The 57671-nt window shown below is 36.6% G+C and carries 58 protein-coding genes and 2 pseudogenes (2 of these 60 cut by a window edge); 40 read left to right on the top strand and 20 right to left on the bottom strand.

The genetic code is table 11. The features are described from left to right. Positions 1 to 95, bottom strand: the 5' end (the start) of a protein-coding gene (cydA, locus tag NSQ08_RS24760) for a cytochrome ubiquinol oxidase subunit I (protein ID WP_002016174.1). The gene continues 1261 nt to the left of window position 1, outside the view; only the first 95 of its 1356 coding nucleotides appear in the window; its start codon is at positions 93 to 95; the stop codon falls past the left edge of the window. Between the two features lie 252 nt (positions 96 to 347). On the opposite strand from cydA, the gene NSQ08_RS24755 reads away from it, so the two are divergent. Further along, a complete protein-coding gene (locus NSQ08_RS24755; protein WP_002016173.1) occupies positions 348 to 497 on the top strand; it encodes a hypothetical protein in 150 nt (49 codons plus the stop codon). A gap of 89 nt (positions 498 to 586) precedes the next feature. Continuing rightward, positions 587 to 1672, top strand: a complete 1086-nt coding sequence (locus tag NSQ08_RS24750; protein ID WP_002089636.1) for a hypothetical protein — start codon at positions 587 to 589, stop codon at positions 1670 to 1672. A gap of 67 nt (positions 1673 to 1739) precedes the next feature. On the opposite strand, the gene NSQ08_RS24745 is transcribed toward NSQ08_RS24750, so the two are convergent. After that, positions 1740 to 2624, bottom strand: a complete 885-nt coding sequence (locus NSQ08_RS24745) for a LysR family transcriptional regulator (protein ID WP_002129960.1) — start codon at positions 2622 to 2624, stop codon at positions 1740 to 1742. Between the two features lie 135 nt (positions 2625 to 2759). Between NSQ08_RS24745 and NSQ08_RS24740 the strand changes: the two genes are divergently transcribed. Beyond that, on the top strand, positions 2760 to 4760 hold the full coding sequence (locus tag NSQ08_RS24740; RefSeq protein ID WP_340779452.1) for a YhgE/Pip domain-containing protein: 2001 nt from the start codon (positions 2760 to 2762) through the stop codon (positions 4758 to 4760). A gap of 53 nt (positions 4761 to 4813) precedes the next feature. On the opposite strand, the gene NSQ08_RS24735 is transcribed toward NSQ08_RS24740, so the two are convergent. The 3 genes from NSQ08_RS24735 to NSQ08_RS24725 form a co-directional block, all read right to left on the bottom strand. Continuing rightward, positions 4814 to 5194: a VOC family protein gene (locus NSQ08_RS24735; protein ID WP_000609851.1), complete on the bottom strand. Its 381-nt coding sequence runs from the start codon at positions 5192 to 5194 to the stop codon at positions 4814 to 4816. Between the two features lie 42 nt (positions 5195 to 5236). Continuing rightward, positions 5237 to 6394: an acyltransferase gene (locus NSQ08_RS24730; RefSeq protein WP_340779449.1), complete on the bottom strand. Its 1158-nt coding sequence runs from the start codon at positions 6392 to 6394 to the stop codon at positions 5237 to 5239. 208 nt (positions 6395 to 6602) lie between these two features. Beyond that, positions 6603 to 7820, bottom strand: coding sequence for a dicarboxylate/amino acid:cation symporter (locus NSQ08_RS24725; RefSeq protein WP_002016167.1), 1218 nt, complete (start codon positions 7818 to 7820; stop codon positions 6603 to 6605). 224 nt (positions 7821 to 8044) lie between these two features. Here NSQ08_RS24725 and NSQ08_RS24720 point away from each other — a divergent pair, with 224 nt between their 5' ends. From NSQ08_RS24720 to NSQ08_RS24710, 3 genes are read left to right on the top strand one after another with little or no spacing between them, the layout of a single operon-like run. Then, positions 8045 to 8347 carry a PTS sugar transporter subunit IIB gene (locus NSQ08_RS24720; RefSeq protein WP_215590422.1) on the top strand — a complete coding sequence of 101 codons (303 nt, stop codon included), beginning with the start codon at positions 8045 to 8047 and terminating at the stop codon, positions 8345 to 8347. A gap of 14 nt (positions 8348 to 8361) precedes the next feature. Further along, positions 8362 to 9663: a PTS cellobiose transporter subunit IIC gene (gene celB, locus NSQ08_RS24715; protein ID WP_340779441.1), complete on the top strand. Its 1302-nt coding sequence runs from the start codon at positions 8362 to 8364 to the stop codon at positions 9661 to 9663. Positions 9664 to 9672: 9 nt separating this feature from the next. Continuing rightward, the gene (locus NSQ08_RS24710; protein ID WP_002016162.1) at positions 9673 to 9990 is read left to right on the top strand and encodes a PTS lactose/cellobiose transporter subunit IIA; all 318 of its coding nucleotides are present in this window, start codon (positions 9673 to 9675) and stop codon (positions 9988 to 9990) included. Positions 9991 to 10100: 110 nt separating this feature from the next. Here NSQ08_RS24710 and speD read toward each other — a convergent pair whose 3' ends face one another. Next, positions 10101 to 10472: an adenosylmethionine decarboxylase gene (gene speD / locus NSQ08_RS24705; protein ID WP_060749239.1), complete on the bottom strand. Its 372-nt coding sequence runs from the start codon at positions 10470 to 10472 to the stop codon at positions 10101 to 10103. A gap of 27 nt (positions 10473 to 10499) precedes the next feature. Continuing rightward, on the bottom strand, positions 10500 to 11666 hold the full coding sequence (locus NSQ08_RS24700; RefSeq protein ID WP_340779436.1) for a polyamine aminopropyltransferase: 1167 nt from the start codon (positions 11664 to 11666) through the stop codon (positions 10500 to 10502). 424 nt (positions 11667 to 12090) lie between these two features. Here NSQ08_RS24700 and NSQ08_RS24695 point away from each other — a divergent pair, with 424 nt between their 5' ends. The 5 genes from NSQ08_RS24695 to chbG all read left to right on the top strand — a co-directional run bounded on the left by NSQ08_RS24695 (position 12091) and on the right by chbG (position 16309). Further along, positions 12091 to 12393 carry a PTS sugar transporter subunit IIB gene (locus NSQ08_RS24695; RefSeq protein WP_002089627.1) on the top strand — a complete coding sequence of 101 codons (303 nt, stop codon included), beginning with the start codon at positions 12091 to 12093 and terminating at the stop codon, positions 12391 to 12393. A 16-nt stretch (positions 12394 to 12409) separates the two neighbouring features. Further along, positions 12410 to 13717: a PTS cellobiose transporter subunit IIC gene (gene celB / locus NSQ08_RS24690; RefSeq protein WP_240380789.1), complete on the top strand. Its 1308-nt coding sequence runs from the start codon at positions 12410 to 12412 to the stop codon at positions 13715 to 13717. Between the two features lie 183 nt (positions 13718 to 13900). Continuing rightward, the gene (locus tag NSQ08_RS24685) at positions 13901 to 14224 is read left to right on the top strand and encodes a PTS lactose/cellobiose transporter subunit IIA (protein ID WP_000989054.1); all 324 of its coding nucleotides are present in this window, start codon (positions 13901 to 13903) and stop codon (positions 14222 to 14224) included. A 3-nt stretch (positions 14225 to 14227) separates the two neighbouring features. Continuing rightward, the gene (gene celF, locus NSQ08_RS24680) at positions 14228 to 15553 is read left to right on the top strand and encodes a 6-phospho-beta-glucosidase (protein WP_002143764.1); all 1326 of its coding nucleotides are present in this window, start codon (positions 14228 to 14230) and stop codon (positions 15551 to 15553) included. A gap of 51 nt (positions 15554 to 15604) precedes the next feature. Continuing rightward, on the top strand, positions 15605 to 16309 hold the full coding sequence (gene chbG, locus NSQ08_RS24675; RefSeq protein ID WP_137075954.1) for a chitin disaccharide deacetylase: 705 nt from the start codon (positions 15605 to 15607) through the stop codon (positions 16307 to 16309). A 40-nt stretch (positions 16310 to 16349) separates the two neighbouring features. On the opposite strand, the gene NSQ08_RS24670 is transcribed toward chbG, so the two are convergent. The 3 genes and pseudogenes from NSQ08_RS24670 to NSQ08_RS24660 form a co-directional block, all read right to left on the bottom strand. Further along, a complete protein-coding gene (locus NSQ08_RS24670) occupies positions 16350 to 17531 on the bottom strand; it encodes a chromate transporter (RefSeq protein WP_240380782.1) in 1182 nt (393 codons plus the stop codon). A gap of 155 nt (positions 17532 to 17686) precedes the next feature. Continuing rightward, complete coding sequence (locus NSQ08_RS24665; RefSeq protein ID WP_373695842.1) at positions 17687 to 18844, bottom strand: RNA-guided endonuclease InsQ/TnpB family protein; 1158 nt, start codon at positions 18842 to 18844, stop codon at positions 17687 to 17689. Next, positions 18841 to 18966: pseudogene (locus NSQ08_RS24660) on the bottom strand (IS607 family transposase); the annotation flags it as partial. The gene NSQ08_RS24665 and the pseudogene NSQ08_RS24660, both read right to left, overlap by 4 nt. A gap of 352 nt (positions 18967 to 19318) precedes the next feature. Between NSQ08_RS24660 and exsM the strand changes: the two are divergent. Continuing rightward, positions 19319 to 19732: an exosporium regulatory protein ExsM gene (gene exsM / locus NSQ08_RS24655; protein ID WP_002166452.1), complete on the top strand. Its 414-nt coding sequence runs from the start codon at positions 19319 to 19321 to the stop codon at positions 19730 to 19732. A gap of 73 nt (positions 19733 to 19805) precedes the next feature. On the opposite strand, the gene NSQ08_RS24650 is transcribed toward exsM, so the two are convergent. From NSQ08_RS24650 to NSQ08_RS24640, 3 genes are all read right to left on the bottom strand, one after another. Further along, the gene (locus NSQ08_RS24650; protein WP_340779426.1) at positions 19806 to 22484 is read right to left on the bottom strand and encodes a PRD domain-containing protein; all 2679 of its coding nucleotides are present in this window, start codon (positions 22482 to 22484) and stop codon (positions 19806 to 19808) included. Between the two features lie 256 nt (positions 22485 to 22740). Further along, positions 22741 to 23478 carry a polysaccharide deacetylase family protein gene (locus NSQ08_RS24645; protein ID WP_340779424.1) on the bottom strand — a complete coding sequence of 246 codons (738 nt, stop codon included), beginning with the start codon at positions 23476 to 23478 and terminating at the stop codon, positions 22741 to 22743. A 208-nt stretch (positions 23479 to 23686) separates the two neighbouring features. Further along, a complete protein-coding gene (locus tag NSQ08_RS24640) occupies positions 23687 to 24760 on the bottom strand; it encodes a glycosyltransferase family 4 protein (protein WP_012261991.1) in 1074 nt (357 codons plus the stop codon). A gap of 450 nt (positions 24761 to 25210) precedes the next feature. On the opposite strand from NSQ08_RS24640, the pseudogene NSQ08_RS24635 reads away from it, so the two are divergent. Both NSQ08_RS24635 and wecB read left to right on the top strand, forming a co-directional pair. Continuing rightward, positions 25211 to 26576, top strand: a pseudogene (locus NSQ08_RS24635) (UDP-glucose dehydrogenase family protein). Positions 26577 to 26651: 75 nt separating this feature from the next. After that, complete coding sequence (wecB, locus tag NSQ08_RS24630; protein WP_002034751.1) at positions 26652 to 27767, top strand: non-hydrolyzing UDP-N-acetylglucosamine 2-epimerase; 1116 nt, start codon at positions 26652 to 26654, stop codon at positions 27765 to 27767. 53 nt (positions 27768 to 27820) lie between these two features. Here the strand turns inward: wecB and NSQ08_RS24625 are convergent, their stop codons facing one another. Together NSQ08_RS24625 and NSQ08_RS24620 are read right to left on the bottom strand one after the other, a co-directional pair. Beyond that, entirely contained in the window at positions 27821 to 28948 is a 1128-nt protein-coding gene (locus NSQ08_RS24625; protein ID WP_340779421.1) for an LCP family protein, read from the bottom strand. Positions 28949 to 29022: 74 nt separating this feature from the next. Then, positions 29023 to 29658 carry a YigZ family protein gene (locus NSQ08_RS24620; protein WP_061689030.1) on the bottom strand — a complete coding sequence of 212 codons (636 nt, stop codon included), beginning with the start codon at positions 29656 to 29658 and terminating at the stop codon, positions 29023 to 29025. A 238-nt stretch (positions 29659 to 29896) separates the two neighbouring features. On the opposite strand from NSQ08_RS24620, the gene NSQ08_RS24615 reads away from it, so the two are divergent. The 7 genes from NSQ08_RS24615 (at position 29897) to hpf (ending at position 36168) form a co-directional block, all read left to right on the top strand. Further along, a complete protein-coding gene (locus NSQ08_RS24615) occupies positions 29897 to 30739 on the top strand; it encodes a DegV family protein (protein ID WP_002143753.1) in 843 nt (280 codons plus the stop codon). A 162-nt stretch (positions 30740 to 30901) separates the two neighbouring features. Continuing rightward, positions 30902 to 31216, top strand: coding sequence for a winged helix-turn-helix transcriptional regulator (locus NSQ08_RS24610; RefSeq protein WP_002089608.1), 315 nt, complete (start codon positions 30902 to 30904; stop codon positions 31214 to 31216). Between the two features lie 264 nt (positions 31217 to 31480). Then, positions 31481 to 32797 (top strand): C40 family peptidase, encoded by a 1317-nt coding sequence (locus NSQ08_RS24605; RefSeq protein WP_340779412.1) that lies wholly within the window; start codon positions 31481 to 31483, stop codon positions 32795 to 32797. A 130-nt stretch (positions 32798 to 32927) separates the two neighbouring features. Beyond that, positions 32928 to 34277, top strand: coding sequence for an ATP-dependent helicase ComFA (comFA, locus tag NSQ08_RS24600; RefSeq protein WP_340780257.1), 1350 nt, complete (start codon positions 32928 to 32930; stop codon positions 34275 to 34277). Continuing rightward, positions 34277 to 34981, top strand: coding sequence for a ComF family protein (locus tag NSQ08_RS24595; protein WP_340779409.1), 705 nt, complete (start codon positions 34277 to 34279; stop codon positions 34979 to 34981). The genes comFA and NSQ08_RS24595 overlap by 1 nt, the downstream gene beginning before the upstream one ends. A gap of 126 nt (positions 34982 to 35107) precedes the next feature. After that, positions 35108 to 35305 (top strand): cold shock protein CspC, encoded by a 198-nt coding sequence (gene cspC, locus NSQ08_RS24590; RefSeq protein WP_001990088.1) that lies wholly within the window; start codon positions 35108 to 35110, stop codon positions 35303 to 35305. 320 nt (positions 35306 to 35625) lie between these two features. Further along, positions 35626 to 36168, top strand: coding sequence for a ribosome hibernation-promoting factor, HPF/YfiA family (hpf, locus tag NSQ08_RS24585; RefSeq protein WP_002089603.1), 543 nt, complete (start codon positions 35626 to 35628; stop codon positions 36166 to 36168). A gap of 103 nt (positions 36169 to 36271) precedes the next feature. On the opposite strand, the gene NSQ08_RS24580 is transcribed toward hpf, so the two are convergent. After that, positions 36272 to 36715 (bottom strand): VOC family protein, encoded by a 444-nt coding sequence (locus tag NSQ08_RS24580; RefSeq protein ID WP_149191057.1) that lies wholly within the window; start codon positions 36713 to 36715, stop codon positions 36272 to 36274. Positions 36716 to 36797: 82 nt separating this feature from the next. On the opposite strand from NSQ08_RS24580, the gene NSQ08_RS24575 reads away from it, so the two are divergent. The 10 genes from NSQ08_RS24575 to NSQ08_RS24530 all read left to right on the top strand — a co-directional run bounded on the left by NSQ08_RS24575 (position 36798) and on the right by NSQ08_RS24530 (position 49470). Further along, positions 36798 to 37736 (top strand): helix-turn-helix transcriptional regulator, encoded by a 939-nt coding sequence (locus NSQ08_RS24575; protein WP_085312788.1) that lies wholly within the window; start codon positions 36798 to 36800, stop codon positions 37734 to 37736. Positions 37737 to 37990: 254 nt separating this feature from the next. Then, positions 37991 to 40498, top strand: a complete 2508-nt coding sequence (gene secA, locus NSQ08_RS24570) for a preprotein translocase subunit SecA (RefSeq protein WP_002034761.1) — start codon at positions 37991 to 37993, stop codon at positions 40496 to 40498. Positions 40499 to 40641: 143 nt separating this feature from the next. Next, a protein-coding gene (gene prfB / locus NSQ08_RS24565; protein ID WP_100248371.1) for a peptide chain release factor 2 occupies positions 40642 to 41740 on the top strand; the annotation gives its coding sequence in 2 pieces (ribosomal slippage) (positions 40642 to 40713 and positions 40715 to 41740; 1098 coding nt in all). 457 nt (positions 41741 to 42197) lie between these two features. After that, positions 42198 to 42521, top strand: a complete 324-nt coding sequence (gene cccB, locus NSQ08_RS24560) for a cytochrome c551 (RefSeq protein ID WP_002016129.1) — start codon at positions 42198 to 42200, stop codon at positions 42519 to 42521. A 323-nt stretch (positions 42522 to 42844) separates the two neighbouring features. Beyond that, a complete protein-coding gene (ftsE, locus tag NSQ08_RS24555; protein ID WP_002016128.1) occupies positions 42845 to 43531 on the top strand; it encodes a cell division ATP-binding protein FtsE in 687 nt (228 codons plus the stop codon). Next, positions 43521 to 44414: a permease-like cell division protein FtsX gene (ftsX, locus tag NSQ08_RS24550; protein ID WP_002089596.1), complete on the top strand. Its 894-nt coding sequence runs from the start codon at positions 43521 to 43523 to the stop codon at positions 44412 to 44414. The genes ftsE and ftsX overlap by 11 nt, the downstream gene beginning before the upstream one ends. A gap of 118 nt (positions 44415 to 44532) precedes the next feature. Then, positions 44533 to 45969 (top strand): S41 family peptidase, encoded by a 1437-nt coding sequence (locus NSQ08_RS24545; protein ID WP_012261984.1) that lies wholly within the window; start codon positions 44533 to 44535, stop codon positions 45967 to 45969. Between the two features lie 95 nt (positions 45970 to 46064). Next, positions 46065 to 47249 (top strand): PDZ domain-containing protein, encoded by a 1185-nt coding sequence (locus NSQ08_RS24540; protein ID WP_172798714.1) that lies wholly within the window; start codon positions 46065 to 46067, stop codon positions 47247 to 47249. A 128-nt stretch (positions 47250 to 47377) separates the two neighbouring features. Further along, entirely contained in the window at positions 47378 to 49093 is a 1716-nt protein-coding gene (locus NSQ08_RS24535) for an ABC transporter ATP-binding protein (protein ID WP_016102260.1), read from the top strand. Between the two features lie 65 nt (positions 49094 to 49158). Beyond that, positions 49159 to 49470: a YbjQ family protein gene (locus NSQ08_RS24530; RefSeq protein ID WP_002112849.1), complete on the top strand. Its 312-nt coding sequence runs from the start codon at positions 49159 to 49161 to the stop codon at positions 49468 to 49470. Positions 49471 to 49603: 133 nt separating this feature from the next. On the opposite strand, the gene abc-f is transcribed toward NSQ08_RS24530, so the two are convergent. The 4 genes from abc-f to NSQ08_RS24510 all read right to left on the bottom strand — a co-directional run bounded on the left by abc-f (position 49604) and on the right by NSQ08_RS24510 (position 53366). Beyond that, a complete protein-coding gene (gene abc-f, locus NSQ08_RS24525) occupies positions 49604 to 51238 on the bottom strand; it encodes a ribosomal protection-like ABC-F family protein (protein ID WP_340779395.1) in 1635 nt (544 codons plus the stop codon). 264 nt (positions 51239 to 51502) lie between these two features. Further along, positions 51503 to 52048 (bottom strand): flavodoxin family protein, encoded by a 546-nt coding sequence (locus NSQ08_RS24520; protein WP_002016115.1) that lies wholly within the window; start codon positions 52046 to 52048, stop codon positions 51503 to 51505. Positions 52049 to 52052: 4 nt separating this feature from the next. Further along, a complete protein-coding gene (locus NSQ08_RS24515; protein WP_002016114.1) occupies positions 52053 to 52421 on the bottom strand; it encodes a MerR family transcriptional regulator in 369 nt (122 codons plus the stop codon). A gap of 51 nt (positions 52422 to 52472) precedes the next feature. Next, positions 52473 to 53366 carry a LysR family transcriptional regulator gene (locus NSQ08_RS24510; protein ID WP_340779392.1) on the bottom strand — a complete coding sequence of 298 codons (894 nt, stop codon included), beginning with the start codon at positions 53364 to 53366 and terminating at the stop codon, positions 52473 to 52475. Between the two features lie 152 nt (positions 53367 to 53518). Here NSQ08_RS24510 and NSQ08_RS24505 point away from each other — a divergent pair, with 152 nt between their 5' ends. The 9 genes from NSQ08_RS24505 to NSQ08_RS24465 all read left to right on the top strand — a co-directional run. Next, the gene (locus NSQ08_RS24505) at positions 53519 to 54541 is read left to right on the top strand and encodes a YeiH family protein (protein WP_078177900.1); all 1023 of its coding nucleotides are present in this window, start codon (positions 53519 to 53521) and stop codon (positions 54539 to 54541) included. A gap of 80 nt (positions 54542 to 54621) precedes the next feature. Then, the gene (locus NSQ08_RS24500) at positions 54622 to 54819 is read left to right on the top strand and encodes a helix-turn-helix transcriptional regulator (RefSeq protein ID WP_002016109.1); all 198 of its coding nucleotides are present in this window, start codon (positions 54622 to 54624) and stop codon (positions 54817 to 54819) included. Between the two features lie 11 nt (positions 54820 to 54830). Then, positions 54831 to 55220 carry a hypothetical protein gene (locus tag NSQ08_RS24495; protein ID WP_340779383.1) on the top strand — a complete coding sequence of 130 codons (390 nt, stop codon included), beginning with the start codon at positions 54831 to 54833 and terminating at the stop codon, positions 55218 to 55220. Positions 55221 to 55237: 17 nt separating this feature from the next. After that, complete coding sequence (locus NSQ08_RS24490; protein WP_002089582.1) at positions 55238 to 55459, top strand: hypothetical protein; 222 nt, start codon at positions 55238 to 55240, stop codon at positions 55457 to 55459. A 68-nt stretch (positions 55460 to 55527) separates the two neighbouring features. Beyond that, positions 55528 to 55848, top strand: coding sequence for an ATPase (locus tag NSQ08_RS24485; protein WP_234816578.1), 321 nt, complete (start codon positions 55528 to 55530; stop codon positions 55846 to 55848). Positions 55849 to 55864: 16 nt separating this feature from the next. After that, the gene (locus NSQ08_RS24480) at positions 55865 to 56092 is read left to right on the top strand and encodes a hypothetical protein (RefSeq protein WP_002034710.1); all 228 of its coding nucleotides are present in this window, start codon (positions 55865 to 55867) and stop codon (positions 56090 to 56092) included. Positions 56093 to 56192: 100 nt separating this feature from the next. Then, on the top strand, positions 56193 to 56954 hold the full coding sequence (locus NSQ08_RS24475; protein WP_012261977.1) for a MerR family transcriptional regulator: 762 nt from the start codon (positions 56193 to 56195) through the stop codon (positions 56952 to 56954). Continuing rightward, entirely contained in the window at positions 56951 to 57571 is a 621-nt protein-coding gene (locus NSQ08_RS24470) for a hypothetical protein (protein WP_016102252.1), read from the top strand. Before NSQ08_RS24475 ends, NSQ08_RS24470 begins: the two co-directional genes overlap by 4 nt. Before the next feature lie 47 nt (positions 57572 to 57618). Continuing rightward, positions 57619 to 57671 carry the 5' end (the start) of a DUF4362 domain-containing protein gene (locus NSQ08_RS24465; RefSeq protein WP_340780252.1) on the top strand. The gene runs 379 nt beyond the window's last position, so 53 of the gene's 432 nt are visible here — the first part of the coding sequence; the start codon lies at positions 57619 to 57621; the stop codon falls past the right edge of the window.

Raw genomic sequence — 57671 nt, 5'->3', positions numbered from 1 at the left:
ATCATTAAAGAAAGCCCGACTCCAAGCGTTGCAAAGATAATGTGGAATGCTAATGAAGAACCAAAAAATGCCCTTGCTAATGTTACGGTATCCATATGTATACTCCCCTTCTTTTTGCCATTATTTTCTGATTGAATTGGAAAATTTATTCAAAAAACTACCGAAAATATATATGTATTTAAAAAATGAGTACGGCAATATAGTGTTTAAATATTCTAAAAAGAAAGAAATTGATATTTGGTAATATTTTATTTGTTTTTTAGGGCTGAATCTTTTATAATCTTTTATGCGAACGTAAGTTCTATTTCCGGGATGAAGAAGTTTATGTGAAATGGAGAGGGTGTTTTATGTATCCTGAAGTCATTAAAAAGATGGCATTTTCAAGAGAGCATAGAGATTTATTATTAAAGTTGTATAATAAAGAAATTACGCGTCGTGAATATGATCGACTTGTGGAATCGCTATATAGACCTTCTAAAGAGGCTTGCGAAGGATAAGGTGAGAGAGACAATCTAAAGGATTGTCTTTTTTATATTTGCGTATGCTCTGGTAAAATTAAGGTTAGCCTTAAAAGGAGGTGAAAAGCTTGCGAAAACGTTTATATATAGGGATTGGGGTTATTCTCTTAATCGCTTTAGGTGGAGTTGTATTTTGGTCAGCTTTACAAGGAAATCGTACCGAGCATTTTATTTTACGACATATGGTGAATGAAAATGGAACACTTGCAACGTATCGCTTAGAGGATACAAAGGCAGGTAAGGGTGAAGCGAAGGGCCGTGAAGCTTTATCAGAATCTGCAGGGTTATGGCTACAATATACACTTGATAAAGATGATCAAGCTTTATTTGATGAACAAGTGAAGGTTATTCAAAATAACTTTGTACACAAGGATCGCATCGTTATATGGAAAATCTCTGAAAAGGGAGAAATGCAGTCAGCTACTAATGCACTTATCGATGATCTTCGTATTATAGAACAATTATATCGTGCTTACGAAATGTACAAGGAAGATCGCTATAAAAACCTTGCAGATCAATTGAGTGATTCTGTACTTCGTTATAATAAAAAAGGTAATTATTACGTTGATTATTATGATGCAGATACAGGAAAACAAAATAACTTTGCAACAACATCTTACATAAATCCGCATGCATTCTCTTATATGAAAAAGTATGGAAAAATTTCTGCACAGCAGTATCAGGAAGTTGTTCAGTTTTTAGCGGATTATCCAAGGCAGGGTTGGGCATTCCCGAAAGAGTATAAAGATGATGGGACATTTACGTACGATAAAGAAGTGAATCTTATTGATCAATCATACGTTGCTTATCATCGTAGTTTAGGCGGTCTTTCATCAGATGCTTATTTGGAATTTATAAAGAAGAAATTTCGCGAAGACGAAAAGTTATATGGTCGTTATAACTTAGAAACGGGAAAACAAGCTGTGAACTATGAATCACCAGCATCTTACGGATTAACAATTTTGTACGTACTACAAACAGGTGATACAAAGTTTGCGAAGGAATTGTATGAGCGGATGACTACATTCCGAAATGATAATGTATTTAGTAGATATTATGGTGGATATGTAACAGGTGAGAATAATAATACACATATTTTCGATAACGTATTGCCGCTTTTAGCGGAAATGGAATTGGATAAGAGTAAAAAATAGAAGGTGCCACCCTATGGGGATGGTACCTTTTATTTGTGTCGTTATTTGTTTGTAAAGCGATATAATTTTACGCCCTAATATTGGAGAAGTAATCAATCACGAATTCACGAAATTGCTGGGCGGTGTTTGATAAATAGCGCTTCTTCGACCAACTTAAGCCGATAGTTCGTTCGCAATTAGGTTCAATAATACGTAACTTATTTGATGCTAAAGTAGAGTTTTTTAATAAAGTTAAACTTGGGACAAAGGCGATGCCAAGACCTTGCTTAATGAGATCGCTAATCACGGTTGGTTCATCTACTTCAAAAGCGATATGTGGAGTGAAACCAGCTTTTTTACAAAATTCATCTGTTAAGTGCCGAAATCCGTAACCAGTGTTCATACTAATAAACGATTCGTCTTTTACTTCATGCAAATAGATACTTTCGCGGTTTGATAACCGATGTCCTGAAGGAACAGCTAAGAAAATTTCTTCTGTGATAAGTGGTTCCCAAACCATTTCCTCGCCTTCAATTGGTACAGAGGAGATACAAAAATCAATTTCCATATTATCTAGTTGCCGCTTCATAGAAGGAGTAGATGCGAGAAATTGTTGGAATCGAACGTTAGGATGTTCTAGTAAAAAAGAACCGAGTAGCTCGGGTAATATTCTTGGAATAGAAACTGCAAGTGTAATAGAGCCTTGTTGTAATTCAGCTAAATCTTTAATTTCGCGTTCCCCTTCACTTAATTCATGAAAAATGCGTTCTACTCGTTTTAAAAATACTTTGCCGAAAGAGTTTAATGTAATCTGTCGACCTTGGCGATCAAATAAGGGGACGCCTAAGTCCTTTTCTAGTCTAGCGATTGTTTTACTGAGTGAAGGCTGCGCGATATGCAATTCTTCAGCTGCTTTTGTCATATGTTCTAGTCGTGCGACTGTCTGAAAGTATTTTAATTGAAGAAGTTCCACTTCGAATCTCCTTTCTATAGACCAAAAGGAATGAATTGATAATTAAAGATGTATTATACAGTATGGAAAGTGACGTGTATAGTAAATCTGTTAAACCATTCGAAGGGTGTTAAATTAGGAGAAGGAGTATGTTTCATGAAGGGAATTCAACTTATATTTAAAGATTGGAAGGCGATGTGGAACCATAAACATGGACGTATCGCTTTAATTTTTTTATTAATCGTTCCTTTAATTTATTCAGGATTCTTCTTAGCTGGATATTGGGATCCGTACGGAAAATTAGATAAATTACCTGTTGCAGTTGTTAATTTAGATAAGGGTGCTGTGATGGATGAAAAAACAATCCAGGCTGGAGACGATTTTGTTAAAAATTTAAAAGAGAATAAGGAATTGGCGTTTCATTTCGTATCAGAAAAAGATGCTGATGAAGGGCTAAAAGAAGATAAGTATTATATGGTGGTTACGATTCCGGAGGAGTTCTCTAAAAAGGTAAGTACACTAATGGATGAGAAACCAGAGCCGGCACAATTGCAGTATAAAGTAAATCCAGGTAAAAACTTTGTAGCAGCTCAAATTGGAACGACAGCTGTTGAAAATATGAAAACAAAAATCTCAAATAGTATTACGAAATCTTATACAGAAGGTGTCTTTTCAAAGTTTCAAGATTTGGCACAAGGGTTGAGTGATGCAAGTAATGGCGCTGAGAAGTTACATGAAGGAACGACGGATGCAAAAAATGGGGCGAATCAGCTTACAGATGGTATTCATCGTTTAAATGATGGAACAGTGAAGTTAAAAGAAGGAAGTGATAAGCTTGCCTCTAGTCAATCGGCCTTAACTGGGGGAGCAAATGAGCTTAGTCAGGGAGCGACATCACTTCATAATGGTATGGAGCTGCTAGCACAGGGGGAGAAGTCTTTACAATCAGGAGTTAGTGAATTAAGTGCTGGTACAAATGAATGGGTGAACGGAAGTGAGAAACTTGCTGAAGGGCAAGTGAAAGCGGACAATGCAGCAAATAGTGTAAAACAACAATTAGAAGAGTACGTGAAAAGTCATCCAGAAGTGCAGCAAGATCCTGCTTTTCAAAAGATCATTGCTACTTCTAACGGATTAGCTAAAGCAACAAACACTTTAAATAATAGCCAACAACAATTGACACAAGGTGCGCGGAAGCTTACTGATGGTCAGCATAAGATTGAGGAAGGCATGAATACATTCGGAGTTAAGTTAAACGAAGCTACCGCTGGAACGAAAAAGATAGCAGATGGTACTTCGAATTTAGCTGATGGATTTACGAAGTGGGGAAATGGATTTACATCATTACAAGAAGGTGTAAATCACCTTGCGAGTGGCGGAACAGAGCTGAATCATGGTGCTGATAAGTTAACGAACGGACTTGTTAAACTTGACGATGGTGCGAAAGAACTTTCTACGAAATTGGGAGAGGGCGCAGAGAAGATAGCGGATGTTCGCAATGATGATGCACGCAATACGATGTTCTCAGAGCCGGTTCAATTAGTGAAGTCGACAGTTTCTGATGTGCCTAACTACGGTTCAGGTATTGCACCATACTTTTTATCACTGGCATTTTATGTTGGCGGAATTATGGCATCGAATATTTTACCTCTTGGCCGTAGACAAAATATGAAGGTAAGCGGAACAGTACATTTTATTAATAAACTAGGATTAGTATATTTAATTGGACTCATTCAAGCACTACTTGTAGATGTGGTAGTGTTAGGAGTTATGAAATTAGAAGTTGCAAGTGTATCACTCTTTGTTTTATCAAGTATTGTTATTTCCTTTACGTTCATGACATTTATTCTTATGTTAGTAACGGTATTCGGCATTGTTGGGAAGTTCGCAGCGGTAACGCTTCTCGTTCTTCAATTAGCGACGAGCGGAGGTACTTTCCCAGGAGAGTTAAATATAGCTGTGCTTAGCAAAATTGGACAGTTTCTCCCAATGTCTCATTCTCTTAGAGGATTACAAGATGTTATCTCTTTAGGAGATTGGTTGCAATTGCGAATGCAAATTTTAATTTTATTATGCTATCTCGTTGTCGCTGGTGGAATCACATGGGTTACGAGTCATATACAGCATAAGGAAACGAATGCAGAGCAAGTTTCTTAATAAAAGAAGCTATCCGAAAAGGTTTTATTATGACCTTTTCGGATAGTTTTTTCTTATTTCTTTTCCATAACTGCAAAGTAGTTATTTTCATTATCAGCAAAGTTGAACGCTCTACCAGTAGGTAAATCTACAACTTGTCCAACTGTAACATTTTTCTCAGAAAGATCTTTATACAGTTGATCTAAGTTATTAGAGAAGAACATAAGTGAAGGGGTATTTAAGTTTAATTCAGGTTGCATCTTCGCAATTAACGCCTTATCGTGAAGGACGATGCTTGTTCCAGCTTCTTTTGCCGGCGCAATTTCAATCCAGCGAAATCCTTGACCGTTATTTTCTTCTGCAACAATTTGGAATCCTACTGTTTCTGTCCAAAATTGTACTGATTCATCTTGGTTATTTACATATAACATAATTTGTCCAATTTGATTAATCATAGGTATGTCCTACTTTCTTTTCTTGTATGGAATTCTATTATATCAAAGATATGGTTTGAATACCTTTTCGTGAGTTTTTCGAAGTACAATCTTAGCCCATTTCATATTTGTTGTAGGAGAAGGTCCTGTAATCCATGTATGAAATGGTAGTGTACTGCAAATGACCATTGCTGAAATCGAGATTGTGGCCGTTATTGTAAATAATAATAGGCTATATAATATTGTGTTTTCTTGCAGTGTGAATAAAGAAAGAAATTTTGTACATAGTTGCAAGAAGAAAAAATGAGCTAAATAAGCGCCATACGTGTAATTCCCGATAAAACGTAGAGCTTTATATAAGAAACCACGTCGCTGTACAACTGTAATAGATAACACGTACAGTATCATAATTTCACAAACAATATATAAAAACATGGACGGTTTTAAATAAGTAGAAACCGTTAAATGAATAGAATTGGCGCCGTAAAAACTAAATAACTCATAATTGATGAATAAAAATAAGATGAAAAATAGTATTGTGATAAGCGGAATATGTTTCATGACAAATATACGCCAAGTTTTTAATGATACAGCAGCTATTCCTCCCATGACGAAATAGAATGAGTAGAAGAAGAAGGAACGATCTGTATAATGTAAAATGGTTGAACTAGTCAGTTTCTCTCCATTAAAAATGTAGTGAGAAGAGTACCACATTAAGAAGAAATATAGACAAGCGAAAATGGTCATATATTTATATATGTCTTTTTTATTTTCTGTTCGTTTTTGAAACCAATAAAATAGTGTGCATAGTAAAGGGAACAATAAGTGAATTTGGAACATCATAATAACGTACCAAAGATGAGGTGCAGCTGTTCCGAGTAATAAACTTTTTATTCCGCCTTGGAGTGTAATGGTATCGTTTGTTGTTAATAGATAAAGAATAGACCAAAAGAAATAAGGGATGAGTAAATGTGTGGATTTTTCATAAATATACTCTGTATAAACGAGTTTCTTCGTATATTGCCGAATTAAATGGAAGCCGACGATAAATATGAATGCAGGTGCTGAAAATTTTGCAAGATTAAATAGCATGCCCATAATGAGAGATTGCTCGAGTAAGACATTTCCTTGATTCATTGTATATAATAAGGAACTTTGCAAAACGACAGCAAGAAATGCAATGCTTTGCAAAACTTTAAATTCTGGTGCGCTTTGTGTCATCGTGTCCATCTCCTTTTCCATACATGATTATAGTACGGAGAAAGGATGAAAGGTGTGGAATGTTTGTGAAGATTATAACAAATTTGTGGCGGGATGGGATTATATTAACGCTTTTGCTAATATATCTATCACAACTTCAAATATATCGATTCACTGACAAATGACAACAAAAAGAGGATGCTCAAAACGAGCATCCTCTTTCTATATATTAAGCAAATTTATTTTTGATCCAGTTTTTACCTTCTACAAGGCGAGCTGTCATTACGGCACAAGCGTTATCTCCTGTTACGTTTAACACTGTTGCAGGAGGATCGATGATTGTACTAATTGCTGCGATAATTGGCAATGCTTCTGGTGGGAATCCGTATAGAGAAACGATTAACATTTCACCAATCATACCCCCGCCCGGAATAGCACCCATTACTGTTCCTACTAATAGAGAAACAACAAGTGCAATTGCTAATGTTTTCGGTCCTTCGAATTCCATGTTGAAAATACCGAATAAGAAAGCAATTTTCAATACCCCGCCTAAAACAGATCCGTCTTTATGAAGTGTAGATCCAAGAAGGACAACTGTTTCACGAACGTCAGAAGAAATACCCATTTTCTTCGTTGCTTCTAAGTTCGCTGGAATACTTGCGGCACTACTACAAGTTGCAAGTGATGTAACTGTAGGAGAGACCATGTTCTTCCAAAATACTTGTACACCTTGTTTGCGACCTGCAAGGTACGCATAGAATGTAAAGAATACAAAAAAGTAAATAAGAGAAGCTGGATAGTATACCATTGCTGCTCGGAAGTAAGTTCCAAGAAGTTGTGGTCCGAATTCACCAACTAATGCTGCGAAGTAGGCAGCTAGTCCGATTGGAGCGTAGTACATAATGAAAGATACGACTTTCATTGAAATTTCTGCACCAGCTTGTAGGAATGTAGCGAATGGTTTCCCTTTTTCACCAACTGCTGAAGTTGCAACCCCCATTAAGATAGAGAAGAAAATAAGAGCTAGCATGTTCTCGCGAGATAGTAACTTTGAAAAGTCTGATACTGTTATGATACCAACAATTTGATCAGCAACACTAACTGCTTTTTCAGCTTTATCAGGCTGCGTTAGTTCTAATACAACACCTTGTGCTGGCGGGAATACTTTCACGATAATAATCATAAAAATAGCAGCTAAAATACTTGTAAATAAGAAAGTTCCAGCCATACTAGACATAATTTTACCGAAACGTTTTAATCCATCCATATTAGCAATAGATGACGCGATGCTAAAGAACACTAACGGTACAACAATCGTAAACATTAAGTTTAAGAAAATGTCACCAAGCGGCTTTAAAGCAACTGCATCGGCACCCATGAAATAACCAATGAAACCACCAATTAGGATAGAAGATAATAAAATAAGCGGAAAGCGATATGCCTTCATAAATATATCCTCCTATCGATTATAAAAAATCATACTGAATCATTATAGCGAGTTAGAGACTTCTTTACTAGGAAAATACGGATAGATGGAATAGCGTGAAAACCGAGAAATTTTTGTTTTTAAGCTCGGCATACAGTTAGAAATCTAGACATATATATTTGTAACCTAGTGGTGGCAAGGGCTACACCATAACTTAGGTTTGGAAAAAAGGGGAGGGGAGCGAGATGAATATTTTACTTTGCTGTGCAGCGGGAATGTCTTCCAGTTTGATTGTTACAAAAATGGAGAAAGCAGCAGAGGCAAAAGGGATAGAGGTAAAGATTTGGGCGGTATCAGGTTCAGAAGTGCGAAATCATATTGATACTGCGGATGTGCTTTTGCTTGGACCGCAAGTACGTTATTTATTACCGAAAATGAAAGAATTATGTAAGGAGAAGGGAATACCTGTTGATGTCATTCAATCCGTCCATTACGGACTTTGTAATGGAGAAGCTATCTTGCAAGCAGCTTTGTTAATGAAACCATGAGGAGTGTGGGATAGATGATAGGGTTTTTAGAGAAATATGTGATGCCAGTGGCAGGAAAGGTTGCAGAACAGAGACATTTGCAAGCGATTCGTGATGGAATTGTTTTAACGATGCCTTTCTTAATTATTGGATCATTTTTCCTTATTATTAGTGCATTACCAATACCAGGATATAATGATTTTATGGCAGGAATCTTCGGAAAGAATTGGAATGTAGCATTAGGGTACCCAGTGGGGGCTACTTTTAATATAATGTCTTTAATAGCTGTTTTTGGAATCGCTTACAGATTAGGAGAACAATATAAAGTAGATGCTTTAGCGGCAGGTGCATTGTCACTTGTAGCATTTTTGCTTGCAACACCATTCCAAGTTATGTATATGATACCAAATACGAAAGAAAGTATACTTGTAGATGGAGTTATACCAGCTGCGTTAATGGGAAGCCAAGGGTTGTTTGTAGCGATGATTATCGCAATTATATCTACTGAAATTTATCGATTTGTTGTACAGAAAAAGATGATTATAAAGATGCCAGAGACAGTTCCGCCAGCAGTAACGCGTTCATTTGCTGCGCTTATTCCAGGCTTTATTGTTGTGACGGTTGTTTGGATCATTAGATTAATTTTTGAACATACGACTTTCGGTAGCATCCATAATGTTATAGGAAAGCTTTTACAGGAGCCTCTTAGTGTACTTGGGGCTAGCATTTGGGGTGCGATAATCGCAGTTATCATTGTCCATGTACTTTGGGCGTGCGGAATTCATGGAGCTGCAATTGTTGGTGGTGTAATGAGTCCGATTTGGTTGTCATTAATGGATCAAAATCGAATTGCATTTCAGGCTGGGCAAGACGTACCGAATACGATTACTGCACAGTTCTTTGATTTATGGATTTATATGGGCGGTTCTGGTGCAACACTTGCTTTAGTTGTAGGAATGTTATTATTTGCGCGAAGTCAGCAATTGAAAAGTTTAGGGCGATTATCGATTGCACCAGGTATTTTTAATATTAATGAAATGGTGACTTTCGGTATGCCGATAGTAATGAACCCGCTTTTACTTATTCCATTTATACTTGTACCAGTTGTTTTAACGATTGTTTCTTATTTTGCAATGGAATGGGGATGGGTTGCACGTCCGAGCGGAGCTGCTGTACCTTGGACTACACCTATTCTTTTTAGTGGATATTTAGGATCAGGCGGGAAAATTTCAGGGGTTATTTTACAGCTCATTAACTTTGCACTTGCATTTCTTATTTATTTTCCATTCTTAAAAATATGGGATAAACAAAAAGTAGCGGAAGAAAAGGGGGAGTAAAGAACTAAAATGGATACGATAGAGACGAAAGCTTTTCACTTAATTTTGCATGGTGGTAATGCGAGAAGCTGCTCAATGGAAGCAATTGATTGCGCAAAGCGCGGTGAATTTCAGGAAGCAGAAGCGAAACTACAAGAAGCTTTAAATGAATTGCAAGAGGCGCATCGCTTACAAACAGAGCTCATACAGAAAGAGGCTGCCGGGGAAAAAACCGAAGTTACCCTTTTGATGGTGCATGCACAAGATCATTTAATGAACGCAATTACGGTGAAGGAATTGGCGAGTGAGTTTGTAGAATTATATAGGAAGATGTCGGTGGATGAATGAACCTTGCTTAGGCAAGGTTTTTTTATGTATGTGTCCGTACCATCAGTGGAGTGTTTGTTCCACTGATGGTATTTACAATCCTCCTTTTTACGGATGGGTAAGAGTGATAATTAATCGGCAGTAATAATCTCTCCTGTACCACGAATTAGTTTTTTTATATGCATCTCATTTGGTCTTAATATACTTACGATATAATTAATCGCTATTTGCGGTTCAACGGTCGTACCGCACGTATAACAGTCGATGGCTGCAAAGTTTTTTTCTGGATAAGTGTGAATTGAAAGGTGGCTTTCGGATAGTAAAACTAAAACAGTAACGCCATGCGGATCGAATTCTTTTGTACTTACGTTTAAAATATGGGCACCAGAGCAATCTGCAGCGTTAACTAAATGATATTCTAAAAAGTGAACATCATCTAATAGGGAAAAGTCGACTCCCCATAAATCTACTATTATATGCTTACCAAAAGTAGAATATTCCATAGGGTAGCACTCCTTACTATAATATTGTCAAAACTCCATTTCCTTTTTGTAACATTGATGTAGGATAAGATTCGATTCTGAGTTTAAAAGAGCGAGATTACGTTGTTCTAAATGTTCTTCTTTAAATTGAAACAAAGGAGAAAGAAGAGAAGGTAATGTTCGAGGAGTTGGTATTACATATAATTGCTCAATTTGATCGAGTACATAGGCAGAATTAGCAGCAATATGAAATCCCCAGTCAGTTCCGAAAGAAGGAACGATTGTATGATAACTTTTCACAGTTAATCCAGCATGTTCAATAGTGTTACCGATGCTCCAATATACTAGAGGTGCATCAGCAGGTGAATTAGATTGGCAGACGAACGCACCATCTTCTGTTAAAAACGTAGCTATACGAGCAAAAAGTTCGCTTGTATATAAAGTACTTAATAACTCTGTCGCTGGATCAGGAAAATCAATAATGATTACATCGTATAAAGATGAAGGTGAATTTAGAAATTCTTTTGCATCGCATACGTGCACGTTCACGCGATTATCAAAAAAAGCGTTTTTGTTTAAAGATACTATTTCTGGAACATTACGTGCCATATTAATCATTGCCTCGTCTAAATCAACAAGGTCTACGTGTAGCACAGTTTCATATTTCAAAACTTCTCGTAAGGCAAGACCATCGCCACCACCTAATATGAGAACACGTTTTGGATCAATTACTTTTGCCATAATCGGATGTACAAGCGCTTCATGATAAATTTGCTCATCAACGGAGCTGAATTGTAGTTGCTTGTCCAAGTATAAGCGAACATCGTTTACTTGGACTAAATTAATATTTTGATAATTACTCTTTTCTTCAAATAAATTCGTATGTTCACCAGCTTGTATTTCCTTTAGAGAAATTTCATCCCACAAATCTAAGTTACGTGAATTTGTTTCTATTGTAGGTTCCAGTGGTGTTGATTTGTTTTTTTCGTCTTGTTTATCTTGTTTGCCGTGTTTATCTTGTTTGTCTTGTTTGTCTTGTTTGTCTTGTTTGCCGTGTTTGCCGTGTTTGTCCTGTTTATCTTGCTTGTCCTGCTTATCTTCAGTTTCTTGCGTGTCTAGCTCAAATTTGTCAGAGTCTAATTCAGAAGGCTTGTCTTTTTTAAAGCTCGTTATTCTATAAATCTTCATTCTATTCTTTTTTCTATGCTTTGGCATTGGAATCCCCTTTCAAAATACTTTATTTTATTCTATTCTATGTAATTTAATAGAGTTTGACTGGACAATAACTAGACGAGTGTCTTGAATAGGTATTTGTTTTGATTTGAGTTGAAATATTATATTTTTTGGTGCTATATTTTCACACTTTTAAAAAAATTAGTGTTTTTTGTTTTAAACACAACTAGACAACTAAACACTAATCTATTTTCATACAGTTATGTGTTAAAAGTGAGGTGTTTTATAACACACTGTGTGTTTTTTTGGGGACACACTGATTGAAAGCGGTAACACACAAAGAAATCACTCGAAAAAACGCTGATTTTAGGCGTTTTGAAAAGTTGGCACGGTAATTGCATTAATAAATAGCGTAAAGAAAAATAAAAAACATAAATTTTTTATACCACACAAGGGGGATTTATAAATGAATATTTTATTATGTTGTTCAGCAGGGATGTCTACAAGTTTACTAGTTACAAAAATGGAAGCGGCTGCAAAAGCTCGTGGTCTAGAAGGTAAGATTTGGGCTGTATCTGGGGATGCAGTAAAAAACAATATCGATCAAGCAGACGTACTATTATTAGGACCACAAGTTCGTTACATGCTTTCTACAATGAAAACGCTTGCCGATGAGAAAAATGTTGGAGTCGATGTTATTAACTCAATGCACTACGGCATGATGAATGGAGAAGCAGTTTTAGATCACGCATTAACACTAAAAAAATAATTAGGGGGGAAGCGAAATGCAAAAGTTTATTGCATTTATGGAGAAGTATTTAGTTCCAGTCGCAGGAAGAATCGGATCGCAGCGTCATTTAGTTGCAATCCGTGATGGTTTTATCGCAGTTATGCCTCTTATTTTAGTTGGATCGTTTGCAATACTTATAAATAACTTGCCAATTGATGCATTCCAAAAATTTATGAAGGGTGCATTCGGGGACGTTTGGAAAGATATCGGCGGTGGTATGTGGGCAGGTTCCTTCGCTATACTCGCCCTCATAGTCGCGGTAGGGATAAGTTATAATTTAGCGAAATCTTACGGTGTAGACGCGTTGTCAGCAGCAATCATTACATTCGGTGCATTAATTATTATTTCTCCGACAACGCCAAAAGAAGGCGGTATTGATTTAGCTTGGACAGGATCACAAGGTTTATTCGTTTCCATAATTGTCGCCCTTCTTGTAACGGAAGTATTTCGATTCTTTGTTCAAAGAGATATTACAATTAAAATGCCAGATGGTGTTCCACCAGCAGTAATGAAGTCATTTGCAGCGTTAGTACCAGCATTCGTTATTTTAATTGTAACAGCAAGTATTCAATTAGTGGTGAAATTAGCAGGTACAAGTATTCATAAAATGGTATTTGAAACAATTCAAGTACCATTACAAGGTTTAGCAGGTACATTACCAAGTGCAATTATTGTTGCTTTACTTATTCATGTATTATGGTTCTTCGGATTACATGGTCCTAATATTATCGGTGGCATTATTGATCCAATCTATTTACCAGCATTAGAAAAAAACATGAAACTATTTGATGGTGGTATGTCTGCGTATGATGTACCGAACATTTTCACAAAACCATTCTTTGATGTATATGTATACATCGGTGGATCAGGTGCGACATTAGCATTCCTAGTAGCAGTAATGCTTGTTGCGAAAAGTGCACAGCTTCGTGGTGTAGGCCGTGTATCTATCGGTCCTGGTTTCTTCAATATTAACGAGCCAGTTATTTTCGGTACACCAATTGTATTAAACCCAGCGTTAATCATTCCATTCGTACTTACACCAGTTGTATTAGTTATTACTTCTTATACAGCAATTTCCTTAGGATGGGTACCAAAAACAGTTGCTTTAGTTCCGTGGACAATGCCACCAATCTTTAGTGGTTATCTTGTAGCGGGCGGAAGCATCGCTGGTGCTGCATTGCAGCTAGTAAACTTTGCAATCGCGGTAGTAATTTACTATCCATTCGTATTAATGTGTGACCGTACGTACGTACAAGCTGCAAAAGCTGAAACAAAAGGAAATGACAATTCAGTATCACTTTAAAAAGTATTGTTCTGACGAGTTTTTATAGCTCGTCAGAACAACTAACTTTTATATCATGTTCAAAAAGATGAGACCCATCTACAAGAACACCAAACTATCATTCATAAAATAATAATTTAATAGCAATGTTCAAACTGAAGGGGTATTTAAATCGGTTGAACCATAATAGAGAGGGCGGTAATTATGATGACTACAGCAGAACAAATTCCATTCCAATTGATTTTAAATAGTGGTAATGCACGAAGCTTTGCAATGGAGGCACTTCAATTTGCCAAACAGGGGAAAATGGCAGAAGCTGATGAAGCGATGGTAAAGGCGAAAGAAGCGATTAATGAAGCGCATCATTTCCAAACAGAGCTCATACAATCAGAAGCAAGAGGGGAAAAAACAGAGATTAGTGTTCTTTTAATTCATGCGCAAGATCATTTAATGAATTCTATTACAGTAAAAGAATTAGCGGCAGAATTTATTGACCTTTATAAAAAGCTAGAAGCGAAAGGGGAATAAAGCATGACTGGAATTAAAATTGCTACAATCGGCGGTGGCTCTAGTTATACACCAGAGTTAATTGAAGGATTTATTAAACGTTATGACGAGCTTCCTGTTCGTGAAATTTGGTTAGTAGATATTGAGGCAGGAAAAGAGAAGTTAGAAATCGTTGGTGACTTAGCGAAACGTATGGTGAAAAAATCAGGTTTACCAATTGATATTCATTTAACACTTGATCGCCGTGAGGCATTAAAAGGTGCTGACTTCGTAACAACGCAGCTTCGCGTTGGTTTGTTAGAAGCACGTGCAAAAGATGAAGCAATTCCATTAAAATATGATGTAATTGGTCAGGAAACGAATGGTCCTGGTGGTTTGTTCAAAGCGCTGAGAACGATTCCTGTTATTTTAGATATTTGTAAGGACATGGAGGAACTTTGTCCGAATGCATGGTTAATTAACTTTGCGAATCCGGCTGGTATGGTAACAGAAGCTGTCCTTCGCTACACGAACATTCAACGAGTAGTTGGTCTATGTAACGTTCCAATCGGAATTCGTATGGGTCTTGCAAGATTACTTGAAGTAGATGCAAGCCGGGTACACGTTGATTTCGCTGGTTTAAATCATATGGTATACGGATTAGATGTATACTTGGATGGCGTAAGCGTAATGGATCGTGTGTTAGAGCTTGTAACAGATCCAGAAAAGCAAATTACGATGGAAAACATTGCTGCGCTTAACTGGGAGCCAGACTTTATTCGCGGTCTTCGTGCAATTCCGTGTCCATATCATCGTTACTACTATAAAACACGTGAAATGTTGGAAGAAGAGAAAGCAGCTTCGATTGAAAAAGGTACACGTGCAGAAGTAGTAAAACAATTAGAAGATGATTTATTCGAGCTATATAAAGACCCAAATTTAGATATTAAGCCACCACAATTAGAAAAGCGCGGTGGAGCTTATTATAGTGACGCAGCATGTAGCTTAATTACGTCTATTTACAATAATAAAGGTGATATCCAGCCTGTTAATACACGAAACAACGGAACAATTGCAAGCTTGCCACATGATTCGGCTGTTGAAGTGAACTGTATTATTACGAAAGAAGGTCCAAAACCAATTGCGGTCGGAGATCTTCCAGTACCAGTTCGCGGTTTAGTACAGCAAATTAAATCATTTGAGCGCACAACAATTGAAGCTGCTGTTACAGGGGATTATCATAAAGCGCTGCTTGCTATGACAATTAACCCACTTGTACCATCAGATAAAATTGCAAAACAAATTTTAGATGAAATGTTGGAAGCACATAAAGAACATCTTCCACAATTCTTTAAGAAGATAGAGAAATAAAAAGCGGCGCTGTTTAGCCCGCTTTTTTTAATTCTAGTAGGAGGTATTGCGATGATTAAACTAATTGTAAATGCAGATGATTTCGGTCTTACGGAAGGTACAAATTACGGAATTATTGATGGACATAAAAACGGGATTGTAAATTCAACGACGATGATGATGAATATGCCAGGGACAGAGCATGCCGTACGCTTAGCGAAAGAGTATAAAACGTTAGGGATAGGAGTTCATCTCGTATTAACGGCAGGAGAACCGCTTCTTAAAGACGTTCCATCACTTGTAAGTAGCGATGGATTGTTTCATAAACAAAGTGTTGTATGGGAAGGAAATATAAATCCAGAAGAGGTAGAAAAAGAATGGACTGCTCAAATTGAGAAGTTTTTATCTTACGGATTAACACCAACTCATTTAGATAGTCATCATCACGTGCATGGATTACCGCTTTTAAACGACGTTCTTGAGAGATTAGCAAGTAAATATAATGTTCCAATTCGTCGTTGTGAAGAAGAGCGAGCGGTGCGCCCATTTTCAGATGTGTTTTACAGTGACTTTTACGCTGACGGTGTGACGGAAGATTACTTTGTGAAGTTAAAAGAAAGAGTGCAGGACGAGCAAACGTTAGAAATTATGGTGCATCCAGCTTATATTGACCCAGAGCTTGTGAAACGTTCTTCTTACGTAATGGATCGCGTGAAAGAGTTGCGTATTTTAACGGAGAGTGAGCTTCCTGAGGGAATGGAGCTTGTGAAGTTTTAATAGGAAAACGACGGCTAAATGGGGCCGTCGTTTTTTGTGCTTACAAAATGGATAGAACATATCCACCGAAGGCCCCGATTATAACGATAACCCAAGGTGGTGTTTTCCAAAAAGCGAGTAAGCAAAATAGAAGAGAAGCAAAAACGAAATCTACAGAATTCATAATTGTACTCGTCCAAATTGGATCATAAAAAGCTGCAAGTAAAATGCCGACAACGGCTGCGTTTACTCCAAGTAGTGCACCTTGTATGTAAGATACTCTCCTTACACTGTCCCAAAACGGTAAAACGCCAACAACGAGCAGGAAGGCAGGAAGAAAGATAGCGATCGTTGCAATAACTGCTCCGGCGGTTCCATTTAGCGCTGCTCCTATATAAGAAGCGAATGTAAATAGTGGCCCTGGCACTGCCTGTGTTAATCCGTATCCAGCAAGAAATTGTTCTTTTGTCATCATCCCGTTTTGTACAAACTCACTTTCAAGAAGAGGAAGTACGACATGCCCTCCGCCAAATACAAGTGCACCAGAGCGATAGAAGCTGTCAAATAAAGAGATGAAATAAGAGTACGGTCGTAACATCGGTAGCAGTATTAATAGCCCGAAGAATAAGACGAGACAAGATATGGCTACCATTTTTGAAATAGGTACGTTTATTTTATGAGCTTGGCTAACTGGCTGGCCACGATATAAAAACCAACCGATGAAACCAGATACTATAATGAGAATTACTTGTGTCCAGCTACTTGGCCATAATAGGGCGATTGCGGCAGTTGCAATTGCGATTGTTGCACGGTTTCGGTCTGGTGTTAACTTTTGAGCCATTCCCCATATTGCATGAGCGACAATTGCGACCGCTACAAGTTTCAGTCCGTGAATCCAGCCAGTACTTCCAAGCTCGAATTGGTTAAGAAATGAAGCGAAGAAAACTAAAACGAGCACAGATGGGAGAGTGAATCCGATCCATGAAATAATGGCTCCTAATAATCCGCCGCGTAATAAGCCAACTCCCATACCGACTTGGCTGCTAGCAGGGCCAGGAAGGAATTGACATAGCGCTACTAAGTCTCCGTAACTTCGTTCATCCATCCATTTTCTTTTTTGCACGTATTCATGATGAAAATAACCAAGATGGGCGACGGGACCACCAAATGAAGTAAGTCCTAATTTAAATGATACGAGAAAAATCTCTATTAATGATTGGAAAGAGTAGTTATTATTTTTCAAAATTTCCTGCTACTAAAGATATAGACAAATGTATATTCTTAGAGTATTCCTGCTTCTATGTGTCCTGTCTCGCCAATCATTCGCTACTACAGTTTGCTATAACACTCCACAGGCGTAAATTCCGATGTAGCCCACCGTACATATATACAATTTATTTACGTTAGTATTGTATATTTTTTTGCTTGTAAAAGGTTGATTGATGCGTTCAAATCTCTATCCATTACATTTCCACATTCACATGTATATACCCGGTCAGATAGCTTTAAGTATAATTTCTTTTGACCACAGCACGAACATAACTTTGACGATGGATAGAACCTGTCTACTTGACGTAGTTTGATTCCATATTCTTCACATTTCGTCAATAGCAATGTTTTAAATGTATAAAAACATTGCCCAGCAACTGCTTTAGATAGATGTTTATTCTTCATCATACCTCTCACATTCAAATCTTCCACTGTAATAAACGTTGGCTTGGTTTTCACCACATCATTTACAATAGACTTTACATACTCTAGTCGGATATTTGTTAGCCGAACATGTAGTTTTTGCACCCTAAGAATGTTTTTATCTATATTCGCTCTTTTGTTCGTAGCAGATGTTTCACCTCTCTTTTTTACATTTTCAAATTTACGCGATAAAGAGCGTTGCTCACGTTTTAACCGCTTTTCTATCCTTTTTACGCTTATTGTTTTGTTGATGTTTTCATGAACGATACCATCGCTACGTGTAGCGAAATCCTTCAACCCTAAATCAATACCTAAACCTGTTTCATTAAGTGTTGGTTTCGTTGCTCTTTCTTCCAATTCGCAAAGCACAGATACAAAATATCTCCCTGCCCTTTTACATATCGTTCCACTTTTTACAATCCCATTTTTCGGGATATAACCATACTCCTTTAATCTCACCCAACCAATCGTTGGGACTTTTACTCTATGTCTTTCTACTGCCCAGTCCGTTTTGTTGTTTTTAGGAAAATAGCACTTCACATCTTGATTCTTCTTTTTCTTATGACGGGGAAATCCAGATAAGCCCTTAAAAAATCTTTTAAAAGCCGTATCTCCATTCATAATTGCCTGTTTTATCGCTTTACTAGATACCTCTTTAATCCATTGATCACATTCTTTTGTATAGACATTGTTTAACCATTTAGAAAAGTCATATCCACTCAGAAACTTTCCCTCGGATTCATACCTCTCTTTGGTTTTAGAGATATACAGATTGTAAACATACCTACATACCCCAATCGTTTGATTGATCTTGGTTATTTGTTCATTTGTCGGTTTAATCTCTATCAAATAGGCTCTTCTCATAACTTTTTATCACCCACCATGTTCTTTTTGTATTTTCTCAATCCATATACCCTACAACTACATACATGAATGATAGATATCAAATCTTGAACAAGTTCTTCTTGTGGAGATAATTTTTTATTTACCTTTTGGGTTTTGGTAAGCATTTAAAACAACTTGGTTATCCCAACTTTGCAATGGTCTAATAGGTACGTTGAAAACTTCTGGAAATTCTTTTGGTTCATATTGTTACATAATTACATTTTAATACATATGTCTATAATCGTTCGCTTTTTCGATTACTGTATAATTCTCCTAGACTGTTTTTCTAAGTGCATTATACAAGAGGGAGTAAAGCAAAAGAAACGATTTTAATGTAAAGATTGTGTGAATCTTTTCTTCGTAATTAAAATTTGAAAAAGTCATAAATGATTATGTCTAAACCATAAAGTAGTAGAAGTAGTGCTGGGAAATTTATATGAGGAGAATGCCCGTATGACAACACATTTCTTTGCTAGGTTAACAGGGAAGAGGGAAGTACCTCCTGTAAATACAGAAGCTTACGGTGTAACAGAGCTCATTTTTAGTGAAGATTTAAAGAAGTTGCAATATCGGGTCATATTAAAAAATATAAAAAAAATCACGTCATGCCAAATTCATTTAGGAAAAGCGAATCAAATTGGTCCAGTTATTTTAAGTTTATTTGGTCCGTTAGAGCAAGGAATTAGTGTGAATGAAGGAGTCGTTACTGGTGTAGCTAGAGTAGAGGATTTTGAAGGGCCTTTACAGGGGAGAGCATTTGACAGCTTGTTTCAAGAAATAATGCAAGCAAATGTATATGTAAATGTTAATACGAAATCTAATAAAAAGGGAGAAATAAGGGGGAGAATAAGGGAAGTAAAGAAGTAAGCGAAAAGGCTGTCCAAAAAACATTTTGGAACAGCCTTTTCTAATTATATAGAGTGCTACAATATCGCCTAGTTTAATTTTTTACAGGCTGATTTTTAATGAAGAAGTCCATTATATAAAATACTTCGTCATCTGGGATTTGTATTTCAAATGTATTTTCAATAGGTTGCAATGCTTTTTTCACTTTCATATACATCCAGTACTCATCTTGTCTTCGTTTCTCTTTATCAGGATGAGGGAGGAGACTTTCACCTTTTTGAAGACGGTCAACCATGCAGCTCATATGCAAAATCACACCCATTAAACTGTCGGGAGTTAGCTGTAAAGAAATCAATTCTTGAATTGTATTTAATGCATAACGAATTGTTTTAATAAGTAATGCTCCATCGTTACGCTGCATTTGTTGTTCAAGAATATCAGCCATTTTTGCATATGTTTCTTCATACGTAATCAATTCTTGAATTGGTTGAATAGCTGTGTAGTTCACAATGTCTTGGAAATGATATGTTAAGCAAGGTATTTGCATATCGAAATTCGTGACGATACAAATGATATTACGCTCTTTTTTTATGTTCTCGATCATTTTCGTTAAATCTTTTTCATGAACGATGCTAATCGGAATAATTTCAATTAAGTCTTTATCAAAGCGTAAATAGTTCTCTAACATTTTTTGAATTGCTAAAGCACTTCCTTCGCCGGTTAAACAAGCTGTTAAAATCACGGATTTCATTGGCGATAGTGGCTTTTTCTTTTCTTCCTGTACGTTTAAATAGAACGGCGTTAAGTTCTTCACTGTTTCGTATAGTGCATCTAATGAATAGCCAAGCTGAGCTTTTCGAGCTGCTTCTAGTGCGTGTGGTGTACTCGTCATGGAAAGAACACGTACAGGGATTTTGAATTCAGTTTCTAATATATCACCAATATAAGCGAGAGATCCCATATCAACAAGTAAAAGAAGCCCGTTTACATTTTGAAGTGTTTTCATATACACTTTAACACGCTCTAAGAAGTCTTTTGGTGATTCATGCAAGGGCATATCGATACCAGTTACTTCATCAATACCGAGAAGTTCGTTTGCAACGTTTGCCATTTCTGTTGCGATGCCATTACCGTGTGCTAATATTAATACTTTTACTTCTGTTTGTGAGGCAGGAATTGGATCAACAACGAAGAACATTGTTAAAAAGCCAGCTTCATCAATAGGTATTGTTATTTGTAATTCTTCTTCTAATAGCTGAATACATTGCATAGCTACGGAAAAAGCTTCTTTATATTTCGTACGAATTTGATTTAATTGTGGGTGGTGAATTTGTTTCCCGCCCTGTAAACGTTGTAGAGTTGTCTGTACATGTAAACTTAAAGCGAGAAATACTTTTTCATCGAAAGTTTTAGATAAATATTTTTCAGCTAGTTCCGCAATTTTTTCACATACGGAAACGATATTACGATCCACAATTTTAAAAACATTTTCATGACTTGTTTTTTTAGATATTTGGTTAAAGTATTGGACGAAAAAGCTTTGAATATCATTTTCTATTAGTAATTCTAATTCTTCCTCTTCAATGCCGCGTGCTTGAAGTTCTTCATATTTATAATCAATATAATCGTAAATAGAAGAGCGACTTCCTTCGGGTTTTATTGTATGTTTACTCCAACCTTCATCACCTGTAAATACAAATGTTTCATTTGGTATTTGATATAGATGACGGCTCTTTCTTTCAATAAATAATCCTTCTTTCATATACCAAGGTAAATCTGTACTTGAAACACAGACAGAATCACGTTTTTTTGTTACAAAATCAGAATAAGCCTTCGCACAGGCAATTTGTACGTCCGTTTTCAATTGACCGATGTTATTTGGACAATTGTAAAAGACGAAAGCACGCATTGTATTTGGACTAACATGAATCTCTTTCCTTAGACGAATTGCTTCATTTGTGAAAAATAGTTGCAGTAAAGCAAACCGTTCTTTATGTGTTCGCTCACGAAGTGGTGGAAGCGTAACGGTCATCGGAATACGTCTTGTAAATGTTTTTAATAAAAATGAATTTGGTTCTTCGGTTGTTGCATTAATAATCAACACTCGTGCCTTACGTTCATTTTCCGTTTCTCCAAGGCGGCGGTATACTCCGCGATCAATAAATGTGAAGAGCATCTCTTGTCCTTCTGGAGGAAGGCGATGTACTTCATCTAAGAAGAGGATTCCTTCATGTGCTTTTTCAATTAACCCTTTTTGATCACTGGCACCTGTGTAAGCTCCTTTTTTTATCCCAAATAACTGTCCAAGTAGTAGTTGTGGATTGTTTGCATAATCAGCACAGTTAAAGACGATAAAAGGTGCATCTTTTGGAAGTTGTTCCACTTCAATTGCGTATTCGTGCATTAAAGAAGCGAACATCGATTTTCCGACACCTGTTTCTCCAAGTAGTAAAGTATGCATACCGTTTGGAGGATAGAGAATAGAAGCTTTTGCTTTTTCAATTGCAATTTTTAGGCTTGTATTTTCAATAGCAAATGTATCTAATGAAGTGCCCTTTGTTGAATGCGTTTCCAATGAAGTGTTCGTTTCTATATAAAAACGGACAGGGCGTGTACTCGTTTTTAATAAACGATTATCTTTCACAAGCTTGTTTAAATCGCTACTAACATTTGCACGGTCTAGCTGTAGAAGTGTAGCGAGTTCTGATGCTGTTATACCTTCTGTATAATTCCCTTTTTGTATTGCGTTAAAAATGAGATCTATTCGTTTCATTTCTATTCACCTCGAAACTTCATCACTATTTAAAATTCTACACAAAAATGAGAAGTGTGGGAAGAGAAAAATAAAGTGAAACTTTAATCAGTGGGGTTTTTGTTCATTCCCACTGATTATTAGCCTTCACCAATCGGGCGTTTACGGGCAGTTGATCTCCCACCTAACTTCTTTGTTCCAGCTGAATTTTGAGGTGGGAGTCTTACTGCCCGTTAACGCGGGGTAAAACAGCTTTAGTACATAGGTACTAAAGCTGTTACAATCTTGTGTCTTTCCAAAAATTCACTTCAAGATGGGAAGATGGATTGTAGGGAAGTAGTTTATATCCTTGTGAGTGTAAATAATCAATTACTTTTGGGAGTATTTGCACTGTGACACTAGAATCATGCATTAAAATAACCTCTACTTGTTCATCGCTTTGATTTCGTACTCTTTCTAGTATTGCGGAAGGATCATCATAGCTTTTCCAGTCATATGTATCAATTGTCCAATCCCACATTTTATACTGGGCAGATACGAGTGCGTCACGGTAATTCTTTTTTAAGTAAGGCATGCTACCGTATGGGACCCGAACGAGATGTGTATTTAAATGTGTAACTTGCTGGACAATGTTTTGGGTTTGCTCCATTTCTGCAATTAAAACAGATGGATCGCCAGTATAAAGACGTTTTACATCATGCGACATACTATGGAGACCGATATAATGTCCATCTTTAATCAATCGCTCCATCGTTTTTTTATAATGTGGCACCTTTCCGCCAATAACGAAGAAAGTTGCTTTTCCGTTCTTCTCTTTTAAAATATTTAAAATTTGTGGTGTGTATTTATTTGGTCCGTCATCAAATGTTAAGTACGCAATTTTTGTTGTAGGAGAGGTAGTTTGAGTACTTTGGTAATCTTTTACTTGAATGTCTGTAGTTGCTTTTGTATTCGATGATGCGTACATAGTAATAGTTAAAAATAAAATTATACATTGAAGTAATCGCTTGATCATAACATTCACCCTCAGTTTGATAATCAAGATGTAAAAATGAAAATTTGATACTTTTTTCGTTATACGTATATCTTTCTCCAATAGAGGCACTCTCAAACAATCTATATTTTGGAAATGGGGAATAAGGATTAAAAAATAAAAAATAGCATCCTCTTATGAAAAGAGGATGCTATTTGAATATTTCATAATAGTAAAGGCTATACTACAATTAGTCTTCGCGTTTTTTCACTTTTTTATAGAAGGAAATAATTGGTTTGTAACGTTCGTGTACAAGACCGATTACTTCAGCAATGATTTCTGTAAAGAAGATTAAAATGAAAAGAAGAATAATGGATAACCATAATGTTGCACTACTGAAAATAATTGCATTTACACTAAAGAAAATACCCAATGCGTAAATAATTAGTACCGTTTTACGATGAGAGAATCCCATTGCAAGCAAACGGTGATGTAAATGCGATTTATCAGGTGCTGAAATAGGCTTTTTATTTACGATACGGCGGATAATTGCAAATGTCGTATCAAATATAGGTACACCTAAAATAATGATTGGAACGATAAAACTGAATAACGTTACGCTTTTGTATAATCCAAGTAACGATATAACAGAAATACAGTATCCTAAAAATAGTGCTCCTGTATCTCCCATGAAAATTTTTGCTGGATGGAAGTTGTAGAATAAAAATCCAATTGTACTTGCTAATGTAATCAGTGCTAGAGGTAATATAATAGCTGCTCCAGTACCCCATGGGCTAGTGAAGGCCATATATGCTAGCGTTGCAAGTACGATAGATGAAATCCCTGCGGATAATCCATCTAATCCATCAATTAAGTTGATGGCATTTGTAATACCTACAATCCAAAATACAGTAATTGGATAAGCAAGCCATCCGAGTTCAGTATCTCCGAAAATTGGAATATATAATACTTGCACTAATAATCCACTTTTGACAATCATGATGGCAACTAATAGTTGTCCACCGAATTTTACCCTCGCAGATAGTTCGTACATATCATCTAAAATCCCGATGATAACAATGATGATAGCACCTAAAGTTATCGATAACATTCTTTGTTCGTACAATCCACCGACAACAAATCCTACGGCTACACCGATGAAAATTGCTAACCCGCCAAGACGAGGCATAATTTTTTGGTGTACTTTACGCGCATTTGGCTTGTCTGTTGCTCCTATTTTGAAAGCTAATTTAATAACTAAAGGAGTAACGACGAGTACAGTGATGAAAGATGCCAAAATGGCATAAATCACTTGTGAGTCCATTAATACCCCACCCTTTATAGTTTAACGTAATTTTTTCAATCTTATTTATCTGAAAATTATGATGTTTATTTACAGGCTCATAACATATGGTATCACAAAAAGATTAGAATTCAATCTTTTTTTCTTTTGGCTGTAAAGGGCAGTGAATAGAATATATGACAATTGGATATGGAATGTTGTGTCCTTAGAGAAGGTTGATCTCATATTGTGTCTTGTAATATGACATTGTACTCCCCTCTCATATAGCGATGACTTTTGTTTCAGTATTATAAGTGTTGCACGTAAAATGAGTAAGTTCCGTGTTAAATTGTGGGAATTTACATTTTGTATATATTGCATCATTTAACTTTACAAAATCTTAAAAAATAATAAAAAAACGATTCATATAATAAAGAAGTGAAAGAGTTTTCTCATTCTTAGTGTGAGAGGGGGAAGCGCAGGGGGAGTTCTATGTATTCGTATATTTTCTTATGTATATTCCTGTGCGAAAAGAAAATGAAAATTACGATAATAGGTACCGGATATGTTGGATTGATTACAGGAGTAGGATTGGCGAGATTGGGACATTCAGTCACATGTTTCGATATAAATAGTGGGAAAATTGAACGGATTAAACAAGGCGAGTTACCTATTTATGAATGTGGATTAAATGAATTAATAAATGAAGCATACGAGAATAATCATTTAACTTTTACAGCAAGTAAATCAACGGCATTTAATGATGTAGAGTTTATATTTATTGCAGTTGGAACGCCATCTTTATTAGATGGAACAGCAGATTTAACGTATATTCGTAGTGCTTGTGATGATATTGGAACATATGTGAATAACGATATTATTGTTGTTACGAAAAGTACGGTTCCTGTAGGGACAAATGATGTAATGAGAGAATGGATTGAGGGGAAACTACAAGGTAGACATGAATTATATATTGTATCGAATCCAGAGTTTTTAAGAGAAGGTTCTGGTATTTATGATTTTTTTCATGGTGATCGTATCGTAATTGGATCATGTAGTGAAGAAGCGGCAAGGAAAGTAGAGAATTTGTACAGCAAATTAAGCTTACAAACGTATATTACAGATATTCGAAGTGCTGAGATGATTAAATATGCATCTAATGCTTTTTTAGCTACGAAGATTAGTTTTATTAATGAAATTTCTAATATATGTGAGCAAGTGGGTGCAGATATAGTAGATGTAGCTACAGGGATGGGGATGGATAAGAGAATTGGTGCATCTTTTTTAAATGCAGGCATCGGATATGGAGGATCTTGTTTTCCAAAAGATACGAAAGCACTTGTGCAAATTGCAGGGAATGTTTCTCATGATTTTCGCTTGTTGAAAGCAGTCATTGAAGTGAATAATAAACAACAGTTGTTGTTAGTTGAAAAAGCGAAGAAAATTATAGGTATGAAGAAGAAGCGAATTGCGGTTCTTGGTGCAGCATTCAAACCGAATACTGACGATATTAGGGAAGCACCATCTCTTATTATGATAGAAGAATTAATTAATATGGGTGCGGATGTGGTTTTATATGACCCACAAGCTATTCAAAATGTAAGAAGTTTATTTGGAAATACGATACGCTGAGTGTATAGATGAATCGATTAGAGAGGCGCATGCAGTTTTTATCGTAACAGAATGGGAATCAATTCGAAATTATCCGCTAGAAAAGTATGCACAGCTTATGAGGGAACCTATTCTATTTGATGGGAGAAATTGTTATACTAATGAGGATGCCGAGAAGCATGGATTAGATTATTACTCAGTTGGGCGAAAAGACGTCTGTAATAGTAATGTTTCTCAGGCTCGTTAAAAAATGTATTTTCACATGCATATTTTTATATGCGATAATAGAAGTTTTAACTAGTGAAAGAAAAGAGGCAATGAAATGACTGAACGTTTAAAAGTAATGACAATTTTCGGGACACGACCAGAAGCAATTAAAATGGCCCCTCTTGTATTAGAGTTGCAAAAGCACCCAGAAAAGATTGAATCAATTGTGACTGTAACAGCACAACACCGTCAAATGTTAGATCAAGTATTAAATATCTTTGGAATTACGCCAGATTTCGATTTGAATATCATGAAAGATCGTCAAACGTTAATCGATATTACAACACGTGGTTTAGAAGGTTTAGATAAAGTAATGAAAGAAGCGAAGCCTGATATCGTACTTGTGCATGGTGATACAACGACGACATTTATTGCAAGCTTAGCTGCTTTCTATAATCAAATTCCAGTAGGACATGTTGAAGCAGGACTTCGTACATGGGATAAGTATTCTCCATATCCAGAAGAGATGAATCGCCAACTAACAGGTGTAATGGCGGATCTTCATTTCTCACCTACAACAAAATCAGCAACGAACTTACAAAAAGAAAATAAAGATGAGTCACGCATTTTCGTAACAGGAAATACAGCGATCGATGCACTGAAGACAACTGTAAAAGAAACTTATAGCCATTCGGTGTTAGAGAAACTTGGAAATGATCGTCTTGTACTTATGACAGCACACCGTCGTGAAAATTTAGGAGAACCAATGCGCAATATGTTCCGTGCAATTAAGCGTCTTGTTGATAAGCACGAAGATGTACAAGTTGTATACCCTGTTCATATGAATCCTGTTGTTCGCGAAATAGCGAATGATATTTTAGGCGAGCATAGCCGTATTCATTTAATTGAGCCGTTAGATGTAATTGATTTCCATAACGTTGCAGCTCGTTCATACTTAATGTTAACTGATTCTGGTGGTGTACAAGAGGAAGCACCATCACTAGGTGTGCCAGTCCTTGTCCTTCGTGATACGACGGAACGCCCAGAAGGTATCGAAGCAGGTACGCTGAAATTAGCAGGAACAGATGAAGAGACAATCTTTGGTCTTGCTGATGAGTTGTTATCTGATAAAGAAGCTCATGATAAGATGACGAAAGCATCTAACCCTTACGGCGATGGTCGTGCATCTGAGCGTATTGTAGAAGCGATTTTACAACACTTTAAGAAGTAACAACAATTGCGTGAAATAAAAAGAGCCAAATCGTATACGATTTGGCTCTTTTTTTATTCATGATTCCTCATAATCCACTCTGCATGAGCATTTGTAGAAGGGGGAGGAGGAGGTGGTGTTTTGTTCTCACTCGGCTCCTTCTTTGCTTTTGCGCTGGAGTTAGAATTTGAATCGGAATTTGTATTCTCATTTTTCGTAGTCTCTGTTGGAACTTTTGCTTTTTCTCCTATTTCCTTTTCAATTTCGTTACGTACAGTCTCTACACTGATTGGATCTGGAAGGAAGTAATAAATACCGCCAATTTTTCTGTCTTCTCCTTCAAGTTTTAACGTTTGTATTGTAGAAGGGTCGAATCCAGAGATTTTATTGTAAAGAGCAAGTCCGTCTGAAATAGGAATATCGGTTTTTATATATTTTCCAACTACCTTTGTTAAATCTTTAATTTTAAATACGGTAGAAGCAGAGTTTAGCTTTTGGGCAACAGCAGCCAGTACTTGTCTTTGTCTAGCAGCTCGACCATAATCACCGTTAGGATCTTGCTTTCGCATACGGACGTATGCGAGTGCTTCTTCACCATTTAAGTTCTGTTGACCTTGTTTAAATTGGATTTTTTTATAGTAATCCACGTCAGAGCGTTCCCAGAAATCGAAGGGGACATCAACGGTAATACCGTCAACAGCATCAACGATACCTTTAAATCCTTGGAAATCAATTTTAATATAATGATCAACAGGAACTTTTAAAAACTCTTCGACGGTGTCGATTGCCATTTTTTCTCCACCGTAAGCATGGGCAGCGTTAATTTTGTCTTCTTTATTTTTGCCAACAATCTTAACACGAGAATCGCGTGGGATACTCATAAGTGAAACCTTTTTTGAGTTGGGATTAACTGTCGCGAACATGAGTGAATCTGTTCGGCCGTTTTGACCATCTGTTGCGTAATCCTCAATACCCATAATTAGTATTGTGAAAGGTTTTTTTGTGATTTCCACATCTTCTGCTCGTAATTTAGATTTTTCACGGCTAAATCCACTGTACATCCCCATGAGAGAAGTGTAGGAATTTAACATATAAAGTCCTACGCTACCAAATAAAAATGCGAAAATAAGAAAGAAGAAAAACTTTCTTCTACGTTTCTTTTTTATTCTGCTATTTTGGAGATGATAATAATGTTCTTCCATATATAATCTCCTTAGTTCATTTGTAGGGAATTAATTCACTACATTAATCTTTAAAGGCGATAAGTTAGCTATTCTTAGATAACACCTTGTTCTAAGTACAACATATCTCCTTCTTTAATTGTACACTTCCCGTTTGTTAATTCAATCATCCAATCTGTAAATGTTTGTTTTCGATTTTCTTCTACATACGTATCGAATGTGACGTTTTCTAGATAATGTATATCTTTAATGTTATATTCTGAATTACGTAATTCATTTTCAACTTTGCCAAGCAATGTGTAATCAATTTCTGTTTCCATAACGCGCATTAGTTTTCGCTCAACAACGCCTACGTGATTAAGTCCTTCACTTGTACATTTTCCATATGCGCGAATTAATCCACCAGCACCAAGTTTAATGCCACCAAAATAGCGTGTGACGACAACGACAGTATCCTTTAGGCCTCGCTTTTTTAATACTTCTAACATAGGTACACCAGCTGTGCCGCTCGGTTCGCCGTCATCGTTTGCCTTTTGAATTTGATCTTGTTCACCGATTAAATATGCGGAACAATTATGTGTTGCATTCCAATGCTGTTTTTTTATTTTTTGTATAAATGTTTGAGCTTCCTCTTCCGTTGTGGCGCGATTCACATAGCAAATGAATCTTGATTTTTGAATCACAATTTCGTGCTCTCCATAGCCTTTTATTGTTAAATATTGTAATAACAATGGTATACGCCCCTATCTTTCAAAATAACTAGTACTTTACATTTTAAAAGCGAGCGTTTTTATATTCAAACATTTTTTACAAATATGTTGAAATTTTTGGTGAGTATTTTATCTTTTTGTTGTAATTTGTCGAGCGAGTGATTGTAGTTTCTAGCCGGCATTTTTATGTATGGATGCACCTTTTCTAGTTTTCGTGTAAAATTAGGGGATAAAAATTTTTTATAAGGCAGGTACGAAAATGAAAACAGCTATTGTTACCGATAGTACAGCATATATACCGAAGCATATTCGTGACGAACTCAATATATATATGATTCCATTAAACGTTGTGTTTGGAACGGAATCTTATCAAGAAGAGGCTGAAGTTTCAGCAAATGATTTTTATATAAAGGTACGTGAACAAGAGGAACTTCCGAAAACTTCGCAACCAGCAATTGGCAAGTTTTTAGAGTTATATGAAGAGTTATCTAAAGAATATGATGCAGTTATTAGCATTCACCTTTCCAGTGGAATTAGTGGTACATATCAAACAGCAACGGCAGCTGGACAGATGGTAGATGGTATTGATGTATATACGTACGACTCTGAAATTAGTTGTGAAGTACAAGGGTTTTACGTGCGTGAAGGGGCAAAATTAGTAAGTGAAGGGAAAGCCCCAGAAGAGATTATCGCTCGCTTTGATGAAATGAAGAAAACGATGGATGCTTATTTTGTAGTGGATGATTTACATCATTTACAACGTGGTGGAAGATTAAATAGTGCACAAGCTTTCATCGGTAGTTTGTTACAAGTAAAACCAGTATTATACTTTAGAGATAAAGTAATTATTCCATTCGAAAAAATTCGTACGCGTAAAAAAGCGTTAAAGCGTATCGTTGAAATCTTTGATGAGCAGGCGAATAAAGGTGTGCCTATGGAAGCTGTTATTATTCATGCGAATCGTGAAGAGGAAGCTAATGAATGGAAACAAGAATTAGAAGAGATATACCCTCATGTTACAATTCGTACGAGTTATTTCGGAGCTGTAATTGGGACGCATTTAGGTGAAGGTGCGCTTGGTTTAGGTTGGTATACGAAGTGATAAAGATATAAAAGCTCTCTTACTTGAAGAGGGTTTTTTTACGGGGATTTGACAAGTTAATATTTGGAAATGGTAAAATGTATGTAAAATTAAATAATGAGGAAAGTTTTATTACTTACTTTTTACAAGAAACTATATTATAATAGAAGAGAGGTGAAACATATGGAGCATAATTCTTGTTTATGTCCAAAGTTTGAGTCAGCTTTTACAATGCTTAGTAAGAAATGGACTGGCTTAATTATTAAATCTTTGCTCGAAGAGCCGAAACGTTTCAGAGAAATCGCAGATATTATACCGAATATGAGCGATCGTATGTTGTCAGAACGTTTAAAGGAATTAGAAGGCGAAGGTATTGTAGTTCGTAATGTTTACCCAGAAGTACCAGTTAGAATAGAGTACGGTGTAACTGATAAAGGGAAAGCGTTGGAAAGTGTTATGGATGAGGTCCAAAATTGGGCTGAGAAATGGATGAAGTAATGTTTCTATTTCATTCATATTGGAGTATTTTCAAAACGTAAGGGGTTCCCTTACGTTTTTTTTCAATCCTATAAAAAACGGTGTAAGGCTCTTGAAATTCTACATATATATACAAATTTAGATATACTTTGCTATAGAGATAAATTTAATATTACATTTATTTTACAAAACCGTAACATTAGCAAAAAAACTCCCGAATTATGGTATAAATTTTAATAGGTTATATACGGAAAATGAAAAAAAGAAAGCGGTGTAAAAAATAAAATGAAAAAGCTAAAAATGGCATCTTGTGCATTAGTTGCAGGGTTAATGTTTTCTGGGCTAACACCAAATGTATTTGCAGAAGATAAAATTTCTGACGTGAAATCACAAATTAACACACAAAATGATACTTTACATAAACAACAACAAGAACGTGATGAATTACAAAAACAAATGAATGACTTAAACAAAACAATCCAAGGTTTGGATAAGTCTGTTCAAGAGAACGCTTCAAAACTTGATGAAACAACAAAAAAAGTTTCTGATACTGAGCAATTAATCGAAAATAAAAATAAAGATATTGCAGAACTACAAACAAAGATTGCAAAACGTGAAGAGTTATTAAGAAAACGTTTAGTTGCACTACAAGAACAGCCAAATACGAACATTGTAACAGAAGTTCTTGTAAACTCTAAAAACGTTGCAGATTTAGTTGATCGTTTAGCTTCTGTGTCTAAAATTATGGAATCTGACGAAGATATCATGAAAACACAACAAGAAGATCAAACGAGCGTGAAAAAAGATGTTGAGACAGTAAAAGAAAAACAAAAAGAATTAAAAGAAGCACAAGCTCAAATTGAAACTGCTAAGAAAGAACTTGACGTTGAAAAAGAGAAAAAAGCAACAGCAGTAAACGATTTAAGTGGTAAAATGGATACAGTTGTAACTACAATGACAAGTACGGAAAGTCAATTACAAGATCTTGAGAAACAAGCACTGCAATTACAACGTATTGCGGAAGAAGAAGCGCAAGCAAAAGCGGCACAAGAAGCTGCTGCTCAAAAACAAGCAGAACAAGCTGCTAAAGAAGCACAAGCTCAACAAGCTGCACCAGCGCAAGCGCCTGCAGAACAAGCTGCACCAGCAAACAATGCTGGACAAGCTCAAAAAGAAGAACCTAAAAAAGAAGAGCCTAAAAAAGAGACACCTAAACAAGAAAATAAAAAACCAGAGCCAGCACCAGGTCCAACTCCGGCTCCTGGCGTAATTGGTAAAGCGCAACAATACTTAGGTAAGCCATATGTTTGGGGAAGTGCATCTCCATCAAACGGTGGTTTTGACTGTAGTGGATTTATTTCTTACATTTATGGTGTAGGTCGTCAAGACGTTGCAGGTTACTGGAACTCAGTTTCGAAAGTAAGTAGCCCACAACCTGGAGATTTAGTATTCTTCCAAGGTACTTATAAAGCAGGTCCATCTCACATCGGTATTTACGTTGGTAACGACCAGATGATTCATGCAGGTGATAAAGGGATTGCTTACGCTAGCTTAAGCAGTAGCTACAACCAAAAACATTTCTTAGGTTACGGTAGATTATAGGATTTATAATTGAATAAAAAACGTGTATAAAGTCGATAGCCTACTATTTTATAAGTAGGTTATCGGCTTTTTTGAGTTTTTACGAGATAAAGAGCAGGATTTATAGTAGTGCTGGAGGTGGCTATTGATGATGTTAGCTGGTAGACAGTTACTGTTAGAAGAACTCTCTTCAGATTTGCAGAATAAATTGGATCATCTGAAAAGGAATCGAGACGTCGTTTGTGTACAAGGGGTAATTAAGAAGTCTTCAAAATATATGTGTCAGCGCTGCGGAAATATAGAGCAGCGACTATTTGCATCATTGCTATGTAAAAGGTGCAATGAAGTATGTACGTATTGCCGGAAATGTATAACGATGGGCAGGGTAAGTGAATGTACTGTACTTGTTCGCGGGATTGCTGAAATAAGCGGAGAAAGTTATTTGAATCCGTTACAGTGGGAAGGCGTTTTGTCTGACGGTCAGGAGTTAGCTGCGCAAAGTGTCGTTGACGCTGTTAAGCAGAAAGAATCATTTTTTATTTGGGCGGTGTGCGGGGCTGGAAAAACAGAAATGTTGTTTCGCGGAATTGCAGAGGCACTACAAAAGGGAGAAAGAGTTTGTATTGCAACGCCGAGAACGGACGTTGTACTTGAATTAGCACCAAGATTACAAGAAGTGTTTCCAAATATAAATGTAGCTGCTTTATACGGAGGGAGTTTAGACCGAGAAAAAGATGCGGCGTTAATCGTTGCAACTACACATCAATTGTTACGTTATTATAGGGCGTTCCATGTCATGATTGTAGATGAGATAGATGCTTTTCCGTATCATGCAGATAAGATGTTGCAGTATGCAGTAAACGAAGCGATGAAAGAGAAGGCAGCACGTATTTATTTAACTGCAACTCCAGATGAAAAGTGGAAGCGTAAGTTGCGAAGTGGTAAGCAAAAAGGGGTTATTATTTCAGGGCGATACCATCGTCATCCATTGCCAGTTCCGATATTTCGGTGGTGCGGAAATTGGAAAAAGGGTCTTATACGTAAAAAAATTCCTCGTGCTTTATTACAATGGTTAAATCTGTACTTATCGAAACGATACCCCATTTTTCTATTTGTTCCTCATGTGCGATATGTAGAAGAAATTAGCCAGTTATTAAAATCATTAAACAATCAAGTTGACGGTGTGCATGCAGAAGATCCGGCGAGAAAAGAGAAGGTAGCAGCTTTCAGAAAAGGAGAAATCCCTTTATTAGTTACAACGACGATTTTGGAACGAGGAGTAACTATTAAAAATTTACAAGTTGCAGTTTTAGGAGCTGAGGAAGAAATATTTTCAGAAAGTGCTCTCGTTCAAATTGCAGGGCGTGCTGGCAGAAGCTCTGATGAACCGCATGGAGATGTTATCTATTTTCATTATGGAAAGACAGAGGCGATGGTGCGTGCAAAAAAACATATTCAAAGTATGAATAAGAATGCTAAAGAACAAGGACTGATAGATTGATGCATTGTCTACTTTGTGATGAGTATATTTCATATGCGATTAGTTGGTACACTTTTTTTGTTAAGCTTCATAAAAAGTATATATGTGATAGATGTGAACAAAAACTTTCCTATATTATAGGAGATATTTGCAAGGAGTGTGGTCGGCCTTTAGAACTTGTACCAGCTGAATATAAAAATGGGGATATTTGTATGGACTGCATAAGGTGGACGAACGAGCAGGGGTTTCCGTCTCTCATAAATCGTTCGTTGCATGTGTATGATGAAGGGATGAAAGAAATATTAGCACAGTTTAAATTTCGAGGAGATGCTGAATTAGTGCATATTTTTCATCAGCCTTTTCGAAGTCTTTTTCAAAAATATTTTGCGAATGTTTCAGTTGCCATTCCGGTCCCTCTTAGTGAAGAGCGAGAATACGAGCGTGGTTTTAATCAGGCGGAGTTACTAGCTTCTTGTTTGCCTATCAAAATGTTTTGTACATCATTAAGAAGAATAGAAACAGAAAAACAAAGTAAGAAGAAGCGTAAAGAAAGGATATCGGGAGTTAATCCTTTTTATTTTCAGGGAGAAGAGATGTTTCATGAGCAACACGTTTTAATCGTGGATGATGTGTATACGACAGGAATTACTGTTAGGCAAATTGGAAGTCTTTTGTATGATCGAGGAGCGGGAGAGGTTTCTTGTTTGACGCTTTGTAGAGGTTAATATGTGAATGTCGAAAGGAGTAATAAAAAGACGACAGGTCTTCTTTGACTTACAGTCTTGTCATTCGTTATAGTCAGAATATGGGGCGAATGCCCTGATTTTAAGAGTGAAGGGAATGGAATGAACATGCAAGGACGAGTAAAATGGTTCAATGCAGAAAAGGGATTTGGGTTTATTGAGCGTGAAGATGGTGACGATGTGTTTGTTCATTTTTCTGCTATTCAACAAGATGGGTATAAGTCGTTAGAAGAAGGTCAACAAGTGGAGTTTGATATTGTTGATGGAGCACGTGGGCCACAAGCGGCTAATGTTGTGAAACTGTAAAAATTAAGTTTTTGGAAAAGATAGAGCTGTATTTTTAGCAGCATTATATAGATGGCGAAAGCTCTTGTTCGTAACAAGGGCTTTTTTGTTTTAGATGAGTTGTCAAAAAGTTGTTTCTTTTCTGTAACTAATTGTCCACAGTTACATTCGTTATTCACGATGTTAATAGGATAAAATAAAGATAGAAACGATGCATCTTTTCATTTCAACAAAAAACGATAAAAAAATCGCAATTCCACTAATTTTTTAAAAAAATTAGAAGGAGTTTTTAAGCCAATGTCGAAATTATAGTACATAGGCTTGAAAGGAGGAATTCATCTATGAAATTCAACATTCGTGGTGAAAATATTGAAGTAACTCCAGCATTAAAGGAATATGTAGAGAAAAAGCTAAGTAAATTAGAGCGTTATTTTGATACATTCCCAGAGATTAAGGTTAATTTAAAAGTATACTCTGACAAGCAACGTATCGAGGTAACAATTCCATTTACAGATTTATTACTTCGTGCAGAAGAAACAAATAGCGATATGTACGCTGCGATTGATTTAGTAGTTGATAAAATTGAGCGACAAATTCGTAAACATAAAACAAAAGTAAACCGTAAATTACGTGAGAAAGGTTCTATGAAAACTAACTTTATCCTTCCGGAAGCAGTAGCTGTTCTGGATGCGGTAGAAGAGGATGAATTAGAACTTGTACGTACAAAACGATTCGATTTAAAACCGATGGACGTTGAAGAAGCGATCTTGCAAATGGATATGCTAGGACATAGTTTCTTCGTCTTCACAAATGCTGATACAAATGAAACTAATGTTGTATATGGCCGTAAAGATGGGAAATATGGTTTAATCGAAACTAAATAATCATTCAAAAGCGCAGCCGAAATGGCTGCGCTTTTTTTATATGTTTTTGCCTTCCTATCTTGTAATATTGATATGAATTTAAATGGCTTATTCGTAATGAAATTTAGAAGTCATGTTTTGTAACGGTCAATTGTATTACTATTCCAAAAGGATCTCGCACAATGGCGTAACCAGGGCTGAAGGAGTTTTTTTCAAAAGGTGTTAAAATATAAATCTCATCATGTTGAATTAGATTGTGATAGAGTGCTTCAATGGTTTGGAAATCTTTAGATTGAATGCATAATGATGAGCTATTACTTAATTGCCAAGGACGTGTGGAATCCACTGCCTGTTCTGCAATCATAATTTTATTAGTGCCAATTTGTAAAACGGAATGGGTAATATAATGTTCTTGGCTTTCTTTATACGTGAAATTAGGATCTATTTCTTTCATTTCTTTATAATTCTTTTTAAATAAAACTTTTGCGTCTAAATACTGTTCGTAAAATGCAATTGCTTTAGCACCTTGCCCATTTAATGATAAAAAAGGGATTACTTCAAAGTTCATTGTATTGCCTCCTTCATATATGTTTACACTTATTACTATACAAATATAAGGTGCCACGCATTGGCACTTATAGGGAGAGTTTATGAAAAAAGTTGAGCGTTTAAATCAGATGCTACGTTTTATTAATCAAAAACAAATATTCACATTGAAAGATTTAATGGATGAATTTCAAATTTCAAAAAGGACAGCTTTACGTGATATTGCATCATTAGAGGAAATGGGTGTACCTCTTTTTGCAGAGTATGGTCGGTATGGAGGGTATCGTTTAATAAAAACGATGACATTACCACCGATTTCATTTACAAATCATGAAGTTTTTGCACTTTATTTTGCAATGCAAGCACTAAGTAGTTTTGTAAGTATTCCTTTTCAAATCTCGTTTCGTTCCATTAATAAGAAATTTTTAGATAGTGTTTCGTCAAAACAGCGTGAGCAAATTGAAAACTTGCAAAAAAGAGTGTCCTTTTTTCATTTAGAACAAGCACATGAATGTGGTTATCTAGAAGAGATTTTGTTAGCTGCTGTTCAAAATAGGGCTTTAACTATAAACTATGTAACGCCGAAACAAACGACAATGCGCCGTATTCAGCCGATTTCGATTTATGCAATGAAAGGTTATTGGTATTGTCAGGCTTACGATTTAGATAAAGCGACTTATCGAGTGTTTCGCTGTGATCGTATTAGGTCGTTAGAAATGGTAGATGCTCAGGATAGTCTGGATTTGGAAAATATAAATATACATAACGCACATAGTCTTTGGAAGGCAACTGAACAAGCTATTCAATTTAAATGCTCAATTACTGCGAGGGGGATAGAGATATTCAAGCAACAACAATATCCTTCGATGAAATTATGGGAAGAATGTGAAGATACATATTTAATAGGAACTTATGAGCCTGCTGAAATCAACTTTATCATTTCATATCTAGCTAGTTTTGGTAAAACTATAAAAATAATTGAGCCATCTTCTTTAAAAGAGAACTTGAAAGAATACTACTTAGATTTAATACAAAATTTGTAACGAAGAGATAGTAGTTTGTTGGAAGAAATAAAATAAAATAAAAACTTTTTCTGAATCTATGGCTCGACATTTGGACGATTGTTGTCATAGTTATAAGACAAGTGTTACAATTATCATTAGGTTTATACATTTTAGCTTTTTAAATTAGGAGAAAAATTGGCATAACATAAATTTGATTTTTATAACGACTGATTGTAAAGAGAAAAAGAAAGCAATCGGAAGTTTTATTTTAATAAAAGAGGAGCGTATTTCCTATGATCGGTATTTTAAAAAAGGTATTTGATGTCAACCAACGCCAAATTAAACGTATGCAGAAGACAGTGGAGCAAATTGATGCATTAGAATCATCTATTAAGCCGCTAACTGATGAACAATTAAAAGGAAAGACGATTGAATTTAAAGAACGTCTAACAAAAGGTGAGACAGTAGATGATCTACTTCCTGAAGCTTTTGCGGTTGTTCGTGAAGCAGCGAATCGTGTTCTTGGAATGCGTCCATATGGCGTACAGCTAATGGGTGGTATCGCCTTACATGAAGGAAATATCTCTGAGATGAAAACAGGTGAAGGTAAAACGTTAACATCTACTTTACCTGTATATTTAAACGCATTAACAGGAAAAGGTGTTCACGTTGTTACAGTCAATGAATACTTAGCGCAACGTGATGCGAGCGAAATGGGACAACTTCATGAGTTCCTTGGCCTAACTGTAGGGATTAACTTAAATAGTATGTCACGTGAAGAGAAACAAGCTGCTTATGCTGCTGATATTACGTATAGCACAAATAACGAGCTTGGGTTCGATTACTTACGTGACAACATGGTGTTATATAGAGAGCAGTGCGTTCAGCGTCCACTTAATTTTGCTATCATCGATGAAGTCGATTCTATTTTAGTCGATGAAGCACGTACGCCGCTTATTATTTCGGGACAAGCTCAAAAATCAGCAGAGCTATACATGTTTGCAAATGCATTCGTTCGTACATTAGAAAATGAAAAAGAATATTCATTTGATGTGAAAACGAAAAATGTAATGTTAACAGAAGATGGTATTACGAAAGCTGAGAAAGCTTTCCATATCGATAACTTATTCGATTTAAAACATGTAGCACTTCTTCACCATATTAATCAGGCGCTTCGTGCACACGTTGTTATGCACCTTGATACAGATTATGTTGTACAAGAAGGCGAAATCGTAATCGTAGACCAATTCACTGGTCGTCTTATGAAAGGTCGTCGTTATAGCGAAGGTTTACATCAAGCTATTGAAGCAAAAGAAGGCGTAGAAATTCAAAATGAAAGTATGACGCTTGCAACAATTACGTTCCAAAACTACTTCCGTATGTACGAAAAATTATCTGGTATGACTGGTACAGCGAAAACGGAAGAAGAAGAATTCCGTAGTATTTACAATATGAATGTTATCGTAATTCCAACGAATAAAGATATTATTCGTGATGATCGTGCTGATTTAATCTTCAAATCAATGGAAGGTAAATTCAATGCAGTTGTTGAGGATATTGTAAATCGTCATAAGCAAGGGCAACCTATTCTTGTTGGTACAGTTGCAATTGAAACGTCAGAGCTTATTTCAAAAATGTTAACACGTAAAGGTGTACGTCATAACATCTTAAATGCAAAAAACCATGCGCGTGAAGCAGATATCATTGCAGAAGCTGGTATGAAAGGCGCTGTAACAATTGCGACGAATATGGCTGGTCGTGGTACGGATATTAAGTTAGGCGACGATATTAGAAACGTTGGCCTAGCAGTTATCGGTACAGAGCGTCACGAAAGCCGTCGTATTGATAATCAGTTACGTGGTCGTTCTGGTCGTCAAGGGGACCCTGGTGTAACACAGTTCTACTTATCAATGGAAGATGAACTAATGCGCCGCTTCGGTTCTGACAATATGAAAGCGATGATGGATCGTCTTGGTATGGATGATTCACAGCCAATCGAAAGTAAAATGGTTTCTCGTGCTGTAGAATCTGCGCAAAAACGTGTGGAAGGAAATAACTATGATGCACGTAAGCAGCTATTGCAATACGACGATGTACTTCGTCAACAACGTGAAGTAATTTATAAACAGCGTCAAGAAGTAATGGATTCAGAGAACTTACGCAGTATTATTGAAGGTATGATGAAATCTACGATAGAACGTGCTGTTGCACTTCATACGCAAGAAGAAATCGAAGAAGATTGGAGCATTAAAGGTCTTGTCGATTACTTAAATACAAACCTTCTTGAAGAAGGAGATGTAAAAGAAGAAGAGTTACGTCGCCTTGCTCCAGAAGAAATGAGCGAATCAATTATCGCGAAATTGTTAGAGCGTTATAACGAAAGAGAGAAGCTTCTACCTGAAGAGCAGACGCGTGAATTCGAAAAGGTTGTTGTATTCCGTGTTGTAGATACGAAATGGACAGATCATATCGATGCAATGGATCATCTTCGTGAAGGTATTCATTTACGTGCTTACGGACAAATCGATCCACTTCGTGAATACCAAATGGAAGGATTCGCAATGTTCGAGTCTATGATCGCTTCTATTGAAGAGGAAATCTCTCGTTACATTATGAAAGCTGAAATTGAGCAAAACTTAGAGCGTCAAGAAGTTGTTCAAGGTGAAGCTGTTCATCCATCAAGCGATGGCGAAGACGCGAAGAAAAAACCGGTTGTAAAAGGTGACCAAATGGGACGCAACGATTTATGTAAATGCGGTAGTGGCAAGAAATATAAAAACTGTTGTGGCATTGGGCAGTAATAGGGAACTGTAGTTCAGGCTGCTTTGCAAACTTTTACATCAAAAATGTATAATGAAAAGGTTTAAACTCTCTCCGTAATAAGTGGAGAGGGTTTCCCTTGTTTTCATATGAAAGTAACAGCAATTACATAGAGGTGAAGGAAATGGAATTAGTAGAAATTAGGCAAGAACTAGAAAAAATGGCTAAGAGATTAGCGGCTTTTAGGGGGTCTCTTTGACCTTCCTACTAAGGAAAAACAAATTGCAGAATTAGAAGAAACGATGATGGGCGCAGGATTTTGGGATGACCAACAAGGCGCACAAGCTGTAATTAATGAAGCGAATGCGCTGAAAGATATGGTTGGAAGGTTCCGTCAGTTAGATGAGACGTTCGAAAACTTAGAAATGACGCATGACTTACTTAAAGAAGAGTATGATGAAGATTTACATGAGGAACTAGAATCTGAAGTGAAAACTTTAATTCAAGAAATGAATGAGTACGAGCTGCAGTTACTATTAAGCGATCCTTATGATAAAAATAACGCTATTTTAGAATTACACCCAGGTGCAGGTGGAACAGAATCACAAGACTGGGGTTCTATGTTATTACGTATGTACACGCGCTGGGCTGAAAAACGTAGGTTTAAAGTAGAAACGGTTGACTACTTACCGGGCGATGAAGCTGGTATTAAGAGTGTTACATTATTAATTAAAGGTCATAACGCTTACGGTTACTTGAAAGCGGAGAAAGGTGTACATCGTCTTGTACGTATTTCACCGTTCGATTCTTCAGGTCGTCGTCATACATCGTTCGTATCTTGTGAAGTTGTACCTGAATTCAATGATGAAGTTGAAATTGAAGTGCGTACAGAAGATTTGAAAATAGATACGTATCGTGCAAGTGGTGCAGGTGGACAGCACGTTAATACGACAGATTCAGCAGTTCGTATAACTCATCTACCGACAAACACGGTTGTAACATGTCAGTCAGAGCGTTCTCAAATTAAAAACCGTGAGCATGCGATGAAAATGCTAAAAGCGAAATTATATCAAAAGAAATTAGAAGAACAACAAGCACAATTAGATGAGATTCGCGGAGAGCAAAAAGAAATTGGATGGGGAAGCCAAATCCGTTCTTACGTATTCCACCCGTATTCTCTTGTGAAAGACCATCGTACAAATACAGAAGTTGGTAACGTACAAGCAGTTATGGATGGAGAAATTAATCCGTTTATTGATGCGTATTTACGTTCTCGTATTTAATAAGAGAAAAAGCCAACAGAATTGTTGGCACATGCTGAGGTCCAAGAGGATATAAAGAGGTTTATCTTATTTATATTGATGAAATAAAGAGGAAGAGAAGTTGGAAACGACAACTTCTCTTTTTGATGAGATTATATGTAGAATACAATGCCGTATATTGTTTTGTAAAAGGTAGAGAATAGTAAAACAAAGTGGTAATAGAGTAGAGCTTTATATAGGGATTCTCAGTTTTTCTTTGGAGAAAAAGGCCCTTTATAAAATTTTTTAAGGTGTTCACAGAATTGAAACAATTTATGAAAGCTTATTTTATTAGGCTTCTCACTATATTTGTGAAAAATATGAAATACACCTTAGTTTTTCTATATAAAGATAATGCTTATAATGAATATTGAATGTGTTATGAAAACTATTGCCTAGTTATGAATGAAAAGAATATCAACAATGGGGAGCGATAGAAGTGAAAAAGAAATTGTTGGCTATTACGCTGGGGACATCAGTCGTTTTTGCTTTAGGAGCATGTGGAAATAAAGAAGAGAGTAAACCATCAAAACAATCTGCAAGCACAGATAGCGCAGAGCAAATTTACCAAAAAAGTTGTATAGGTTGTCACGCTAAAGATTTATCAGGAGCAACTGGACCAGATTTACGAAAAGTAGGACAGAAATATGACGCAGCAGAGATTGAAAAGATTATTGAAAAAGGCCGCGGTTCAATGTCACCAGGAATTATTCAAGGTGAAGATGCGAAAAAAGTAGCTGAATGGTTAGCGGAGCATAAATAAGAAACGTAATTAATAAACGAGCTGATTGTATAACTTGACCGAAAAGTGCTTCGAGTTAAGTAATTACATGAGCTCGTTTACCTTTTATTAGGATGTAACATAACTGTAACAAAATTGTATCCGAATTGGAAACCGATTGATGTTACAATGGGGTTTGTAGAATTTTGATGAAATATATTACATAGAGTAGCGTTGCTAATAAAAAGCATGTATGGAAGCTACCTTCAACAAGAATGGTCGAATGAAAATAAAGGTTTTTCTTTTATTTTCAAATGTACAGAAAAGTATTTCTAAAAAAATCATTAAGTATTGGGTGATAAATAATGATAAAAATGACGAATGTTTATAAGGAGTACCCAAATGGTATGAAAGCCATTGCTGGTCTCACAGTTAACATTAAACAAGGTGAATTCGTATACGTAGTTGGACCGAGTGGAGCCGGAAAATCTACATTTATTAAAATGATGTATCGTGAAGAGAAGCCATCTACAGGATCAATTAATGTAAATGGACTTGTAATTGAAACATTAGCAGAAAGAGATGTTCCATATTTCCGTCGTCAATTAGGCGTGATTTTCCAAGATTTTAAATTGCTACCTAAATTAACGGTATATGAGAATGTTGCGTTTGCTTTAGAAGTAATTGAAGAAGAGAAGGAAGCGATTCGTGAGCGCGTTACAGAAGTGTTAGGTCTTGTTGGTCTTGAAGAGCGTGCCGATGCACTTCCAAATGAGCTTTCGGGCGGAGAGCAACAACGTGTGGCGATTGCAAGAGCGATTGTAAATAAGCCAAAGGTTGTAATTGCCGATGAGCCAACAGGTAACTTAGATATTGAAACAGCTCTTGATATTATGAAGATTTTTAAACGTATTAATGAGCGTGGTACAACGATTGTTATGGCGACACATAACGCAGATATCGTAAATACAATTCGTCATCGTGTAATTGCAATTGAAGGCGGAAGAATTGTTCGAGACGAGATTGAGGGAGGATACGGATATGAAGGCTAAAACCCTTAGTCGACATTTGCGAGAAGGTGTGAAAAATCTATCCCGTAACGGATGGATGACATTTGCTTCTGTAAGTGCAGTAACAGTTACATTATTACTTGTAGGTGTCTTTTTGACAGCGATTATGAATATGAACCATTTTGCGACGAAAGTAGAGCAAGATGTAGAAATTCGTGTGCATGTTGATCCAGCAGCAAAAGAAGCTGATCAAAAGAAATTAGAAGAAGATATGAGTAAAATTGCGAAAGTAGATTCTATTAAATATTCTTCTAAAGAAGAAGAGTTGAAACGTTTAATTAAAAGCTTAGGCGATAGTGGAAAAACGTTCGAGTTATTTGAGCAAGATAACCCACTGAAAAACGTATTTGTTGTAAAGGCGAAAGAACCAACAGATACGGCAACAATTGCGAAAAAGATTGAGAAAATGCAGTTTGTAAGTAATGTTCAATACGGTAAAGGTCAAGTTGAAAAATTATTTGATACTGTAAAAACTGGTCGTAACATCGGGATTGCGTTAATTGCGGGTCTTCTATTCACAGCGATGTTCTTAATCTCTAACACAATTAAAATTACAATTTATGCTCGTAGTACTGAGATTGAAATTATGAAACTTGTTGGTGCAACAAACTGGTTTATTCGTTGGCCGTTCTTGTTAGAGGGATTATTCCTAGGAGTATTAGGATCAATTATTCCAATTGGCCTAATTTTAGTTATGTATAATTCGTTGCAAGGTGTGTTTAATGAAAAACTTGGCGGAACAATTTTCGAGCTTCTACCATACAACCCATTCGTATTCCAATTAGCTGGTTTATTAATGTTAATCGGTGCATTAATCGGTATGTGGGGAAGTGTAATGTCAATTCGTCGCTTCTTAAAAGTATAAAAAGTTGCAAACATAATTCGTACAAGCTTATCATATAGTAGAAATAGGTAAAGGCATCACACATCGTGTGATGCCTTTTGCTACACCACCTGTGTGTTCTGGAAAGGGGAATTCCGCATTGAAACGTAGAGTTGCAATTATTGGAATGGTTGTTGCATTTTTAATTGGTGCTGGCGGGATGTTTGGTGGTATGTACTGGTTTGGGATAAACCCAGCGTATGTAACGCAAACAGTATCGAATGGTAATGCTGGCACAGCGCAAGGGAATTTGGTAAAGATTAATGAGGCGTATGCACTAATTGATTCACGTTATGTGGAAGACGTGAAAGACGACAAATTAGTCGAAGGTGCGATACAGGGAATGTTGTCTACGCTGAAGGACCCTTATTCCACGTATATGGATAAAGAAACGGCAAAACAGTTTAGTCAGTCATTAGATCCTGAACTTGAAGGGATTGGAGCTGAAGTGAACAAGACGGACGGTAAGCTTATTATCGTATCGCCAATTAAAGGTTCACCAGCAGAAAAGATAGGAATTAAACCGAATGACCAAATTTTATCTGTAGATGGAAATAGTGTGAAAGATTTATCACGTGAAGAAGCAGTATTAAAAATTCGTGGTAAAAAAGGAACGACTGTTGCAATTGAAATTAAGCGCGCAGGAGTGGCTGATCCGATAGAATTTAAAATTAAGCGTGAAAAGATTCCGATTTTCACTGTATTTAGTTCCGTAAAGCAAGATAGCGGAAAAGATATCGGTTATATGCAAATTACTTCTTTCGCTGAAAATACTGCGAAAGAATTTAAGGATCAGTTAAAAGAGCTAGAGAAGAAAAACATAAAAGGCTTAGTTATTGACGTGCGTGGTAATCCTGGCGGTTATTTAAATAGTGTAGAAGATATACTAGGAGACATCATGACAGATAAAAAGCCAATGCTACAAGTAGAACAGCGAAATGGTGAGAAGAAGAAATTCTCTACGGAACTGAAAGAGAGAAAGTCATATCCAATTTCAGTATTAATTGATAATGGAAGTGCTTCTGCTTCAGAGATTTTAGCTGGTGCGCTAAAAGAAGGAGAAGGATACGATTTAATTGGTGAAAAAACGTTTGGTAAAGGTACTGTTCAACAGGCTGTTCCATTTAAAGATGGCAGCAACATTAAATTAACAATGTTTAAATGGTTAACACCAGATGGCAATTGGATTCATAAAAAAGGAATCGCGCCAACTGTAGAAGTGAAGCAACCAGATTATTATCATGCGACACCAATTCAAATTGAAAAGACACTTTCATACAATTCAAATGATGTACAAGTAAAACACGCGCAAGAAATGCTTAAGAGCCTAGGATATGTACCAGGACGTGAAGATGGATACTTTAGCAAAGAGACAGAATCAGCACTAAAAGCATTCCAAAATGCGAATGAGATGGAAGCGACAGGGCAACTTGATAAAAAGACAGCTGAAGCGATTCAAACTAAAATCATTGAAAAAATCCGTTCTGGAGAAAATGATTTACAATTACAGACGGCATTGAAATTAATAGCGAAATAAGAAAGAATACAGGCACTTTGATGCCTGTATTTTTTTATGTGTTAAATATGATAAGATAAAAAGAAAGAATGATATAAATGGTGGTGAATGAATTCGTGGAGGCATGGCTTTTTGAAATACTACGAGCGGTTGGACGTTTTTTCTTACACCCTGCTGTCTATGTATTTTTAATTAGTAGTATCTTCGTTGGATACTTACGTATATTACGAGAACGAAAAGATTTTTCTTTTAAAGTATATGATATTTGGTTTGAACTACGAACAACTCTATTTGCAGGTATTGGGTACGGATTAATCGTATCTATTATTACGATTGGGCTTGGGCTTGTTGTTTCAAAAGCGAGTTTATGGGCAATTTTACTTTGGACGTTATTATTCGGATTAACTGCTATGTATCGATATTTATCTGTAGCTTATACTTTCGGAATCGCGATTGCACTCGTGTTGTTATCGTCTAAGATGCCAGTTTCCTTCTTACAGCTTGGAGAAGGTGAAGAGGGTACGATTGTATCCCTTGCTATTTTACTAGGCGTTATGCTCGTTGTAGAGGGTTTATTAATCTCTAAAAATGCAGTTCGTTATTCTACGCCAAAAATTAACAAAGGTAAGCGTGGGCTACGAATTGGACTACATGAATCCAATCGTTTATGGCTTGTACCAGTATTTATTCTTATACCAGGAGACGCGGTGACAGGATTTATTTCTTGGTGGCCTGTCGTTTCAATAGGTTCGACTACATACTCTTTATTCCTCGTTCCATTTTTAATTGGATTTATGAGAAAGGTTAGAAGTTATGAGCCGACGGAAGCTTTATTATTTACAGGAAGACGCGTCTATGGTTTAGCGGGGCTCGTACTCGTTTTAGGTATCGCAAGTTACTGGTGGCACGTACTTGCAATTATCGCGATGGGAGTCGCAATGCTTGGACGCTTTACAATCTCGATGCAAGAGAAAATTGCAGACGAGAAAAGACCAGCATACTTTGCCGCACGTAATGATGGACTTGTTGTGTTAGATACAATTCCTAATACAATTGGGGCAGAGATGAATTTAAAGCCTGGAGAAGTTATTACGAAAGTAAATGGAATCATTCCAAGAAGTACCGAAGAGTTTTATGACGCGCTTCAAACGAAGACGACAGGAGCGTTTTGTAAATTAGAAGTAGTAGATACAAATGGTGAGCTTCGTCTTGCTCAAACGGCATTATACGCCGGGGGACATCATGAATTAGGTGTTGTATTTGTTCAGCAAGAGCACGAGTGGGATTCGGAAGCTATATAAAATAAAATGGAAACCTTCATCAAATATAGATGAAGGTTTTTTTAGTTTCATAGACGGATAACTTGAATAATTATTTGATAATGGTTATCATTTAGAGAGTCTTTTAATTTGGAAAAGGGAGGAAAGATATGTTACGTAAATTTTTTTCTTACTATAAACCGTACAAAGGTTTATTCGTACTCGATTTTTCCTGTGCAGTTATCGCAGGTTTACTCGAACTTGGTTTCCCGCTTATCGTAAATCAATTTATTGATAAGTTATTACCAGGACAAAATTGGACGCTTATTTTATGGGCTTGTTTCGGCTTGTTCGTAGTTTATGTGTTAAATGCAGGTTTGCAATATGTCGTTACATATTGGGGACATATGCTTGGGGTTAACATTGAAACAGATATGAGGCAGAAATTATTTGATCACATTCAAAAGCTATCATTCAGATTTTTTGATAATAATAAAACAGGTCATTTAATTTCACGTCTTACAAACGATTTAATGGAAATTGGGGAAATTGCTCACCATGGACCAGAAGATTTATTCATTGCCATTATGACTTTAGTTGGAGCATTTTCATTTATGATGATGATTAACTGGAAGTTAGCACTTCTAACATTCTTCGTAATCCCGTTCTTATTATGGTTGGCACTTTACTTCAATAAAAAAATGACAGGTACGTTTAGACGTTTATTCTCAGACGTTGCTGATTTCAATGCATGTATCGAGAACAATGTAGGTGGTATCCGCGTTGTACAAGCATTCGGAAATGAAAAGTTTGAGAAAGAGCAATTTGCTGTAAATAATGCTCGTTTCCGTACAACAAAATTAATGGCGTATAAAATTATGGCGTTAAATTCATCGATTAGTTATATGCTGATGCGTCTTGTAACACTCTTTGTATTAATATGTGGTACATGGTTTGTTCTGCAAGGTGAATTAACGTACGGTGGATTTATTGGATTCGTTTTATTAACGAATATTTTCTTCCGCCCAATTGAAAAAATTAATGCGGTTATTGAAAGTTATCCGAAAGGAATCGCTGGTTTTAAAAGATATGTAGAACTTCTGGAAACAGAGCCGGATATTGTAGATTCTAAAGATGCAATAGAAGTTAAACATGTACACGGCGATATTCAATACAATAACATCACGTTCGGATATGAAAATAAAGAGCCGATTTTAAACGATATTAGTTTGAAAATACATGCAGGTGAAACAGTTGCTTTCGTTGGACCATCAGGGGCAGGGAAAACAACATTATGTAGTTTATTACCTCGTTTTTATGAACAATCATCTGGATCAATTCAAATTGATGGCATTGACACCAAAGAGATGACGTTATCGTCACTTCGTAAGCAAATCGGAATTGTACAGCAAGATGTTTTCTTATTCTCAGGAACAATTCGTGAAAATATCGCTTACGGAAACTTAAAAGCTTCAGAAACTGAAATTTGGCAGGCGGTAAAACGTGCTCAGCTAGAGGACTTAATTTACTCGCAACCAGACGGTTTAGATACAGTTATTGGTGAGCGTGGTGTGAAACTTTCAGGAGGACAAAAGCAGCGCTTAGCAATTGCCCGTATGTTCTTGAAGAACCCGCCAATTTTAATTTTAGATGAAGCAACTTCTGCGCTAGATACAGAGACAGAACTTGCTATCCAAAAATCACTTGCAGAACTATCTGTTGGCCGTACAACATTAGTTATCGCTCACAGGCTTGCAACTATTAAAAATGCAGATCGTATCGTCGTTGTAAATAAAGACGGTATTGCAGAACAAGGTTCACATGAGGAACTAATCAAACGAGGCGAGGGTTACAGCCGATTGTATGAGGCGCAGTTTAGTTCGTAAATATAATTTCTGCTGAATTAGTGCACCATAAGTAAGTGGAAATCTTATTTGGGAGGCTACAAAGCATGATTGTAACAACAACTTCTACAATTCAAGGGAAAGAAATTATTGATTATATCGATATCGTTAATGGCGAAGCAATCATGGGTGCGAATATCGTGCGTGACCTTTTCGCTTCTGTCCGTGACGTTGTCGGTGGTCGCGCAGGCGCCTACGAAAGTAAATTAAAAGAAGCACGCGACATTGCAATGGAAGAGATGAAAACTCTCGCAAGACAAAAAAATGCGAACGCCATTGTTGGTATCGACGTGGACTACGAAGTAGTTCGCGAAGGAATGCTAATGGTTGCGGTGAGTGGGACTGCTGTCCGTATATAAAGTGAAAAGCCGTGCTGGTGCACGGCTTTTTGTTGTTATTGTGTCTAACATGATAGGTAGGGTGATATTCTATGTCGAAGCCTCGATATTTCTTGGGAAATGTGGAAGGTCCCGTCGATATATGGGGAAGACATTAGAGTGCTTCTTTACACTGCCGAATTCGAACTAATAATTTTTCGTATTCTTGTTCGAGAAATGTGATGTCATCATGCTGATTTGGGATAGAAATCCGGCTGATGATTTCTGTTAATTTTGTTTGTAATCGTAATAATTCTTGTTCAGTAACGTTTACAGAAGCTTGGGTGGTTCTTTTTGTGTATTGCTCGTAATTGCCGTGGAATATTCTTGGTTCGCTCTCATCTACTTGTAGAATATGGTTTGCAACAGAACGAATAAAGGCACGGTCATGGCTAATGAAAAGTATTGTACCAGGATACTCCTGTAACATGCTTTCTAATTCTTCTTGCGTCGCCAAGTCTAAATAGTTTGTCGGTTCGTCGAGCAGAAGCATATTATAGTTTCCTAAAAATACTTTTGCGAGTGCAACCTTCATGCGTTCTCCACCACTTAAGATGTGCACAGGTTTATGAACATCTTCACGGCGGAATAGGAGCCTTGCAAGTATTGTTCGAACGAACGATTCTGTATAGTTTGTTTCTTCTAGAACGTTTTCTAAAATTGTTTTATCTGTTTTTAAAATAGATAATGTTTGTTCAAAGTATCCAATTTTACAACTTTTCGAAAGCTGAATGCCACGCTCGTTCGCGAGAAGCATTTTGAACAAAGTTGTTTTTCCGCTTCCGTTTGCCCCTAAAATAGCAAGTTTTGCCCCAGGGACAATTGTTCCATTCATATTTTTAAATAGTGTGCGATCCCCTATTTTCTTCGTTGTTTTATTAAATTGAACAACTGCTTTACTATGAATTGGTGTGTGGTATTGTACGTCAAACTGAGCTTGAGAAAAGTCCTTCGGTTTTTCTTTCTGTTCCAACTTTTCAAGGCGTGTTTCTAGTGCTTTCGCTACTTTGCTAACATTTTCTTGCCCATGAGCCCCGCTGCACTTATAAAGTTTAGATTCAGATGAACTGAACCGTGTTGGGATTTTTGTCATGCTAGAAGCACGTTGCTTTCTTTGTGAAATTGACTGTTCTAACCGATTTTTTTCTTGTATATATTGATCATATTCTGCTTCCTTTTGTATTCGCTCACGTTCTTTTTGCTTTCGATAGTTTGAATAATTACCTTTATATTCTTGAATAGTACCGTCTTCAACTTCGATGATTTTTGTACATATGGCATCTAAAAGATCCCGATCATGCGATATTAAAACAAGTGCACCTTTATAAGATAAAAGTGCCTTTTCTAATTGCTCTGTACCGAACATATCTAAGTGACTTGTTGGCTCATCAGCAAATAGAATGCCTGCATCTTGTTCGAGGGCATGGGCGATCTTTAGGCGCATTCGTTCACCGCCGCTCATTGAATTTGCGACGTTTGAAATATTCCATTTGCCCTTAGCGAGGGAAGAAGCGGTTTCCGGTATCCCCTCGCTAAGCTGTGGGATAATGGCGATAGAACTATGATGAGTTACTGTGCCTTTGTCAGCTTCTATTTCTTTACTTAATATTTGTAATAACGTAGATTTTCCAGCTCCGTTGATTCCGACAATTCCTATACGATCGTTTGCTTGAATTTCTAGTGATGGTAACGTAAATATGGTGCGATCACCAAAGCTCTTTTCGATATTACGTGCGATTAAAATAGTCATAAAAAAACCTCCCTAGTTTCACTAGAGAGGATAAATGTCGCCCTTCAATGTAAAAATCGTACATAAATAAACGATTTTTTACATGATCGTATCGAAAGAAAGTATCGACAAATGGACAGACTAATCCTCTGCTAGTTTTCATCATTTTTGTTCACTATTTGTGATGGATGAAATAAATAAGAGAATTAGAACTTCATTGGTCAAAGTACCTTCCTTTCATAATATTATTTTTATTGTATGCGCATACAAATGGATTTGTCAAACTTATTTCTGTGTGCTATTTTTGAATTTATTATTATACAATTGTGCTTTTGCCAGCGCTTCAGCATCGTTCTTGATTTCATCTAGTCCATTCGCATCCCCAATAATATACCCTTCAAATGATGAACCAACAAAATCAAAGATATATTGAAACTGGGCGATAAGCGGCAATGCTTTCAGTTTTGGACTGTCTCCGCCAACGATGACAACGTACATTTTTTTGCCTTTCATTTTTTCTTTGAAATGAAGAGATTTATTACGCAAGCTTTGTGACCAGCGATCAACGAAGTTCTTCATGTGGCCGCTCATTCCGTACCAGTATAGCGGTGTAGCGAAGATAATCGTGTCGTGCTCTAGCATGCGTTTGGTTAACTGCTCGTAGTCATCATTTACAGGTTGAAATCCTTCTACATCATGGCGCTGATCTATGATTGGGTGGACGATATGATCACGCAAGTAAATTTGTTCTGTTTCAATCCCATCAATCACCATATGTGTTAAAGCTTCCGTATTTCCGTTTTGTCTTGAACTGCCATGTATAACAAACATGTAATCATCCCTTTTCTTTTGCTTGTTTTAGGAGTGAAACGTGTTTTTGTAAATTCGTTTGAATGTTGGAAAGTAATGTGATTTGCTTCGTTACCTCATCAAGTTTGTCTTCGTAAAGTGCAAGGATACTACTACACGGATTTTCGTAAAGATGGGGCTCGATTTCAAGGCAACGTAGCATTCGTTCTGTTTCTTCTAAATTTAAGCCGATTTGCAAGTACATTTGAATCAGCTCTACTTTTTCGATTGCACTTTCATCAAAATCACGGTAGCCATTTGCTAGGCGTTTCGAAGGGAGTAATCCCTTTTCTTCATAATGTCTTAGTGCCCTTTCGCTAACCCCAGTTTCTTTTGATAACTCTCCAATTCGCAATGCGTTTCACTCCTTTTACATGTATTGTAAACCTTCACACTAATGTGAAGGTCAACTCTGTTTTTTCGCAAAAGAATCTACGTGTTTTAAAAAGACTTGAATAGCTTTAGACGGGATAAAATATTTGCCGCGCACGATGGAGAATGGACGGATTAGCTCTTCGTTCGGAACAGGGATGTGGAATAGTTCTTTTGCTAATAGTTCTTTTCGAACAGTCCAATCTGAAAGGATGGCGATGCCAAGACCGGCTGCAACGGCTTCCTTCACGCTTTGAATACTGCTAAATGTAAAGAAGCGTTTCATTTTTAAATGATGTTGGTGTATAAATCGATCGCTATAGGCACGTGTGCCAGAGCCGCTCTCCCTTAATACCCAGACTTGGTCTTGCAATGCATTTTCGTTAATCCCCTTGATATGGAGCAATGGGTGGTTTGGCTGGACGACGAGTTTCATTTCATCTTGCATAAAAGTTTCAACATCTACGTCAGCGTACACGACTTGGCCTTCCACTAAGCCGATATCAATTTGATTAGAGCGGAGGCTTTGCAAAACTTCTTCCGTATTGGAGATAAATGTATGAACTTCGACGTGTGCATTTTCATTGGCAAAGCGCGCAAGTATTTTTGGAAGTAAGTATTCGCCAATTGTAAAGCTAGCGCCGATGCGAAGTGTTCCTGTTACGACGTTATGCAGCGCATTAATTTCCTGTTTTGCATCTTCATAAAGTGAGAGCATCTGCTTTGCGTGTATGTATAATATGTTTCCAGCTTCCGTAACTTGGACGTGCTTTGGGGAGCGCTGAATAAGTGTAGTCCCAAATTCATTTTCCAAGTTGCGAATGTGCATACTAACGCCAGGTTGTGAAAGGTTTAATAGTTCCGCAGCACGCGAAAAATGTTTTTGTTCAACGACAGTAACAAAGATCTTTAAAATGTCGACGTTCATTTGTTAGGCCCCTTTATTTTTGCTTTTATTTTATCATAAGTATTTCTGATGATAGGGATTCAATATTGATATTAAACTTATTATTAAAACTCTCTTATAATGTAACTAGAAAGAACATGCATGTTCCAATACGATTATTGGGGTGGTACAAAGTGGAACAAACACTTGTTATACAAAAGAAGAAGGGCTTTGGATTTTCGCAAGGTATTGGGATTACGTTATTAATCGCAATCGCCGCGAAATATTTAGCAGAGCTTCCATTTTTAAATATTATGGGACAATTAGTAATCGCTATTCTAATCGGGATGGTTTGGCGCGCGGCAATCGGGATTCCTCAAGAAGCGATAGTGGGAACGAACTTTGCGAGTAAGAAGTTGCTACGCTTTGGGATCATCTTACTCGGAATGAGGTTAAATCTTGTAGATATTGCGAAGGCGGGGCCGAAAGTATTGGTCATCGCAGCGGTTGTTATTACATTTACAATTTTCGTTGTATATGGACTAACGAAAGTATTTAAAGTAGAACAGAAACTTGGAATTTTAACAGCATGTGGGACGGCAATTTGCGGAGCTGCAGCGGTCGTGGCAATTGCACCGCAAGTGAAAGCGAAAGATGAAGAAACAGCAGTCGGGGCAGCAATTATTGCAATTTTAGGTACAATATTTACACTTATTTATACGCTATTATACCCAGTGCTTGGCTTCTCACCCTACGGTTACGGGGTGTTCTCAGGGGCGACGCTGCACGAAATCGCTCACGTTATCGCGGCTGCAGCGCCAGGAGGTAGCACGGCTGTAGACATCGCGGTTATTGTGAAGTTAACGCGCGTAGCGATGCTTGTGCCAGTAGCGATTTTAATTGGATTATGGTTTGGTAAGAGTGAGGAAAGCAAGGAAAAAAGATCGTGGCGCGACCTTCCGATTCCTTGGTTCATCTTCGGATTTTTAGCAATGAGTGCGGTGCATTCGCTTGGGATTATCCCAGAAGTTGTTGCCGGATATATTGTAGTAATTGCGTACATGCTTATTGCAATGGCAATGGCAGGGCTAGGTTTAAATGTAGAGTTTAAAACGTTCCGCAAATTAGGAAGTAGGGCATTTGTGGCAGGGTTGATTGGCTCGGTTTGCTTATCTGTTCTTGGGTACGTTCTTGTATATGCATTAGGATTTATGTAGCAAAAAAAGAGGCATCTTATAGATGTCTCTTTTTTTTACCTTTTTTTGTAAAGATATCTTTACTTTCGAAGGTGGAGCCTATGGGTGTGAAAAATAAAATTAAAGAATTGCGAAAACAACATCATATAACGCAAATTGAAATGGCAAAGGCGATGCAAGTGACGCGGCAGACAATCGTGGCGATTGAGAACCACCACTATAACCCAAGTCTAGAGTTATCCCTAAAAATCGCCAAATATTTTGGAATGAAGGTGGAGGAAATATTTACGCTGGAGTAAGGGGAGAGAAAATGAACGATACTAAAAAGTTGTATATCGCTACGGTCTTAGGATTATGTGGAGGGGACGTTTTAGTTCGTATTATGGACCCATCCATACCGATGTTATCGCTTATAGTTAGTAACATTTTAGCAATTGTATTTCTGATATTGTATACGAATTACAAAAAGCGGAAGTACAAAAAAGAAGAACTTCCAGATATAGATGAGCGGGTAAATGAAAATATAAAAAAGTATGTAAATGTCTCATTTATATTCGCATTTCTTTTGCTTATTGTTTATATTGTTGCAAGCAAAGCGGTAGGGCGAATTACTATACCGATTCCAGAAATATTCATTGTATGTAGTTTCTTATTTGCTGGTAGTCTCATCATAGGAGTAATGGCGGGAAAACGAGCATAACGATAGGAGGAATGAAAATGCAAGATGAATTTGAGAGATTTCAATCGGATAAAGCGTTTAAATATTTAGGGTTGTTTTTAACAATGAGTTTAGCGGTATGGAGTTTGTATAATTTAATTGTTTATGGAAATGCGGGCATGCCGTTTGTTTTATTTGTATTAGGACAGTTTGTTTATTTCTTTGTGAACTATTGGCCGAAATGGAAATATAGAAATCAAAAAGAGGCTGATCATGTATGAGTAAGTAAGATATTATACGGTTCATAGGAAGTTTGTTTTTAGCGGGTCTTGTTTTAAATGTGAGTTTAATGATTTTAAGTATTACGTGGGGAACGATCTTCATATCGAATGTAGCACTAGTCATTTTATATGGCATTTCGGAATATAGAGAACAGAAGCGTTTGAAAGAAGAGAGAGTACCGTCAATTGATGAGCGAGTTGTGAACAATATGAAGTCATATTTTACGATTTGTATTACAAGCTGCGTTTTTTTGTTCATTATGTATCTTTGTGTAAATAAGTATTTAGATAGGCAAGTAGTACATGTAAATGAGTTATTATATATTGCTATTTTTGGTTTATTAATAAGTATGGCATCGACGAGTGTGTTAGCAACAAGGAATAGATAGAAAAAGGGGAACTGGGATGGGATTACCGGTATTATGTGTCGCTACGGCTATTTTTGCTTTGTTTTGGGGAATACAAAACTTCTCTCGTAATCCAGTGCCAAGTGTATGTATTATGATTGGTGCTGTAGGTTTATCATACTATTTATTAATTTTAGCGCATTATCATAAAACAGCAACAAGTGTTGTTGTAGGGGCAATTATTTTATTTTGTGGGCGTGCTATACAAAAGGGGTTATTTCCATAAAAGCTGTTTATACAAAAGGTATAAACAGCTTTTTGTATTTTTTTTACAAACTACTTGAAAGTTACGTTACGTCACCTTTTATAATGAAGGAGAAGAGGTGATGGAGTTGATTTCAATTCAAGAACTAACGAGGGAAACAGGGGTTACAGTAAGGACGTTACGTTATTATGATCAAATTGATTTATTAAAGCCGAGTGGGAAAACTGATGGAGGACATCGGTTATATAGCGAGAGAGATGTTGTTCGTTTGCAGCAAATTTTATTTTTAAAAGAAATGGGTTTTTCATTAAAAGAGGCTGCGAATATGTTAGTAAAAGGTGAGCTTAACTTAAAGGATTCTCTTGAAAAACAACTTCGGTTTGTACAGGAAGAACAAAAGAAATTCAATCGAATGGAGCGTGTTTTACAAGCTGTTGTTTATTCGGTAGATGTGGAAGGAGAACTTGATTGGAAAGTTATGTTTGAACTTATTCAGCTTTCGAAACAGTCGTCTCGTATACGTGAAATATTTCAAAATGAAGTATTTTCAAAGGGAGAACAAAAGTTGCTTCATAATTTGCCGAACATGAGTGAAGAAGACCCGAATGTTTTAGAATGGGTAAATTTATTAAAGCAACTACGTAACTTTATGAAAGACGGTAAGGAAGCATCATGTGATGAGGTACAAGGCGCAACAAAGAAATTAATGCAGAAGTGTTTAGAGATGGCAAATGGTGATGAAGCATTTTTAGATAAATTGTGGGAAGTAAGAAAGTCAAAAGAAGATTCACAGAAAATGAGTATGTATCCAATTGAAGAAGAGCTTCTATTATATATGGATGAGGCTTTTCGTATATATGACGAAAGGGAGAGGGATAAATGAGTATACTTGCAGAATATCGTTGGTATTTTTTAATTGGGGCAGAGATTGTATTTTGGTTATCAGCTATCGGATTCTTTTTACTAAGGTATGGATTTCGCTTGAAAAAGGCAAGTTTTATTATGGGGATTGTGCTACTTGTAAATGAAGTGTTTATTTTAACTTTAGGAGTAGTGGACTACTATCAAACAGGGAAGTTCTCTAATTTTCAAATCATTACGGTAATCATTTTATTATATGCAGTTTTTTATGGGAAAAAGGATTTGAAGAAATTAGATATATATGTACAAAAATTAGTTGCGAAGTGGCGGAATGAACCGGCGCCTATTATCGAAGAACCACTTGAAGTAACAGGGATGGCGCATGCGAAGCAGGAAATAAAAAATTGGATTTTACATCTTATTTTGTTTATTGCTGTTCATATATTCTTTTTCTTCATGTATGGGCTTATTCCAGTAGAACAGTGGGGGAATTGGTTAGAGTCAGGAATCGTTTTAAATAAAGCAGCAAGCCGTGTAAGCCAAGTGTGGGCTATTATTCTTTTAGCGGATACTGCGATTTCATTTTCATATGTTATTTTTCCGAAGAAGGAGAAAGGAAACAAGAAGCTACTTTCATAGAGGAAAGTAGCTTTTTTCTAGTATACCAATAGTTTGTATAGGAGAGGATAACAATAGGAAAAAGAACAGGTTTTATATGCTTATTTCTCTTTAGTTTGGT

The organism is Bacillus sp. FSL E2-8887, assembly GCF_038007205.1.
Lineage (GTDB): Bacteria > Bacillota > Bacilli > Bacillales > Bacillaceae_G > Bacillus_A > Bacillus_A mycoides.
Note: the sequence above shows the minus strand (reverse complement) of the source record. Positions and strands in the feature narration are given on the sequence as shown.

What these genes read in the sequence shown, in the direction of transcription:
- NSQ08_RS24755 (WP_002016173.1), top strand. Translation starts at nt 348, where the DNA reads ATGTATCCTGAAGTCATTAAAAAGATGGCATTTTCAAGAGAGCATAGA.
- NSQ08_RS24740 (WP_340779452.1), top strand. Translation starts at nt 2,760, where the DNA reads ATGAAGGGAATTCAACTTATATTTAAAGATTGGAAGGCGATGTGGAAC.
- NSQ08_RS24735 (WP_000609851.1), bottom strand. Translation starts at nt 5,194, where the DNA reads ATGATTAATCAAATTGGACAAATTATGTTATATGTAAATAACCAAGAT.
- NSQ08_RS24730 (WP_340779449.1), bottom strand. Translation starts at nt 6,394, where the DNA reads ATGACACAAAGCGCACCAGAATTTAAAGTTTTGCAAAGCATTGCATTT.
- NSQ08_RS24725 (WP_002016167.1), bottom strand. Translation starts at nt 7,820, where the DNA reads ATGAAGGCATATCGCTTTCCGCTTATTTTATTATCTTCTATCCTAATT.
- NSQ08_RS24720 (WP_215590422.1), top strand. Translation starts at nt 8,045, where the DNA reads ATGAATATTTTACTTTGCTGTGCAGCGGGAATGTCTTCCAGTTTGATT.
- celB (WP_340779441.1), top strand. Translation starts at nt 8,362, where the DNA reads ATGATAGGGTTTTTAGAGAAATATGTGATGCCAGTGGCAGGAAAGGTT.
- NSQ08_RS24710 (WP_002016162.1), top strand. Translation starts at nt 9,673, where the DNA reads ATGGATACGATAGAGACGAAAGCTTTTCACTTAATTTTGCATGGTGGT.
- speD (WP_060749239.1), bottom strand. Translation starts at nt 10,472, where the DNA reads ATGGAATATTCTACTTTTGGTAAGCATATAATAGTAGATTTATGGGGA.
- NSQ08_RS24700 (WP_340779436.1), bottom strand. Translation starts at nt 11,666, where the DNA reads ATGCCAAAGCATAGAAAAAAGAATAGAATGAAGATTTATAGAATAACG.
- NSQ08_RS24695 (WP_002089627.1), top strand. Translation starts at nt 12,091, where the DNA reads ATGAATATTTTATTATGTTGTTCAGCAGGGATGTCTACAAGTTTACTA.
- celB (WP_240380789.1), top strand. Translation starts at nt 12,410, where the DNA reads ATGCAAAAGTTTATTGCATTTATGGAGAAGTATTTAGTTCCAGTCGCA.
- NSQ08_RS24685 (WP_000989054.1), top strand. Translation starts at nt 13,901, where the DNA reads ATGATGACTACAGCAGAACAAATTCCATTCCAATTGATTTTAAATAGT.
- celF (WP_002143764.1), top strand. Translation starts at nt 14,228, where the DNA reads ATGACTGGAATTAAAATTGCTACAATCGGCGGTGGCTCTAGTTATACA.
- chbG (WP_137075954.1), top strand. Translation starts at nt 15,605, where the DNA reads ATGATTAAACTAATTGTAAATGCAGATGATTTCGGTCTTACGGAAGGT.
- NSQ08_RS24665 (WP_373695842.1), bottom strand. Translation starts at nt 18,844, where the DNA reads ATGAGAAGAGCCTATTTGATAGAGATTAAACCGACAAATGAACAAATA.
- exsM (WP_002166452.1), top strand. Translation starts at nt 19,319, where the DNA reads ATGACAACACATTTCTTTGCTAGGTTAACAGGGAAGAGGGAAGTACCT.
- NSQ08_RS24650 (WP_340779426.1), bottom strand. Translation starts at nt 22,484, where the DNA reads ATGAAACGAATAGATCTCATTTTTAACGCAATACAAAAAGGGAATTAT.
- NSQ08_RS24645 (WP_340779424.1), bottom strand. Translation starts at nt 23,478, where the DNA reads ATGATCAAGCGATTACTTCAATGTATAATTTTATTTTTAACTATTACT.
- NSQ08_RS24640 (WP_012261991.1), bottom strand. Translation starts at nt 24,760, where the DNA reads ATGGACTCACAAGTGATTTATGCCATTTTGGCATCTTTCATCACTGTA.
- wecB (WP_002034751.1), top strand. Translation starts at nt 26,652, where the DNA reads ATGACTGAACGTTTAAAAGTAATGACAATTTTCGGGACACGACCAGAA.
- NSQ08_RS24625 (WP_340779421.1), bottom strand. Translation starts at nt 28,948, where the DNA reads ATGGAAGAACATTATTATCATCTCCAAAATAGCAGAATAAAAAAGAAA.
- NSQ08_RS24615 (WP_002143753.1), top strand. Translation starts at nt 29,897, where the DNA reads ATGAAAACAGCTATTGTTACCGATAGTACAGCATATATACCGAAGCAT.
- NSQ08_RS24610 (WP_002089608.1), top strand. Translation starts at nt 30,902, where the DNA reads ATGGAGCATAATTCTTGTTTATGTCCAAAGTTTGAGTCAGCTTTTACA.
- NSQ08_RS24605 (WP_340779412.1), top strand. Translation starts at nt 31,481, where the DNA reads ATGAAAAAGCTAAAAATGGCATCTTGTGCATTAGTTGCAGGGTTAATG.
- comFA (WP_340780257.1), top strand. Translation starts at nt 32,928, where the DNA reads ATGTTAGCTGGTAGACAGTTACTGTTAGAAGAACTCTCTTCAGATTTG.
- NSQ08_RS24595 (WP_340779409.1), top strand. Translation starts at nt 34,277, where the DNA reads ATGCATTGTCTACTTTGTGATGAGTATATTTCATATGCGATTAGTTGG.
- cspC (WP_001990088.1), top strand. Translation starts at nt 35,108, where the DNA reads ATGCAAGGACGAGTAAAATGGTTCAATGCAGAAAAGGGATTTGGGTTT.
- hpf (WP_002089603.1), top strand. Translation starts at nt 35,626, where the DNA reads ATGAAATTCAACATTCGTGGTGAAAATATTGAAGTAACTCCAGCATTA.
- NSQ08_RS24580 (WP_149191057.1), bottom strand. Translation starts at nt 36,715, where the DNA reads ATGAACTTTGAAGTAATCCCTTTTTTATCATTAAATGGGCAAGGTGCT.
- NSQ08_RS24575 (WP_085312788.1), top strand. Translation starts at nt 36,798, where the DNA reads ATGAAAAAAGTTGAGCGTTTAAATCAGATGCTACGTTTTATTAATCAA.
- secA (WP_002034761.1), top strand. Translation starts at nt 37,991, where the DNA reads ATGATCGGTATTTTAAAAAAGGTATTTGATGTCAACCAACGCCAAATT.
- ftsE (WP_002016128.1), top strand. Translation starts at nt 42,845, where the DNA reads ATGATAAAAATGACGAATGTTTATAAGGAGTACCCAAATGGTATGAAA.
- ftsX (WP_002089596.1), top strand. Translation starts at nt 43,521, where the DNA reads ATGAAGGCTAAAACCCTTAGTCGACATTTGCGAGAAGGTGTGAAAAAT.
- NSQ08_RS24535 (WP_016102260.1), top strand. Translation starts at nt 47,378, where the DNA reads ATGTTACGTAAATTTTTTTCTTACTATAAACCGTACAAAGGTTTATTC.
- NSQ08_RS24530 (WP_002112849.1), top strand. Translation starts at nt 49,159, where the DNA reads ATGATTGTAACAACAACTTCTACAATTCAAGGGAAAGAAATTATTGAT.
- abc-f (WP_340779395.1), bottom strand. Translation starts at nt 51,238, where the DNA reads ATGACTATTTTAATCGCACGTAATATCGAAAAGAGCTTTGGTGATCGC.
- NSQ08_RS24520 (WP_002016115.1), bottom strand. Translation starts at nt 52,048, where the DNA reads ATGTTTGTTATACATGGCAGTTCAAGACAAAACGGAAATACGGAAGCT.
- NSQ08_RS24510 (WP_340779392.1), bottom strand. Translation starts at nt 53,366, where the DNA reads ATGAACGTCGACATTTTAAAGATCTTTGTTACTGTCGTTGAACAAAAA.
- NSQ08_RS24500 (WP_002016109.1), top strand. Translation starts at nt 54,622, where the DNA reads ATGGGTGTGAAAAATAAAATTAAAGAATTGCGAAAACAACATCATATA.
- NSQ08_RS24495 (WP_340779383.1), top strand. Translation starts at nt 54,831, where the DNA reads ATGAACGATACTAAAAAGTTGTATATCGCTACGGTCTTAGGATTATGT.
- NSQ08_RS24490 (WP_002089582.1), top strand. Translation starts at nt 55,238, where the DNA reads ATGCAAGATGAATTTGAGAGATTTCAATCGGATAAAGCGTTTAAATAT.
- NSQ08_RS24485 (WP_234816578.1), top strand. Translation starts at nt 55,528, where the DNA reads ATGATTTTAAGTATTACGTGGGGAACGATCTTCATATCGAATGTAGCA.
- NSQ08_RS24480 (WP_002034710.1), top strand. Translation starts at nt 55,865, where the DNA reads ATGGGATTACCGGTATTATGTGTCGCTACGGCTATTTTTGCTTTGTTT.
- NSQ08_RS24475 (WP_012261977.1), top strand. Translation starts at nt 56,193, where the DNA reads ATGGAGTTGATTTCAATTCAAGAACTAACGAGGGAAACAGGGGTTACA.
- NSQ08_RS24470 (WP_016102252.1), top strand. Translation starts at nt 56,951, where the DNA reads ATGAGTATACTTGCAGAATATCGTTGGTATTTTTTAATTGGGGCAGAG.